The organism is Erythrobacter sp. A6_0 (genome assembly GCF_017744235.1).
In the GTDB taxonomy this organism is placed as follows: Bacteria; Pseudomonadota; Alphaproteobacteria; order Sphingomonadales; family Sphingomonadaceae; genus Qipengyuania.
Map to the genome: position 1 here is coordinate 54867 of NZ_JAGHQR010000004.1, position 56194 is coordinate 111060.

At 64.7% G+C, this 56194-nt stretch carries 56 protein-coding genes (1 of these 56 running past the window's edge); 32 read left to right on the forward strand and 24 right to left on the reverse strand.

The genetic code is table 11. The features are described from left to right. The 4 genes in view from J7347_RS11440 to J7347_RS11455 are tightly spaced (each overlapping or abutting the next) and all read left to right on the forward strand, a layout consistent with a single transcriptional unit that may run on beyond the window. Positions 1–151 carry the final stretch of an HAD family hydrolase gene (locus tag J7347_RS11440; RefSeq protein ID WP_209162240.1) on the forward strand. Its footprint begins 479 nt before the window's first position, so 151 of the gene's 630 nt are visible here — the last part of the coding sequence; the start codon falls outside the window, past its left edge; the stop codon is at positions 149–151. After that, a complete protein-coding gene (locus tag J7347_RS11445; RefSeq protein ID WP_209162241.1) occupies positions 148–618 on the forward strand; it encodes a RidA family protein in 471 nt (156 codons plus the stop codon). The genes J7347_RS11440 and J7347_RS11445 overlap by 4 nt, the downstream gene beginning before the upstream one ends. Continuing rightward, positions 599–1390 (forward strand): glycerophosphodiester phosphodiesterase family protein, encoded by a 792-nt coding sequence (locus J7347_RS11450; protein WP_209162242.1) that lies wholly within the window; start codon positions 599–601, stop codon positions 1388–1390. Before J7347_RS11445 ends, J7347_RS11450 begins: the two co-directional genes overlap by 20 nt. Then, the gene (locus tag J7347_RS11455) at positions 1387–2526 is read left to right on the forward strand and encodes a GNAT family N-acetyltransferase (RefSeq protein WP_209162243.1); all 1140 of its coding nucleotides are present in this window, start codon (positions 1387–1389) and stop codon (positions 2524–2526) included. Before J7347_RS11450 ends, J7347_RS11455 begins: the two co-directional genes overlap by 4 nt. 18 nt (positions 2527–2544) lie before the next feature. Here J7347_RS11455 and J7347_RS11460 read toward each other — a convergent pair whose 3' ends face one another. After that, positions 2545–2871, reverse strand: coding sequence for a sel1 repeat family protein (locus J7347_RS11460; RefSeq protein ID WP_067679320.1), 327 nt, complete (start codon positions 2869–2871; stop codon positions 2545–2547). A 287-nt stretch (positions 2872–3158) separates the two neighbouring features. Here J7347_RS11460 and dksA point away from each other — a divergent pair, with 287 nt between their 5' ends. From dksA to J7347_RS11500, 8 genes are all read left to right on the forward strand, one after another. Then, positions 3159–3617, forward strand: a complete 459-nt coding sequence (gene dksA / locus J7347_RS11465) for an RNA polymerase-binding protein DksA (protein ID WP_067679317.1) — start codon at positions 3159–3161, stop codon at positions 3615–3617. A gap of 88 nt (positions 3618–3705) precedes the next feature. Then, on the forward strand, positions 3706–4071 hold the full coding sequence (locus J7347_RS11470; protein ID WP_067679314.1) for a PilZ domain-containing protein: 366 nt from the start codon (positions 3706–3708) through the stop codon (positions 4069–4071). An 83-nt stretch (positions 4072–4154) separates the two neighbouring features. Further along, positions 4155–5702: a hypothetical protein gene (locus J7347_RS11475; RefSeq protein ID WP_067679311.1), complete on the forward strand. Its 1548-nt coding sequence runs from the start codon at positions 4155–4157 to the stop codon at positions 5700–5702. A gap of 7 nt (positions 5703–5709) precedes the next feature. Next, positions 5710–6204: a DUF4112 domain-containing protein gene (locus tag J7347_RS11480; RefSeq protein ID WP_209162244.1), complete on the forward strand. Its 495-nt coding sequence runs from the start codon at positions 5710–5712 to the stop codon at positions 6202–6204. Between the two features lie 26 nt (positions 6205–6230). Beyond that, complete coding sequence (locus J7347_RS11485; RefSeq protein WP_209162245.1) at positions 6231–7022, forward strand: tryptophan 2,3-dioxygenase family protein; 792 nt, start codon at positions 6231–6233, stop codon at positions 7020–7022. After that, on the forward strand, positions 7019–7648 hold the full coding sequence (kynB, locus tag J7347_RS11490) for an arylformamidase (protein WP_209162246.1): 630 nt from the start codon (positions 7019–7021) through the stop codon (positions 7646–7648). The genes J7347_RS11485 and kynB overlap by 4 nt, the downstream gene beginning before the upstream one ends. Continuing rightward, entirely contained in the window at positions 7648–8865 is a 1218-nt protein-coding gene (kynU, locus tag J7347_RS11495) for a kynureninase (protein WP_209162247.1), read from the forward strand. The genes kynB and kynU overlap by 1 nt, the downstream gene beginning before the upstream one ends. Positions 8866–9000: 135 nt before the next feature. Further along, entirely contained in the window at positions 9001–9273 is a 273-nt protein-coding gene (locus J7347_RS11500) for a hypothetical protein (RefSeq protein WP_067679299.1), read from the forward strand. 112 nt (positions 9274–9385) lie between these two features. Here the strand turns inward: J7347_RS11500 and J7347_RS11505 are convergent, their stop codons facing one another. Further along, a complete protein-coding gene (locus J7347_RS11505) occupies positions 9386–9994 on the reverse strand; it encodes an HNH endonuclease (RefSeq protein WP_209162248.1) in 609 nt (202 codons plus the stop codon). A 152-nt stretch (positions 9995–10146) separates the two neighbouring features. Here J7347_RS11505 and gluQRS point away from each other — a divergent pair, with 152 nt between their 5' ends. The 5 genes from gluQRS (at position 10147) to J7347_RS11530 (ending at position 13205) form a co-directional block, all read left to right on the forward strand. Then, complete coding sequence (gene gluQRS / locus J7347_RS11510; RefSeq protein ID WP_209162249.1) at positions 10147–10974, forward strand: tRNA glutamyl-Q(34) synthetase GluQRS; 828 nt, start codon at positions 10147–10149, stop codon at positions 10972–10974. Positions 10975–10986: 12 nt separating this feature from the next. Beyond that, positions 10987–11217 (forward strand): HIG1 domain-containing protein, encoded by a 231-nt coding sequence (locus J7347_RS11515; protein WP_067679289.1) that lies wholly within the window; start codon positions 10987–10989, stop codon positions 11215–11217. A gap of 16 nt (positions 11218–11233) precedes the next feature. Continuing rightward, positions 11234–11812, forward strand: a complete 579-nt coding sequence (locus J7347_RS11520; protein ID WP_209162250.1) for a cob(I)yrinic acid a,c-diamide adenosyltransferase — start codon at positions 11234–11236, stop codon at positions 11810–11812. A 74-nt stretch (positions 11813–11886) separates the two neighbouring features. After that, positions 11887–12756: a 3-hydroxyacyl-CoA dehydrogenase NAD-binding domain-containing protein gene (locus tag J7347_RS11525; RefSeq protein WP_209162484.1), complete on the forward strand. Its 870-nt coding sequence runs from the start codon at positions 11887–11889 to the stop codon at positions 12754–12756. A gap of 65 nt (positions 12757–12821) precedes the next feature. Beyond that, entirely contained in the window at positions 12822–13205 is a 384-nt protein-coding gene (locus J7347_RS11530) for a hypothetical protein (protein WP_209162251.1), read from the forward strand. Between the two features lie 9 nt (positions 13206–13214). On the opposite strand, the gene J7347_RS11535 is transcribed toward J7347_RS11530, so the two are convergent. Together J7347_RS11535 and mutS are read right to left on the reverse strand one after the other, a co-directional pair. Then, positions 13215–13604 (reverse strand): hypothetical protein, encoded by a 390-nt coding sequence (locus J7347_RS11535; RefSeq protein ID WP_209162252.1) that lies wholly within the window; start codon positions 13602–13604, stop codon positions 13215–13217. A 26-nt stretch (positions 13605–13630) separates the two neighbouring features. Then, a complete protein-coding gene (gene mutS, locus J7347_RS11540; RefSeq protein ID WP_209162253.1) occupies positions 13631–16255 on the reverse strand; it encodes a DNA mismatch repair protein MutS in 2625 nt (874 codons plus the stop codon). Between the two features lie 117 nt (positions 16256–16372). Between mutS and J7347_RS11545 the strand changes: the two genes are divergently transcribed. Continuing rightward, positions 16373–18634, forward strand: a complete 2262-nt coding sequence (locus tag J7347_RS11545; RefSeq protein WP_067679275.1) for an NADP-dependent malic enzyme — start codon at positions 16373–16375, stop codon at positions 18632–18634. A gap of 80 nt (positions 18635–18714) precedes the next feature. Beyond that, positions 18715–18963, forward strand: coding sequence for a hypothetical protein (locus tag J7347_RS11550; RefSeq protein ID WP_156501942.1), 249 nt, complete (start codon positions 18715–18717; stop codon positions 18961–18963). Positions 18964–18988: 25 nt separating this feature from the next. Here J7347_RS11550 and J7347_RS11555 read toward each other — a convergent pair whose 3' ends face one another. Beyond that, on the reverse strand, positions 18989–19657 hold the full coding sequence (locus J7347_RS11555; RefSeq protein WP_067679269.1) for an SDR family NAD(P)-dependent oxidoreductase: 669 nt from the start codon (positions 19655–19657) through the stop codon (positions 18989–18991). A gap of 127 nt (positions 19658–19784) precedes the next feature. Here J7347_RS11555 and J7347_RS11560 point away from each other — a divergent pair, with 127 nt between their 5' ends. Then, the gene (locus tag J7347_RS11560; protein ID WP_209162254.1) at positions 19785–20402 is read left to right on the forward strand and encodes an outer membrane beta-barrel protein; all 618 of its coding nucleotides are present in this window, start codon (positions 19785–19787) and stop codon (positions 20400–20402) included. Positions 20403–20438: 36 nt separating this feature from the next. On the opposite strand, the gene J7347_RS11565 is transcribed toward J7347_RS11560, so the two are convergent. The 5 genes from J7347_RS11565 to lptB form a co-directional block, all read right to left on the reverse strand. After that, positions 20439–21140 (reverse strand): tRNA (guanine(46)-N(7))-methyltransferase TrmB, encoded by a 702-nt coding sequence (locus J7347_RS11565; protein ID WP_209162255.1) that lies wholly within the window; start codon positions 21138–21140, stop codon positions 20439–20441. Positions 21141–21159: 19 nt separating this feature from the next. Continuing rightward, complete coding sequence (locus J7347_RS11570) at positions 21160–21939, reverse strand: sulfite exporter TauE/SafE family protein (protein ID WP_209162256.1); 780 nt, start codon at positions 21937–21939, stop codon at positions 21160–21162. A 163-nt stretch (positions 21940–22102) separates the two neighbouring features. Continuing rightward, positions 22103–22798, reverse strand: a complete 696-nt coding sequence (locus tag J7347_RS11575; protein WP_067682610.1) for a response regulator transcription factor CtrA — start codon at positions 22796–22798, stop codon at positions 22103–22105. A 225-nt stretch (positions 22799–23023) separates the two neighbouring features. Continuing rightward, on the reverse strand, positions 23024–24502 hold the full coding sequence (gene rpoN / locus J7347_RS11580; protein WP_209162257.1) for an RNA polymerase factor sigma-54: 1479 nt from the start codon (positions 24500–24502) through the stop codon (positions 23024–23026). 21 nt (positions 24503–24523) lie between these two features. Next, a complete protein-coding gene (gene lptB, locus J7347_RS11585) occupies positions 24524–25327 on the reverse strand; it encodes an LPS export ABC transporter ATP-binding protein (RefSeq protein WP_067682619.1) in 804 nt (267 codons plus the stop codon). A gap of 208 nt (positions 25328–25535) precedes the next feature. On the opposite strand from lptB, the gene J7347_RS11590 reads away from it, so the two are divergent. The 3 genes from J7347_RS11590 (at position 25536) to J7347_RS11600 (ending at position 28755) form a co-directional block, all read left to right on the forward strand. Beyond that, positions 25536–25916: a hypothetical protein gene (locus J7347_RS11590; protein WP_348521616.1), complete on the forward strand. Its 381-nt coding sequence runs from the start codon at positions 25536–25538 to the stop codon at positions 25914–25916. 74 nt (positions 25917–25990) lie between these two features. Next, positions 25991–27337, forward strand: coding sequence for a TldD/PmbA family protein (locus tag J7347_RS11595; protein WP_209162258.1), 1347 nt, complete (start codon positions 25991–25993; stop codon positions 27335–27337). Positions 27338–27339: 2 nt separating this feature from the next. Continuing rightward, positions 27340–28755 (forward strand): mechanosensitive ion channel domain-containing protein, encoded by a 1416-nt coding sequence (locus tag J7347_RS11600; protein ID WP_348521617.1) that lies wholly within the window; start codon positions 27340–27342, stop codon positions 28753–28755. A 123-nt stretch (positions 28756–28878) separates the two neighbouring features. On the opposite strand, the gene ppa is transcribed toward J7347_RS11600, so the two are convergent. Continuing rightward, a complete protein-coding gene (gene ppa, locus J7347_RS11605; RefSeq protein WP_067678098.1) occupies positions 28879–29418 on the reverse strand; it encodes an inorganic diphosphatase in 540 nt (179 codons plus the stop codon). 189 nt (positions 29419–29607) lie between these two features. Between ppa and hisS the strand changes: the two genes are divergently transcribed. From hisS to metK, 6 genes are all read left to right on the forward strand, one after another. Beyond that, on the forward strand, positions 29608–30882 hold the full coding sequence (gene hisS, locus J7347_RS11610; protein WP_209162259.1) for a histidine--tRNA ligase: 1275 nt from the start codon (positions 29608–29610) through the stop codon (positions 30880–30882). Next, positions 30879–31946, forward strand: coding sequence for a peptide chain release factor 1 (gene prfA / locus J7347_RS11615; protein ID WP_209162260.1), 1068 nt, complete (start codon positions 30879–30881; stop codon positions 31944–31946). The genes hisS and prfA overlap by 4 nt, the downstream gene beginning before the upstream one ends. A 6-nt stretch (positions 31947–31952) precedes the next feature. Further along, a complete protein-coding gene (gene prmC / locus J7347_RS11620) occupies positions 31953–32792 on the forward strand; it encodes a peptide chain release factor N(5)-glutamine methyltransferase (protein WP_209162261.1) in 840 nt (279 codons plus the stop codon). A 266-nt stretch (positions 32793–33058) separates the two neighbouring features. Next, positions 33059–33823 carry a DUF4167 domain-containing protein gene (locus J7347_RS11625; protein WP_209162262.1) on the forward strand — a complete coding sequence of 255 codons (765 nt, stop codon included), beginning with the start codon at positions 33059–33061 and terminating at the stop codon, positions 33821–33823. A 31-nt stretch (positions 33824–33854) separates the two neighbouring features. Further along, positions 33855–35444 carry an apolipoprotein N-acyltransferase gene (gene lnt, locus J7347_RS11630; protein ID WP_209162263.1) on the forward strand — a complete coding sequence of 530 codons (1590 nt, stop codon included), beginning with the start codon at positions 33855–33857 and terminating at the stop codon, positions 35442–35444. Between the two features lie 60 nt (positions 35445–35504). Then, positions 35505–36728 carry a methionine adenosyltransferase gene (metK, locus tag J7347_RS11635; RefSeq protein WP_209162264.1) on the forward strand — a complete coding sequence of 408 codons (1224 nt, stop codon included), beginning with the start codon at positions 35505–35507 and terminating at the stop codon, positions 36726–36728. Positions 36729–36795: 67 nt separating this feature from the next. Here metK and J7347_RS11640 read toward each other — a convergent pair whose 3' ends face one another. From J7347_RS11640 to J7347_RS11670, 7 genes are all read right to left on the reverse strand, one after another. Further along, entirely contained in the window at positions 36796–37167 is a 372-nt protein-coding gene (locus tag J7347_RS11640; protein ID WP_209162265.1) for a hypothetical protein, read from the reverse strand. 82 nt (positions 37168–37249) lie between these two features. Beyond that, positions 37250–37813 carry a MarR family transcriptional regulator gene (locus J7347_RS11645; RefSeq protein ID WP_209162266.1) on the reverse strand — a complete coding sequence of 188 codons (564 nt, stop codon included), beginning with the start codon at positions 37811–37813 and terminating at the stop codon, positions 37250–37252. A gap of 82 nt (positions 37814–37895) precedes the next feature. Next, entirely contained in the window at positions 37896–39044 is a 1149-nt protein-coding gene (locus tag J7347_RS11650) for a CoA transferase (protein ID WP_209162267.1), read from the reverse strand. A 13-nt stretch (positions 39045–39057) separates the two neighbouring features. Further along, the gene (locus tag J7347_RS11655) at positions 39058–39717 is read right to left on the reverse strand and encodes a CoA transferase subunit B (protein ID WP_067680320.1); all 660 of its coding nucleotides are present in this window, start codon (positions 39715–39717) and stop codon (positions 39058–39060) included. 1 nt (position 39718) lies between these two features. Then, complete coding sequence (locus J7347_RS11660) at positions 39719–40669, reverse strand: HAD family acid phosphatase (RefSeq protein WP_209162268.1); 951 nt, start codon at positions 40667–40669, stop codon at positions 39719–39721. After that, positions 40666–41493, reverse strand: coding sequence for a hypothetical protein (locus tag J7347_RS11665; RefSeq protein ID WP_209162269.1), 828 nt, complete (start codon positions 41491–41493; stop codon positions 40666–40668). Before J7347_RS11665 ends, J7347_RS11660 begins: the two co-directional genes overlap by 4 nt. Beyond that, positions 41490–42212: a CoA transferase subunit A gene (locus J7347_RS11670; RefSeq protein ID WP_209162270.1), complete on the reverse strand. Its 723-nt coding sequence runs from the start codon at positions 42210–42212 to the stop codon at positions 41490–41492. Before J7347_RS11670 ends, J7347_RS11665 begins: the two co-directional genes overlap by 4 nt. Positions 42213–42562: 350 nt before the next feature. Here J7347_RS11670 and J7347_RS11675 point away from each other — a divergent pair, with 350 nt between their 5' ends. Further along, a complete protein-coding gene (locus J7347_RS11675) occupies positions 42563–44875 on the forward strand; it encodes a CDC48 family AAA ATPase (protein ID WP_209162271.1) in 2313 nt (770 codons plus the stop codon). Between the two features lie 25 nt (positions 44876–44900). On the opposite strand, the gene J7347_RS11680 is transcribed toward J7347_RS11675, so the two are convergent. The 3 genes from J7347_RS11680 to polA are packed head-to-tail and all read right to left on the reverse strand — an operon-like array spanning position 44901 to position 50215. Continuing rightward, positions 44901–45980, reverse strand: a complete 1080-nt coding sequence (locus J7347_RS11680) for a mechanosensitive ion channel domain-containing protein (protein ID WP_209162272.1) — start codon at positions 45978–45980, stop codon at positions 44901–44903. Between the two features lie 33 nt (positions 45981–46013). Continuing rightward, positions 46014–47324: a CHASE3 domain-containing protein gene (locus J7347_RS11685; protein WP_209162273.1), complete on the reverse strand. Its 1311-nt coding sequence runs from the start codon at positions 47322–47324 to the stop codon at positions 46014–46016. Further along, positions 47321–50215, reverse strand: a complete 2895-nt coding sequence (polA, locus tag J7347_RS11690) for a DNA polymerase I (RefSeq protein WP_209162274.1) — start codon at positions 50213–50215, stop codon at positions 47321–47323. Before polA ends, J7347_RS11685 begins: the two co-directional genes overlap by 4 nt. Before the next feature lie 213 nt (positions 50216–50428). Here polA and J7347_RS11695 point away from each other — a divergent pair, with 213 nt between their 5' ends. Beyond that, a complete protein-coding gene (locus J7347_RS11695; RefSeq protein ID WP_067680270.1) occupies positions 50429–50701 on the forward strand; it encodes a hypothetical protein in 273 nt (90 codons plus the stop codon). 94 nt (positions 50702–50795) lie between these two features. Here J7347_RS11695 and J7347_RS11700 read toward each other — a convergent pair whose 3' ends face one another. Together J7347_RS11700 and J7347_RS11705 are read right to left on the reverse strand one after the other, a co-directional pair. Further along, positions 50796–51866, reverse strand: coding sequence for a serine hydrolase (locus tag J7347_RS11700; protein ID WP_209162275.1), 1071 nt, complete (start codon positions 51864–51866; stop codon positions 50796–50798). Positions 51867–52025: 159 nt separating this feature from the next. Further along, positions 52026–52436 carry a host attachment protein gene (locus J7347_RS11705; protein WP_067680275.1) on the reverse strand — a complete coding sequence of 137 codons (411 nt, stop codon included), beginning with the start codon at positions 52434–52436 and terminating at the stop codon, positions 52026–52028. A 154-nt stretch (positions 52437–52590) separates the two neighbouring features. On the opposite strand from J7347_RS11705, the gene J7347_RS11710 reads away from it, so the two are divergent. After that, positions 52591–54831: a DUF305 domain-containing protein gene (locus J7347_RS11710; RefSeq protein ID WP_348521618.1), complete on the forward strand. Its 2241-nt coding sequence runs from the start codon at positions 52591–52593 to the stop codon at positions 54829–54831. Between the two features lie 60 nt (positions 54832–54891). Here J7347_RS11710 and J7347_RS11715 read toward each other — a convergent pair whose 3' ends face one another. Then, positions 54892–55917 carry a GGDEF domain-containing protein gene (locus J7347_RS11715; protein WP_082851331.1) on the reverse strand — a complete coding sequence of 342 codons (1026 nt, stop codon included), beginning with the start codon at positions 55915–55917 and terminating at the stop codon, positions 54892–54894. Positions 55918–56194: the final 277 nt, after the last annotated feature.

Sequence of the window (56194 nt, forward strand, 5' to 3'; positions counted from 1 at the left end):
GGACATCACCACGCTGCATCTGGTCGGCGAACCGCTGGTCGCGCCGCATATCGCCTGCGCGCACCGGGCCGGTCACGCCGATGCGCGGATCGACGACTGGGCCAGCGCCTTGCCCTGGCTGATGGAACAACTGGAAAAGGAACCCGCATGAGCGCCTCCAAGACTATTGCCGACCGCCTCAGGGAACTCGGCATCACGCTGCCCAAGGCCGCCGCGCCGGTGGCGAGCTATCAGCCGCTCGTGGTGCAGGGGAACCAGTGCTATCTTTCGGGGCAATTGCCGTTCGTGGATGGCGAACTGGTAACCGGAAAGCTCGGCGCGGACGTCACGCTCGAACGCGGCCAGGAAGCGGCGCGGGCCTGCGGCCTGATGATCCTGGCGCAACTCGAAGCGCACGATCTGCTCGAACGGGTCGAGCGGGTGGTCAAGCTGGGCGGTTTCGTCGCCAGCGTGCCCGATTTCACCGACCAGCCCAAGGTGGTGAACGGTGCATCCGACCTGATGGCCGAAGTGTTCGGCGACAAGGGCAAGCATGCCCGCAGCGCGGTCGGCGTGCCCGTCCTTCCGCTGAACGCCGCTGTGGAAGTGGACGCCGTCCTTGCTCTTTCGGGCGCTTGACCGGCTGCTGACCCGCGCGCCCGATCCGGCCCGCGTGGCGTGGATCGGGCAGTGGACCTACGCGCATCGCGGGCTACACAAGCCCGGCGTGCCGGAAAACTCGCTGGCGGCCTTCGCCGGAGCGATCGCTGCCGGGTACGGGATCGAATGCGACATTCAACGCAGCCGCGATGGCGAAGCGATGCTGCTGCACGATTGGGAGCTGGAGCGGCTGACCGGCATGACCGGGCCGATCGCCGCGCACTCCGCCGAAGAGCTGGCCCAGATCGCCTATCTCGACAGCGAACACCGGATCGCGCGCCTTGCCGACCTGTTGGATTTGGTCGCGGGCCAGGTGCCGATCCTGATCGAGATCAAGTCGCGCGCCCGCTACAATGTCGCCAAGACCTGCCGCGCGGTGCGCAAGGCGCTGGAAGGCTATCCCGGCCCCTGTGCGGTGATGAGCTTCGATCCGCGCGTCGCCCGCTGGTTCCGCGCGCATAATTCGAAAACGCCGCTGGGCCTTGTGATCAAGGAGACGGATGACGGATCGACGCCGCATCGCTGGCAGCGCCATCTGGCCTTCTGGACCGCGCGGCCCGATTTCGTCGCTTACGATATTCGCGCTCTGCCCAATCGCTTCGCGACCGATCTGCGCGCGCGCGGCTTCCCGCTGCCAAGCTGGACGGTCGATACGCCGCATAAGTTCGAACGCGCGATGGAGCATGCCGATGCGCCCATCGCGGAGGGCAACGGGTTCCCGACCGCCGAACCGCAAGAGCGCGCGGCGTGAGCGATCGTATCGCCAAGATCGGCGGATCGGTGGGCGCGTTTGCGGCGGAGGAATGGGATGCGCTGGCGGGCGGCAATCCCTTCGTCAGCCACGCTTTCCTCACCGCGCTCGAGGATTCGGGCAGCGTCGGGCCGGGCACAGGCTGGCAGAGCGCACCGATTGTGATCGAGAGTGAAGATGGCGGTCTGCTGGCCGCGCTGCCCGCCTATCTCAAGGGCCACAGCCAGGGCGAATACGTGTTCGACCACGCCTGGGCCGATGCGTATCAGCGGGCGGGCGGCGATTACTATCCCAAGCTCCAGATCGCCGCGCCTTTCACCCCCGCCACGGGGCCGCGCCTGCTCCTGTCGGACGACAGCCTTGCGCGCCCGCTTCTCGCCGCGGCGGAGCAGGTGTGCGCGCAGAACCATTTCAGTTCGGCACATGCGACCTTTATCGAGCCCGGGCAGGTGCCCCTGTTCGAAGCAGCGGGATGGATGACGCGGCGCGACATCCAGTATCACTGGCACAATCGCGGATACGAGGATTTCGACGGATTCCTGGGCGAGCTCGCCTCGCGCAAGCGGCGTGCGCTCAGGAAGGAACGCGCCGCCGCCCAAAGCGAAGTGCGGATCGAGCGATTGCGCGGCGATGCCATTCGTCCCGAACACTGGGACGCGTTCTGGATCTTCTATCAGGACACCGGCGCGCGCAAATGGGGCAGCCCCTATCTGACTCGCGCGGCCTTCGACCTGTTTCAGGAAAGAATGGGCGAGGCGCTTTTGCTGGTGCTCGCCTTCGACGGCGACGAGCCGATCGCGGGCGCGCTCAATTTCATCGGACCCGCCAAGGATGGGGGCGCGCTTTACGGGCGCTATTGGGGCTGCACGCGCGATGTGCGCTTCCTGCATTTCGAACTGTGCTATTATCAGGCGATCGACGCGGCGATCGAATTGGGCCTGGCCCGCGTCGAAGCAGGTGCGCAGGGCGGCCACAAGCTGGCGCGCGGGTACGAACCGGTCGAAACGATCTCCGCGCACTGGATCGCCGATCCCGGCTTTTCGGCGGCGGTGGAGGATTTCCTCGAACGCGAACGCCAGGGCGTCGCCATCGAGAAACTGCATCTGGAAGAGCTGACGCCCTTCAAAAAAGGCTAGGGCCGAGGCCCCAAACGCTCAGGCGGCGCGGCGTTCGATCGCCAGCCATTCGCGCGCGCGGCGCTGGGCTTCGGCGATTTCGCGCGCGGTCATCTCTTCGGAGATATCGGCCCGGCACATCGTGGCGGCTTCGTGTCCGCGCGATGCGGCGATGTTGAACCATTTATGCGCCTCGACGAGATCGCAGGTCACACCGTGGCTGCCGGTCGAAAAGGCGACGCCGAGATCGTAGATGGCATCGAGGCTGCCGCTCGAAAACGCGGCGAGGCATTCGGCCACCAGCGCATCCGCCTGCGGGCCTTGGAGAACGGTAGCATTGCCGCCGTCGATCGAAGTGAAGTGCATGGCTCTTCCCCTGTTCGTGCCGGTAACCCCATTACCGGTCATTCCGGTTCTGTCCGAACATGGTCAACAAACAGTTAACGCCAATTCGATTATTCCATGGGAAAGCCGGGGAAGCGCCCGAATTGGCAGGGATTGCCGCTTGTGCCGCATCGGGCCGCGCCCTATAGGCCGCGCCCGACGGACCTCGCTTTCGGGGGGCCGGGGCCGGGAGCCGGAGAGGGCTTGCGGAATGGGCCGGGTTTCGCGGATGGTGGTGGTCCGCCCGTCAGGGTAGGATAGAGGTGCCGATGGTCGCCACGTTAGCTGTGGATCAGGAAAAACTGGCCCGGATCAAACGGTCCGTGGGCGAAGATTACGTCCCGAGCGACGATGAGGAATATATGGACGAGCGGCAGCTCGACTATTTCCGCATGCTGTTGCTCGAATGGAAGAAATCCATCCACGACGCCGCCGAAGGCACGCTGCAGAATTTGCAGGACGGGCCGCTGCGTGAACCCGATCTCAACGATCGCGCCTCCAGCGAAACCGATTGGGGCATCGAATTGCGCACACGCGACCGGCAGCGCAAGCTGATCGCCAAGATCGATAGCGCCCTGCGCCGGATCGATGCGGGCGAATACGGCTATTGCGAGAAGACCGGCGATCCGATCGGCCTCAGGCGGCTGATCGCCCGCCCGGTGGCCACCATGACCGTGGAAGCGCAGGAAGCGCACGAACGGCGCGAAAAGATCTCGCGCGACGACTGAGCAACCGCGTAAAAATTCTGTGGCTTACCTTTTGTTGAGAGTTGGGCCCTAGAACCGGCGCGAAGCGTAAAAAGGAAGAGCCCCGACGATGTCTGCAGTCGACACCAGGAATGTCAGCCGGGACAGCCTGTTTCTGATGGCCGACATCCAGATCGAGGGACGCAGCGATGCGGTGCGCGCCAAGGTGCGCAATCTTTCGGCTGGCGGCATGATGGCCGATGGCGATTTCTCGGTCGAACGCGGCACGCGGCTGGTGGTCGATCTTCGCCATGTCGGCCATGTTTCGGGCACCGTCGCCTGGGTGCAGGACAGCCGGATCGGCATCGCCTTCGATAAGGAAATCGATCCCAAACAGGTGCGCGCGCGCGTCGGGGTGAGCGAATCGATCGTTCCCACCCATATCCGAACCGCGCCCGCCTTCACCGATCCGCAGAGCGGAAAACGTCGCTTGTGAAGCGAACGGGGGTCCTTGAAAGGGGTCTCCGGCGGCTTCTTCTTCCGGCGATAACGCGACGGTGCTAGCAGGGCAGGCCCATCATGCTGCTTTGCTCCCATTCTTTTCCTTTCGGCCCAGTCGCCCGTCGCGCCGTTTTCGCGATAGCCGCGAGCCTCTCGCTCGCCGCCTGCAATTCGGCGACCGATGACGGCGTGATCGATGTCGCGATCGTCGGCTCGGACGAGGCGATGCGCGCGCCGGGGCTTCGCCTGTCCTTCGCTGCCCAGCATCTGCGCGCCGCCACCGCCCAGGGGCTGGTGCGGCTGGATGCGAACGGACTGGTGGTGCCGGGTATCGCCGAACGCTGGATCGTCACCGATGACGGGGCGAGCTATATCTTCCGCATTCGCGAATTCGATCTGCCGGGCGGCGGGCGTCTGACGGCGCAGGCGGTGCGCGATTCGCTCCGGCGGACCATGACCCGGCTCGATGGAACCTCGCTCGGCCTCGATTTGGAGCGAGTGCGCGATATTCGCGCGATGACCGGGCGCGTCGTCGAAATCCGGCTCGACGGCCCGATGCCCGAACTGCTGCAATTGCTGGCCCAGCCCGAACTCGGCCTCGCCGTGGGCGATGCGCCGCTCGGCCCGATGCAAGCGGCAGTTGCAGATGCGGACGAAGCGGCGGAACCGCTGGAGGGGATCTATCTCGAAGCCATGCCGCCAGAACTTCGCGGCCTGCCGAGCCAGCCGGAATGGGACGAAGGCGTGCGCCCCGTCCGTCTCGTCGCCACCGATGCGCGCGATGCGGTCGCCGGTTTCTCGCGTGGGCTTTACGACGTGGTGCTGGGCGGGACGATCGTCGATTTCCCGCTCGCCGAGGTTGGGCCCCTGTCGCGCGGCGCCATCCGGCTGGACGCGGCGGCCGGCCTGTTCGGACTCGATATCCGCTCGCGCGAGGGTTTCCTTAGCGAAGCGAGCAATCGCGACGCTCTCATCATGGCGATCGACCGGCCGAGCCTGATCGCGGCCTTCAATGTCGGCGGCTGGACGCCAAGCGAGCGGATCGTTCCGCCTGCCCTTCCGTCCGAAACCGGGGCCGCCGCTACCGATGCCGCCGGAACGCCCGCCTGGAGCGCGCTTGATCTGGGCGAGCGCCGCGCCGAGGCTGCGTCGCGCGTCGCGGACTATCGATCCGCCACGGCGGGCGCGCCGATTTCGCTTCGCATCGGCATGCCCAAAGGCCCCGGTGCGGATATACTGTTCAGGGCACTCCAATCGCAGTTTGCCGAGATCGGTATTGCCACGGTGCGTGTGGCGATGGACGAGCAGCCCGACCTCGCGCTTCGCGAACGCATCGCGCGCTATAGCGGTGCGCAGTGGTTCCTCAACCAGTTCGATTGCGCGGTCAGCCGGGCGGTCTGTTCCGAAGACGTCGATTTCCTGCTCGATCTGGCGCGCGATTCGTCGACGCCCGAGGAGCAGGCGAGCTACCTTGCCGAAGCCGAAGCGGCGCTGGTCGCGCTTTCGGTCTATATCCCGTTCGGCCCGCCGATCCGCTGGTCGATGGTGCGCGGCGACGTGACAGGCTTTGCCGAAAACCCGTGGGGCCTCCATCCCTTGTTCCCGCTCTCGGGCGCTCCCATCTAGGGACGGTATGACCAGCGACGACAAACCTCTCGACGGTTCGACGCCCAAGCGTCCGGTTCCCTATCGGCCCGATCCCTCCGAAACGCCGCCGGGTGCGGAGCGCCTGCGGCCTCTGGGGATCGACCTGCCGACAGGTAACGATCCGATCTCGATCCGCCGCCGGGTCGAGGCGCTGGAACTCATTCTCGAGCGCAGCTTCCGCATTCCGGGGACGAATTATCCGGTCGGGCTCGATGCGATCATCGGGCTGGTGCCAGTGGTCGGCGATCTGATCGCCGCTGCGATGAGTGCCTATATCGTGTGGGAAGGCAAGAATCTCGGCATGCCGAAATGGAAGCTGTGGCGCATGGGCGGCAATATCGCCATCGATACCGCGATCGGTGCAATCCCGCTGGTGGGCGATGCGTTCGACCTCGCCTTCCGCTCGAACACGAAAAACCTCCGGATCATCCGCAAGCATCTCGACAAGCACCACCCGGCGGCGCGCACTCTCGACCGTTAGGGCGGCGCCCGCTAGGGCTCGGGAGCATGGCGCAAGACGTAACCTATTCCTCCTATCTCGATCTCGACCGCATTCTGGCGGCGCAGCACCCGGTGTCGGGCGCGCATGACGAGATGCTGTTCATCATCGTTCACCAGGCCAGCGAATTGTGGCTGAAGCTGTGCCTGCATGAATTGCACGAAGCGCGCGAATGCGTGATCGCGGACGATCTGCGCCCGGCCTTCAAGATGCTGGCTCGCGTAGCCCGCGCGCAGGGGCAATTGATCCAGAGCTGGGATGTGCTGAGCACCATGACCCCACACGATTATTCGACCGTCCGCCCGCATCTTGGCGGATCGAGCGGGTTTCAAAGCGCGCAGTACCGGATGATGGAATTCCTCCTCGGCGGGCGCAATCCGGACATGGTGACGATGCACGAGGCAGTGCCGCAAGTGGCCGAAGACCTGCGCGCCGAGCTGGGCCGGCCAAGCATTTATGCCGAAGTCGTCGCTCTGCTGGCGCGGCGCGGCTTCGCCATTCCCGATAGCGTGCTGGCCCGCGATCATGTCGACAGTTGGGAGCATAGCGAGGCCGTCGAAGCGGCCTGGGCCGCCATCTATCGCAATCCGCAGGACTTCTGGGATCTCTACGAACTCGCCGAAAAGCTGGTCGATCTCGAATACCATTTCCAGCGCTGGCGCTTCGGCCATCTGAAAACCGTGGAGCGCATAATCGGCTTCAAGAAAGGCACCGGGGGAACGCCTGGCGTGCCCTATCTGGCGGGCGTATTGAAGCAGGCCTTCTTCCCCGAACTGCTCAGTGTGAGGACCGCGATATGAGCGAACGGCGCATCTGGGACATCTCGCAGACATTGCGTCCCGAGCTGCCGGTCTGGCCGGGCGATACGGCGTTTTCGTTCGAGCGGACCTGGAAGATGGAGGACAGCTCGCCCGTCAATGTCGCTCGCATGACGATGAGCACGCATTCGGGCACGCATGCCGATGCGCCCCTGCATTATGCGGCGGACGGACTGGACGCGGCGGGCATGAATCTGTCGCCCTATCTGGGCGAATGTCTCGTGATCGATGCGCGCGGCGTTTCGAACGAGATCGACATCGGCGACCTGCCGCATATCGACAGCGCGGATCGCGTGCTGTTCCGTACCTGGGACGCATTCCCGCATGACGAATGGCGCAGCGACTGGCTGCCGATCGCGCCGGAGACGGTGGAATGGCTCGCCCTTCAGGGCGTCCGCCTGATCGGCACCGACGCGCCCAGCGTCGATCCGCAGGACAGCAAGACCATGGCTGCGCATCTCGCGGTGCTGGACCACGATCTGCGTATCCTCGAAGGGCTCGTTCTGGATGACGTGCCGGAGGGGCGCTACGAACTGATCGCCCTGCCGCTGAAAGTCGCGGGCGGGGATGCCGGCCTGTGCCGCGCCATTTTGAGAGAGCTGGCCTGATGTTCGACCGCGCAAGAGAGCTCGACGCCGCCGATCCGCTGGCGAGCTATCGCGACCGCTTCGTCCTGCCCGACGACACGATCTATCTCGACGGCAATTCCTTGGGCTGCCTGCCCAAGGACACGCCTGCCCGCATCGCCGAAGTGGTCGCGCATGAATGGGGCCGCGATCTTATCGGCAGCTGGAACACCGCCGACTGGATCGTGATGCCGCAACGCATCGGCGGCAAGATCGCGCCTTTGATCGGGGCCGCACCGCACGAGGTGATCGCCTGCGATACGGTCAGCGTGAACCTCTTCAAGCTGATCGCGGCGGCGCTGACAATGCAGCCCGGCCGCACGGTCGTGCTGAGCGAGCCGGGCAATTTCCCGACCGATCTCTACATGATCGAAGGCCTCGAACGGCAGGGCCTCGCCCAACGCCGCCTGGCCGAACGCGACCGGATCGCAGAAGCGCTCGACGGGGATGTCGCTTTGCTGCTCCTGACCCACACGCATTACAAGACCGGCGAGGTCTTCGACATGGCCGAGCTCACGAAAGCCGCGCACGCGGCGGGCGCGCTGGTCCTCTGGGATCTGTCGCATTCTGTCGGCGCGATGCCGGTCGATCTCGATGGGTGCGGGGCGGATTTCGCGGTCGGCTGCGGGTATAAATATCTGAACGGTGGCCCCGGCGCGCCTGCCTTCGCTTATGTCGCTCAGCGTCATCACGATGCGCTGGCCCAGCCGCTGACGGGCTGGATGGGCCATGCCAAACCCTTCGAATTTCTGGACGATTATACGCCCGCCCCCGGCACCGATCGCCTGTTATGCGGCACGCCGCCGATCCTGGGACTGTCGGCCCTCGAAGTCGGTGTCGACCTGATCGCCGAGATCGGGGTCGGGCGGCTTCATGAAAAATCGCAGGCGCTTTCCGAATTCTTCCGCGAATGTCTTGCGGATCGGGGAATCGACCTTGATCTGGTAAGCCCCGACGATCCGAAGCGGCGCGGCAGCCATCTGAGCTTTGCCCATGAAAACGCCTACGCGCTCAGCCAAGCCCTGATCGCGCGCGGCGTGATCGGGGATTTCCGCGATCCGGACATTCTGCGGCTCGGTTTCGCGCCGGCCTATCTCCGGTTCGAGGACATGGCCGAAGCGGCGCGGCATCTGGCCGAAGTGCTGGAGACCGGCGAATGGAAGCGCGCCGAATTCAGCGAACGATCCGCCGTGACCTGACGAATCTGGTAGAGGTTCGAAAGGGTGCGCGCCATCGCTTCACCGCAAGCCATGCTTTTCCCGTTTGACTAAGTATCTTAATTTCGCCACATTTACGGCATCCGTCAGTATCGACAGGATTAAAGGGGAATTTTCATGAAGTTCAACAAAATCGCTCTCGTCGCTTCGGCTTTCGCGTTCGCGGCTCTCGGCGGTTGCGCCGAAAGCGAGCAGGAAGCTCAGGAAGACCTGGTCGAGCAGCAGTACGAAGCCGGTGAAGACGTGCTCGAAGAGCAGGCCGACCTCGCCGAAGCTCAGGGCAACGAAGCGCAGGAAGAAGCTCTCGACGCGCAGGCCGACGCCATGGGCGAAATGGGCGACCAGGCGGAAGACGCCGTGGAAGCCGGTGCGGACACCACCGCGCAGTGAGCCTTGCGTCCTGCCGATCCGGCAGGTCGAAGCATTCGGGCGGCGTCGGTCTTGGGACCGGCGCCGCCTTTGTTTTTAGGCGGTGGGGGCAAGCGACAAGCCCTCCCGCCCGCTACTCTTCCAGTTCGATGTCCCAATAGAGCCAGTCCCGCCAGGTCTCGTGGAGATAGTTCGGAGGGAAGGCCTTGCCGTGCTGCTGCAATTGCCAGTGGGTCGGCCGGATGGGTTCGGCGTAAAGCTGCATGCCCGCCTGTTTCGGCGTGCGCCCGCCCTTCTTCATGTTGCAGGGCGCGCAGGCGGTGGCGATATTTTCCCAGCTCGTCTTGCCGCCAAGCCGCCGGGGCAGGACATGGTCGAAGGTGAGGTTCGCCTGGCTGCCGCAGAACTGGCACGCGAAGCGATCGCGCAGGAACAGGTTGAAGCGCGTAAAGGCGGGAAATTCGGACAGCTTCACATATTGCTTGAGCGCGATCACGCTCGGGATCTTCATGTCGAGATTGGGCGAATGGACCTCGCGCTCGTAACTCGCGATCACGTCCACCCGGTCGAGGAAGATCGCCTTGATCGCAGTCTGCCACGGCCACAGACTGAGCGGGTAGTAGGATAAAGGCGTGTAATCTGCGTTCAGCACCAGGCTGGGGCAGGATTGCAGGTTCCGCGTCGGATCGTCTCCGGCGCTGCGGAACCGTGCCGCCCGTTCGAGCAGCTCGCTCTTAAACATGGGTACCTGACACGATCACGCGCTCCTCCCCGATGCGTTGGAGAATGCACTCGCAGGAAAAAGCGTCAAGCCTGTTACGGACAGCCTATCCACAGACTTGTCCCATCCTCGTTGCGATGGCGTCCCTCCGCGTCAGCGTATAAAGTGCCGCCATGCCGGTCACGCGCTTCGCCCCCAGTCCCAACGGGCCGCTTCATCTCGGCCATGCCTTTTCGGCGATCACCGCGCGGGATCTGGCGGGCGAGGGCGGTCGGTTCCTGCTGCGGATCGAGGATATCGACGGCGCCCGCTCGCGCTCCGAATTGGCCGACGCCTTCCGGGCCGATCTCGACTGGCTGGGCCTGACTTGGGAGGAGGTCGCGCCGCAATCCGCGCGGCTCGCACATTACGAGGCGGCGGCGGCGCATTTGCGCGATTCGGGCCTGCTCTACCCCTGTTCGTGCACGCGCGCCGAAATCGCGGCGGACGCGCCGGGCAAAAGCGCGATGGGGGCGATCTATGGCGGGCGCTGCCGCAGGCACGGACCGGTGCCGGGGCGCCCGGTTTCCTGGCGGCTGGACGTGACTGCGGCGCTCGCACGCACCGGTCCTCTGTCATGGTTCGATGCGCGCGCGGGCGCGGTTCCGGCGCAGCCGGAAATGGTGGGCGATGTCGTCCTCGTCAGGAAGGACGAACCCGCCAGCTACCATCTCGCCGCCACGCTGGACGATGCGGCGGACGGGATTACGCTGGTCACGCGCGGCACGGACCTTTTCGAAGCGACGCATATCCACCGCCTGCTCCAGGCCCTGCTCGACCTGCCGGTCCCGCGCTGGGACCATCATCGGCTGCTGCTCGACGAAAGCGGCCGAAAGCTTGCAAAACGGCGCGGTTCGCCTTCGCTGGCGGACCGGCGCGCGGCGGGCGAGAATGGAATGTTGCTTGCCGAGCAACTGCGCTTGCACCGATTTCCGGCTGGAATTTCGCTCGGCAATCCCTAGATTTGGAGCATCATGACAACATTCCTCGTCCTCGTTCTCGTCGTCCTCATGGGACTGACCCTGTTCTCGCTGATCCGCGGAGTGGTGGCGTTCCTGAAAACCACCAAGATCGATCTGGAGACCGGGCAGGGCGAAACGGCGACCGATATGCAGCTGCTGCAGAACAAGATGATGTTCAACCGCATCAAATATCAGGCGCTCGCAGTCGTGGTGGTCGCGATCCTGCTCGCAGCCACGCGCTGATCGCACGCTCCAACCGATGGTAAAACTTAACAAAATCTACACCCGCACCGGTGACGACGGCACCACGGGCCTCGTCGATGGATCGCGCGCACCCAAGCACAGCGCGCGCATGGTCGCAGTCGGCGATGTGGACGAGGCGAACAGCGCCATCGGCCTTGCCGCTGCCGCACTGGGCGAGACGGATCGGGCCGACGCTCTCTTCCGCATCCAGAACGACCTGTTCGATCTCGGAGCCGATCTCGCGACACCCGCTGACGACGGCGAGGATTTCGAACCATCCGACATGGTGCTGCGCGTGGTTGCGGGCCAGGTTTCATGGCTCGAACAGGCCATCGATGCGGCGACCGCGCAGCTCGAGCCGCTGACCAGTTTCGTCCTTCCGGGCGGCAGCGAGAACGCCGCACGCCTCCATCTGGCGCGCGCAATCGTGCGCCGGGCCGAACGGTCGGTGGTCGCGCTTTCGAAAGAGGACGCGGTCAATCCCCAGGCGCTCGCCTATATCAACCGCCTCTCGGACTATCTCTTCGTCGCCGCGCGCCTTGCCAATGAGCAGGGCCGGGCAGACGTCAAATGGGTGCCGGGCGCCAACCGCTAGGCGCCGCTGGCAAATCCTTTCGTCCTTCGCTAGTGCAGCGCGATTGTTGCAGTTGCGAGGATAAAGCAGTCATGATCGATACAGTCGCCGTTATCGGTGCGGGCCAGATGGGTTCGGGCATCGCCCAGACCGTGGCCGCGCATGGCATGAAGGTGCTCCTCGCCGATATCGACCTCGCCACGGCGGAAAAGGCGCGCGGCGGCATCGACAAGGCGCTCGGCAGGCTGGTCGGCAAGGGCAAGCTCGAAATCGCGGACGCGGAAGCGACGCTCGCCCGGATCGAGGCGGTGGCGGATCACGCGCCGATGGAGCAGGCCGATCTGATCATCGAAGCCGCGACCGAGAAGGAAGCGGTCAAGAAGGCGATCTTCGAAAAGGCTGGCGAGCGGCTGGCGGCGGACGCGATCATGGCGTCGAACACCAGCTCCATCTCGATTACCCGTATGGCGAATTACGCGCCCGATCCGGCTCGCTTCATCGGCCTGCACTTCTTCAATCCGGTGCCGGTGATGCAGCTGATCGAGGTTATTCCGGGGCTGGCGACGAACGAGACCGTTACCGAACGGACCTGCGCCTTCGCTCGCGCTCTCGGCAAGGAAGTGGTGCTGAGCCAGGACGAGCCCGGCTTCGTCGTCAATCGGATCCTGTTGCCGATGATCAACGAGGCGGTGTTCGTATTGGGCCAGTCCACGGCGGGGATCGCGGATATCGACAAGGGCTGCCGCCTCGGCCTCAACCATCCGATGGGGCCGCTGCAACTGGCCGATTTCGTCGGGCTCGACACCTGTCTCGACATCATCCGCGTGCTTCACGAAACCACGGGCGACACCAAGTACCGGCCCGCGCCGCTGCTGGTGAAATATGTCGAAGCCGGCTGGCTCGGTCGCAAGACCGGGCGCGGTTTCTACGATTATTCGGGCGAGGAACCCGTTCCGACGCGGTGATTGGCCATCGGGGCGGGAACGCGCGAGCGCGCCCGCTCGTTCAGGCGGAAAGGAGAATTTCCGCGATGAGCGATACGAAGAAAAGCAATCCCGACAATCCACTGAAGGTCAATGGCGTCGGCGAAAGCCAGGAAGCGCGCCAGGCCGATCTCGCGCCCGAAACGCATAATGACGAGCAGGACGATCACCGCGCACAGGCGCAGGAGATCGCGCAGGACGCACAGGAGCTGACGCCCAAGACCGGCAGCCCGACCGAAAGCGTGAAGAGCGACAATTCTTCGGGCCTCCTGGGCGATTCGACGCAGGATACCGTCGATCACATGCGCGACATGGAAAGCTCGGGCCGGGTCGATATGGACGCGTATAAAGGCGAGCCCAATCACGACGACAATGTCGACAAATACGGCAAGGACAAGAAGCTCGACGGCCTGCGCGGCGACGGGACCTGATCCTCTAGCCTAGTTGTTCGGCGCCGGGGGCCTTGCGTCCTTGGGGTCGAGCGTGCGCGGGGGTATCCGCTCGTTCGTCTGATTGAAGTCGGACGGGTCGAGCCCCATCGACGCGGGCGGCGTGAAAACGGGGCCCGGCGCTTGAAAACCGGGCGCTTCGACCCGCCGTTCGAGCCCATCCGACCGGGCGGGCAGGCTTGCTGCGGGCGGCGGAGGCGGTTCCGGGCTGTACCATGCGGGCTTGGGCATCGTGCCGCTGGCCTTCTGAGCCTCGGCCTGTTCCTGCACCTTGCCGAGGACGCCGGGCGAATCCTCTTCGCCGACCATGACCACGACGATGGCGAGGATCGCTCCGATCCCGGCGAGCGCCTTTCCGTGCGTTTGCAGAATGCCGTCCATAGTGGCCCGACACTATCGGCGAGCCCTTACGATTCGGTATCCGCAGCTTCGGCTTTGAGCGCATAGAGCGTGTCGAGAGCCTCACGCGGGGCGAGCGCATCCAGATCCAGTTCGAGGAGCCTGTCCCGCAGCGTGTCGCGCCGGGGTTCGGGCTCTTCGGCCATGGCGGCGAACAGCGGCAGATCGCCGAGCCCCGCTGCCAGGCCGCCGGTCTTCTCGCGCGCCTTCTCCAGCCGGTCGAGCACCGATTTCGCGCGCTTGAGGACAGACGGCGGTACGCCCGCCAGGCGCGCTACCGCGATCCCGTAGCTGCGATCGGCCGGTCCGCGCGCAAGCTCGTGCAGCAGGACGAGATCGCCCTTCCATTCGCGCGCGCGCACATGATGCAGGCTCAACGCCTCGCAGCTTTCGGCAAGGCGCGACAATTCGTGATAATGCGTCGCGAACAGGCAGCGGCATTTGAGCGTCTCGTGCACTGCCTCCACCACTGCCCAGGCCAGCGCCATCCCGTCATAGGTCGAGGTGCCGCGCCCGACCTCGTCGAGGATCACGAAACTGCGCGCCGTCGCCTGGGCGAGAATGGCGGCGGTTTCGACCATCTCGACCATGAAGGTGGAGCGCCCGCGTGCCAGATTATCCGACGCGCCGACACGGCTGAACAACCGATCCGCGATGCCGATCCGGGCCGCTTCGGCAGGAACGAAACTGCCCGCCTGCGCCAGCAGGAGGATCAGCGCGTTCTGCCGCAAGAACGTCGATTTGCCGCCCATGTTCGGCCCGCCGATCAGCCACAGGCGATCGTCGGCGCCGAGCGTGCAATCATTGGCGACGAAGCGGTCGCCGCTCTTCGCCAGCGCTTCCTCCACCACCGGATGGCGGCCTCCGGTGATATCCAGACAGGGTTCGTCCACGATATCGGGCCGCGCCCAGCCGCTTTCCGCCGCGCGTTCGGCCAAGGCCGCGCTCACATCCACGCGGGCCAGCGCCGCCGCGGTTGCCGCGATAGCCTCGCGCGCGTCCACCACCTCGCCGATCAGAGTCTCGAAATGCGCGTCTTCGGCGGCGAGGGCGTGGGCGCCCGCCTCGGCGATGCGAGTCGCTTCTTCGTGCAGGCCCAGCGAATTGAACCGCACCGCGCCCGCCATCGTCTGGCGGTGGGTGAAGCCGCTATCCGCCGCCATCAATTTGTCGCCGTGCTTGGCAGGCACTTCGATGAAATAGCCCAGCACCTTGTTGTGCTTGATCTTGAGCGTGGGCGTCCCGGTCTCGTCGCGATATTTAGCTTCGAGCGCAGCGATGGCGCGGCGTGCATTGCCGCTGGTTTCGCGCAGGGCATCGAGCGCGTGATCGTACCCGCTTGCGATAAAGCCGCCCTGACCGCGCTCGGTCGACGGGGAGGGGACGAGCGCGCGGTCGAGATGGTCGGTCAGCGCGCCGTGGCCGCCGAGTTTTTCCGCCTCGCCAGCCAGCAGGGCGGGGAGATCGGCGCTGCTGAGCAACAGGTCGCGCACGCGCCGTGCCTCGGCCAGCCCGTCGCGGATCTGACCGAGATCGCGCGGTGACCCACGCCCCGCGACCAGCCGCCCGAGCGCGCGTCCGATATCCGGCGCCCCGCGCATCAGCGCGCGCAGATCGGCGCGCAGCAGGGGATCGTCATGGAGATGCCGCACCGCCAGCAGGCGCGCTTCGATCGCGGTCCGCTCGGCGAGCGGCGCGGCAAGATCTTCGGCCAATTGGCGCGATCCCGCCCCTGTCGAACAGCGATCGACGCAGGCGAGCAGGCTGCCCGCGCGCGCGCCGTTTTGCGCTTCCAGGATTTCCAGCGATCCGCGCGTCGCCGCATCCATCGCCAATTGAGCGGTGCCCGCGCGCATGACCGGGGGCAGCAGCAGGGGCAGATTGCCGCGGCCCGCATGGTCGAGATAGGCAATCAGCCCGGCTGCGGCGGCCAGCATCGGGCGAGTGAAAGCACCCATTCCATCCAGCGTTGCGACACCGTGAAGCGCCTTCAGCCGCGCTTCGCCGTCTTCGCTGCGGAATTCCGATCGCTCGCGCACGGTCGCATCGGAGGGGGCCGCATCCCAATCGTCGGGCACGACAGTCTCGCGCGCGCCCAGCCGCGCCAGAGCGGCGTCGACTGCATCCGGCGCGCAGTCTTCCAGTACTATGCGCCCGGTCGAAATGTCGCAGGCCGCGATCCCCACGGCCTCGCGCAAGGGGGCCAGCGCCACCAGCACATTGGCGCTGCGCGGGTCGAGCAGCGCCTCCTCGGTCAGCGTGCCCGCCGTCACGAAACGGACGATATCGCGCGCCACCAGTGCCTTCGAACTTGGCGTGCCTTCGCGTTTCGCCCGCGCCTTGGCCTCGTCCGGCGTTTCGATCTGTTCGGCGATCGCAACCCGCTCGCCCGCCTTGATCAGGCGCGCCAGATACCCTTCCGCCGCGTGGACCGGCACGCCGCACATCGGCACGGGTTCGCCCCCGCTCTCGCCCCGGCTGGTCAGCGCGATGTCGAGGATGGCGGCGGCGCGCCGCGCATCGTCGAAGAACAATTCGAAGAAATCGCCCATGCGATAGAACAGCAGCGCGCCTTCGGCCTGGCGCTTGAGCGCACGATATTGCTGCATCATCGGAGTGTCGCCGCCGGCCATGCCCGCGCTCGTGCCAAGCCCTGACCGATTCGGGAAGCGGTGCGGACGTGCTTTCCCCTAGTGCTTCCCTGTCTGCGCGGTTAGGGCACGCGGACACGTACAGATTTAGGAGCCATCATGGCGGACGAAAAACAGGCCGGTTTCACCGCGCGCGAAGCGCTGTTCTATCACGAGACCATCCGGCCCGGTAAAATCGAGATCGTCGCGTCCAAGCCCATGGCGACGCAGCGCGATCTTTCGCTCGCCTATTCGCCCGGCGTGGCCGCTCCGGTGGAAGAGATCGCCAAGGATCCCGCCAACGCCGCGAAATACACCGCGCGCTCGAACCTCGTGGCGGTGATTTCGAACGGCACCGCCATTCTCGGCCTCGGCAATCTGGGCGCGCTCGCGTCGAAGCCGGTGATGGAAGGCAAGGCGGTCCTCTTCAAGCGCTTCGCCGACGTCGATTCGATCGATCTGGAACTCGATACCGAGGATCCCGACAAGTTCATCGAAGCGGTCGCGCTGATGGAGCCGAGCTTCGGCGGCATCAATCTGGAAGACATCGCCGCGCCCGAATGCTTCATCATCGAACAGGCCCTGCGCGAGCGGATGAACATCCCCGTCATGCATGACGACCAGCACGGCACCGCGATCATCGCGGCGGCCGGCCTCATCAATGCCTGCGAAGTGACCGGCCGCAAGCTCTCCGACTGCAAGATGGTGGTCAACGGCGCGGGCGCCTCCGCGCTGGCCTGCACGGCGCTGGTGAAGGCGATGGGAATGAAGCACGAAAACGTGATCGTGTGCGACCGTTCCGGCCCGATCTATCCGGGCCGCAAGGATGTCGATCAGTGGAAGAGCGCGCATGCGGTCGAAACCGAAGCGCGCAGTCTGGAAGAAGCGCTCGACGGGGCGGATATCTTTCTCGGCCTGTCGGCAGCCGGGGCTCTCAAGCCCGAATGGGTCGCCAAGATGGCGGACAAGCCGATCATCTTCGCCATGGCCAATCCCACGCCCGAGATCATGCCCGAAGAGGCCAAGGCCGTGCGTCCCGATGCGATCATCGCCACGGGCCGCTCGGACTATCCCAACCAGGTCAACAACGTGCTGGGCTTCCCCTTCATCTTCCGCGGCGCACTCGACGTGCGGGCGACCGCGATCAACGAAGAGATGAAGATCGCTGCCGCGCAGGCCATCGCCAAGCTGGCGCGCGAGCGCGTGCCCGAGGAAGTCGCCGCCGCCTATGGCGTTACGCACCAGTTCGGCACCGATTACATCATCCCCGCCCCGTTCGATCCGCGCCTGATCGAGGTGGTGTCGAGCGCGGTCGCCAAGGCGGCGATGGACAGTGGAGTGGCGCTGGACCGGATCGAGGACTGGGACGAATACCGGATGAGCCTCAAGGCCCGGCTCAATCCGACGACCGCGGCGCTCACCAATATCTACGAACTGGCGCGCAAGGAGCCGCGCCGGATGGTCTTCGCCGAAGCGGAAGAGGAAGTGGTGCTGCGCGCCGCGATCCAGTTCCGCGATTTCGGCTATGGCACGCCGATCTTGGTCGGCCGCACCGAAAAGGTGCGCGAGAAGCTGGTCGAACTGGCGGTGGACGATCCCGACGACTGGATCATCGAGAATTCCAAGCTGTCCGACAAGATCCCCGCCATGGTGGACTATCTCTACAAGCGGTTGCAGCGCCGCGGCTATACGGAGCGCGATGTCGGCCGCATGGTCAATCAGGAGCGCAACGTGTTCGCCGCGCTGCTGGTCGCGCTGGGCCATGGCGACGGGATGATTTCGGGTCTCACGCGCACTTTCGCCCAGACCGCGCGCGAGATCGGGCGGGTGCTCGATTCCAAGCCCGGCGCGATCCCCTTCGGCATCCATATGATGATCGGCAAGAACCACACCACCTTCATGGCCGACACCACGATCAATGAGCGTCCGACGGCGGAGGAGCTGGCCTATATCGCCCGCGAGACCGCGCAGGTCGCCAAGCGGATGGGGCACGAGCCGCGCGTCGCCTTCCTGTCCTATTCGACCTTCGGGAATCCGAGCGGCCAATGGCTGGAAAACATCCGCAACGCGGTCGCTCTGCTCGATGCGGAAAATCCCGGCTTCGAATATGAAGGCGAAATGGCGCCCGATGCCGCGCTCAATCCCAAGGTGATGGCGCTTTATCCGTTCAGCCGCCTGTCGGGCCCGGCGAATGTCCTCATCATGCCGGGGCTTCAGTCCGCCAATTTGAGCGCCAAGCTGCTGCGCGAACTGGGCGGGGATGCGACCATCGGGCCGATGATGATCGGCATGGAAAAGCCGGTCCAGATCGCCCCGATGACCGCGATCGCCCCCGATGTCCTGACGCTCGCCGTATTGGCGAGCGCCGGAGTGGTCGGCTGATGTTACAGGACGCCTTTGTGGACGGGGGCTATTCTTCGCATCGGTGTTAGATCGGTGTTCACAATACAGGAGATTTCCGCATGAGAAGGGCTTTCATGATCCTTGCAGCAACGGCTCTGGGCGGTTGTTCGAATCTCCACATCAAGCCGTCGAACCATGCGGATGTCGCAGTGACTCCGGGCCCCGTCGAAACTTTGGGGGAAACGATCGCGAAAGAGCAGCAGGGTGATGGCTGTCTGGTGGCCGGAAACCTGGGCAAAGGCGGCCATTGCGAAAAACTGCGCAAGGATCTGAACCCGCCGAAGGTTCCGGCTTCGAAAGACGATTGAACGGGAGAGCAGGCCGTTTCGGCAATCAGAACGGCAAGTCTTCGCCCTTGTAGTCGACATAGCGGTAGCCTGCGCCGCCGCTGTTCTCGACCACGTCGGCGAGGCCGCTGACGCTTTCGTGGACCGTCAACTTGGCATTCTCGCCGCCCATGTCGGTCTGCACCCAGCCGGGGTGTAGCGAGAGGACGGCGATGTCGCGCTCCTTCGCGTGCTGTTCGGCGATGCCCTTCGCCAGCATGTTCTGCGCGGTCTTGCTGGTGCGATAGAGGTCGTAGCCGCCCGAACTGTCCTCGATCGATCCCATCAAGGAGGACATGAAGGAAAGGCTTCCGCCATCCTTGATGCGGGGCAGCAATTCGCGCGCCGCGCGGGCCGGGCCGAAGGCATTGGTCATCATCACATGCGCGACCTCGTCCGACGTCGCCTGGCAAGCGTCCTGGTGCTTGGCGCCGGTGATTCCGGCATTGACGATGATCACATCGACCGAGCTATCGGAAAGGCCGAGATCGGCATAGCTTTCGGGCTTGGTCACATCGGCGGTGACGATGCGCAGTTTCTCTCCTTCGAGCGCGTGGAGATCGTCGCTGCGATCGCGCTCGCTGGCGACGACCTTCCAGCCGCGTTCGAGAAATTCGCGCGCGAGGCCGAGGCCGATGCCGCGCGAGGCGCCGAGGATGAGGACGGTCTTGGACATGAATGATCTTCCCTTTCGCTGTGTTCGAACAGCGCTGGAAAGCCGCGAGCGTTCCGCCGGTTCATCGCTTCGCAACCGTAGGAAGGCCAAGGGGCCCCGACACGGGATCGATTACGAAAGGACGATTATGAAATTCCCCCTGCTTCTCGCTGTATCCGCCACGGGCTTGGCCGTCAGTCTCGCGATCGCCGCGCCCGCTTCGGCCCAGAACGTCGCGCCGGGCGGCCTCTATGTCGGTGCGCTCGCCGGCTATGAAGGCCTCGACGTGGACGCGCAGGACGGCTCGGCAAGCGCCAGCGCCGATTCGGCGGTCTATGGCGTTACCGCAGGCTACGATCTGTCGCTCGGCGGCGGCTTCGTGGGTGTCGAGGGCGAGGTTTCGACCAGCGACGGCTCCACAGACTTCCCTTCGAACTTCAACACGGCGCGCGACGGGCTGGAAGCCAACGGCCAGTATTACATCGGCGCACGCGCCGGTTTCGCGCTGACGCCGGGCATCGCGGCCTATGGCAAGGTCGGCTACACCGCGCTCGACACCAAGGCTTTCACCAGCGCCGGTTCGCTGGACGAGCTGGAAGAGAATGCGGGCGGTATCCGCTTCGGCGGCGGGCTTCAGGTGCAATTGCCCGGCCCCCTTGAAGCGCGCGTCGAATATCGCCGCTCGCGTTACGAGGACGTGGTCGACAGCCAGTTCGGCGATCTGACCACCGATCAGGTCGTTGCGGGCATCGGCCTCAGATTCTGACGATAGCGGGGCGGCCTTCGCTTGTCGGCTGCCCCGTCATTTCCGGCGGAAGCGGAAATACCAGACTTCGTGGCCCATCTGTTCGCGGGCCTTCTTCTCGTAACGCGTCTGACACCAGCCCGAGGGGCGGTTTTCCCAACTGTCGCGCCCTTCCACCTGCCATTCGAATTCGTCCGTGAAGCGCCGCATCACCATCAGGGCGTGGCGCAGATAGATCGGATGGTCGGTCCCGAAGCGGAATTCGCCGCCCGGCTTCAACTTGTCGGCGATCATCCGCACCGGGCCGTCATTCATCATCCGGCGCTTGGCGTGCTTGGCCTTGGGCCAGGGATCGGGATGGAGCAGATAGACCATGGTCAGCGCCCCATCGGGCACGCGGGCCAGAGCCTGAAGCGCATCGCCGTGGACGAGCCGGATATTGGCGAGCCGCTCCTCCTCGATCTGTGCGAGGCATTGCGCCACGCCGTTCACATAGGGCTCGGCCCCGATCAGGCCGTGATCGGGCAGCATGTCGGCGCGATAGGCGAGATGTTCGCCGCCGCCGAAGCCGATTTCGAAATGGAGCGGGCGCGAATCGCCGAACAATCGCTCCGCCGTCACCGGGCCTTCGTCCGGCACCGCGATTCGGGGCAGCAGATTGTCCACCAGCCCCTGCTGATGCGCGCGCAACGGCTTGCCGATCGACCGGCCGTAAAGCCGGTTCAGCGTGGTCGGGTCGCCTTCCTTGTAAGCAGTCATGGCGCGCGCCCTAGACCAATCAGGCGAAGGCGGTCCAGACGCCGTAAAGGCTCGTCGCCGTCAGCACCACGCCGACCAGGATCAGCATCAGTTTCGGGCTGAAATGCTTGGCCGCAAAAGCGCCGAACGGCGCGGCGATCACGCCGCCGAGCAACAGGCCCGCAGTCGCGCCGACCAGATCGGCAATGCCGAGATGGAAGATAAAGGTCGCCGAGATCGCGATCGTGAGGAAGAATTCGACCGAATTGACCGTGCCGACGACCTTGCGCGGTTCGGCCCCTTGGATCAGCAGATTGCTGGTGACCACCGGCCCCCAGCCGCCGCCGCCCGCCGCATCGAGGAACCCGCCGAGAAGACCTAGCGGGGCGACATGCTTGGCCTCGCGCTTGGTGGGCGGATAGACGAGGCCGCGCACCAGCAGATAGATGCCGATGCCCGCCAGATAGAGCAGGACGAACGGCTTGATCTTCGAAGCGTCGATCGAACTCAACAGATAGGCCCCCGTCACTCCGCCGATCATGCCTGGGATCAGCAGGCGGAAGAACAGCTTCCTGTCGATATTGCCGTTGAGCAAGTGGCTGATGCCCGAGGTCGCCGTGGTGAAGCATTCGACCACATGGACCCGTTGGGAGGCAAGGGCGGGGGGCACGCCCATCACGCCGACCAGCAGCGTGTTGGTGATGACGCCGAACGCCATGCCCAGCGCGCCGTCGACCATCTGGGCTGCGAAACCGATCAGGATGAAGGGAAGAAGACCTGCCCAGTCGAAACCGGCAGGATCGAAACCGAACACTTCCATGCGAGCGTATCTTTCGGCGATTGGAAGCCGCCAATTACGCTGCGCCGCAGAAACGGCATACGGGGAAAAACTAGGGGGCCGCTAAAGAAAAACGCCCGGTGCTGCGGGGCACCGGACGTTTTTCTCGCTGTCCAAGCGGGTCGGGTATTGGAAAATCAGTGGGTCAGGCGGCTTCCTGCGCCTCGTCCGGATCGCGCAGCACATAGCCGCGGCCCCAGACGGTCTCGATGTAGTTTTCACCGCCACAGGCGTGGCTCAGCTTTTTGCGAAGCTTGCAGATGAAAACGTCGATGATCTTGAGTTCGGGTTCGTCCATGCCGCCATATAGGTGGTTGAGGAACATTTCCTTGGTCAGCGTGGTGCCCTTGCGAAGCGAGAGCAGCTCCAGCATCGCATATTCCTTGCCGGTCAGATGCACGCGCGCACCGTCGACTTCGACGGTTTTGGCGTCCAGATTGACGGCCAGCTTGCCGGTGCGGATGACCGATTGCGAATGGCCCTTGGACCGGCGCACCACGGCGTGGATGCGCGCCACCAGCTCTTCGCGATGGAAGGGCTTGGTCACGTAATCGTCGGCACCGAAGCCGAAGCTGCGGATCTTCGAATCCATTTCCGAAATGCCCGACAGGATCAGAACCGGCGTCTGCACCTTGGCGACGCGCAGTTTCTTCAGCACGTCGTAACCGTGCATGTCCGGCAGGTTCAGGTCGAGCAGGATGATGTCGTAATCATACAGCTTGCCCAGATCGAGGCCCTCTTCGCCCAGATCGGTCGAATAGACGTTGAAGCCTTCGGTCGTGAGCATCAGCTCGATCGCCTTGGCGGTGGTCGGTTCGTCTTCGATCAGCAATACGCGCATGGGTCTGGTCCCCTGTACCCCGAGTATGGCTTGGCCGCAGCCTGGCCGGAAAATGGTGGCCCTCGCTTGGCCCTTGCGTGACGACGCCCTTCCTATGGGTTCCGCCTCGTTAACCACCCCTCTTCTGAACGGAAAAGGTTAACGGTGGGTTACCCGCGTTAACGTTTTCGTATGTGGGCTCTGTGTAGGCTCGATTCTTCAACAGCTTACACAATCGGCGCCGCTTCACAAACCTTGCAGTTTCTTCGCCCGGCGACGCTGTGCGCTGGACCCGATGCCGATCGCCTCGCGATATTTGGCGACGGTGCGGCGGGCGAGATCGAATCCCTCGGCTTTCAAAACATCGACCAGCGCCTGGTCGGATAGAACCTTCTTTGCGTCCTCTGAATCGATCAGCGCCTTGATGCGGGCCTTGATGGCTTCGGAACTCGCGCCTTCCCCATCGGCCGCGCCCACTCCGCTCGAAAAGAAGTATTTGAGCTCGAACGTGCCGCGCGGGCAGGCGAGATATTTGTTGCTCGTCACCCGGCTGACCGTGCTTTCATGCATCTCGATGCTTTCGGCCACTTCGCGCAAGGTAAGCGGCTTCATCGCGGAAACACCCTGGCGGAAAAAACCATCCTGCCGCTTCACGATATCGGCGGCGGTCTTGAGGATGGTCTTCTGCCGCTGGTCGAGCGCGCGGATCAGCCAGTCGGCCTCGGAGAGTTGCTCGTTGAGCCAGGACAGCGCCTTCTTGTCGCGCGCGCCGCCTTTCAATTCGACGTAATATTCCCGGTTGACCACGAGGCGGGGCAGGCTCGCCTCGTTGATGCGGATTTTCCAGCCGCCGGTCTCGTCCGGCATGACGAGAACGTCGGGAACGATGCCCGTTTCGGCGGTGCCGCCGAAGCGCAGACCCGGCCTCGGATCGTATTCGCGCAATTCGGCGAGCATGTCGGCGAAGTCTTCATCGTCGACCCGGCACAGCCGTTTCAACCGCGCGACCTCGCCTGCGGCGACGAGATCGAGATTGGCGATCAAACGCTCCATGCACGGATCGTAACGATCTGCCTCGCGCGCCTGGAGCGCGAGGCATTCGGCAAGGTCGCGTGCGCCGACGCCGGTCGGGTCGAGCCGCTGGACGAGGTCCAGTCCGCGCTCCACTTCGGCGAGAGGCGCGCCGAGATCTTCGGCGATGTCGCGCAAGGCGGTTTCGAGATAGCCCGCCTCGTCCAGCTCGCCGACGATGCGCAGCGCGATCAGCGCCTCGCGCTCGCTCCGCGCCTCGCCGCCGATCTGTGCGGCGAGATGCTCTGCCAGAGTCGGTCCGTCGGAAGACCGGTTTTCGAGGTCGGGCAGGCCGTCCTCGCCTAGCGAGCCCGCGCCGCCCGCCGCCTTGCCCCAATCGCCCTGATCGGACTGGATATCGGCGCGCGAGGCCTCGGGATCGACCGCGTGGCTCTCGATATCGAGCGCTTCGGAACCGTCGGGCCCCGGATCGCTCTCGTGTTCGGATGGGGCGGGGGCTTCCTCGCCGTCGCGCTCGCCCTTTTCGTGGCGCACTTCGCCGATGTCGAGCAGCGGGTTCGATTCCAGCGCTTCGCCGACAAAGGCCTCGATTTCGAGATTGGACAGCGCCAGCAGCTTGATCGCCTGCTGCAATTGCGGCGTCATCACCAGCGACTGGGTCTGCCGCAGATCGAGGCGGGGGCTCAACGCCATGGAATTATGCGATCGATGGCATCACAGCGTGAAATTCTCGCCCAGATACAGCCGCTTCACATTCTCGTCCTGAACCAGCGCCTGCGGTGTCCCGGCGAACAGGACCTGGCCGCCATAGATGATGCAGGCGCGGTCCACGATCTCCAGCGTCTCGCGCACATTGTGATCGGTGATGAGGACGCCGATCCCGCGCGTCTTCAGATCCTTCACCAGATCGCGGATGTCGCTGATCGAAAGAGGGTCGATCCCGGCAAAGGGTTCGTCGAGCAGCATGATCGATGGTTTCGCCGCCAGCGCGCGAGCGATTTCGGCGCGGCGGCGTTCACCGCCCGACAGCGCCATGGCGGGGCTCGTCCTGAGGCGCGTGAGGCCGAATTCGTCGAGCAGCCGGTCCAGTTCCGCCTCGCGCGTGGCCGGATCGGGTTCGACCATTTCGAGGACGCAGCGGATATTCTGTTCCACCGTCATTCCGCGAAAGATGCTGGTTTCCTGCGGCAGATAGCCGAGGCCCAAGATCGCGCGGCGATACATCGGCAACTTGGTCACATCCTCCCCATCCATCAGGATGCGGCCGGCATCGGGGCGCACGAGGCCCATGATCGAATAGAAGCAGGTCGTCTTGCCCGCGCCATTGGGCCCGAGCAGGCCGAGCACCTCACCCTTGCCGACGGTGAGGGAAATATCGCTGAGCACGCTGCGCTTGTCGTAGCTCTTGGCGATCGAGATCACTTCGAGTCCGCCCTGCGGGATCGGCGGCGCGGCATCCGCCACAGCCTCTTCGGCCAGATCCTCGCGTTGCAATTCGGTTGCTGCAGTGTCGCTCATGCCTTTCGCTTTAGGAGCAGCGGGCCCTGCTGAAAACCCCGCCGGTCCAAGCGCATGGGCATTTGGCAGGAAACCTGCATGGATTGCAGCGAACCGAGACCGCGTAATATCCGGCGTGCCGCGGGCTCGCTGAGAGGCGAAAACTTGCCAAACCCTATGGTTTCTGAAATGTTTCGAGTCGGGAAAAAGGATGCAAGGGGAGAGCGCTGTGGGAAAAGCGATCGACGAACAGGCCTACCGGTACACGCATGGCGAAGCACGCAGGCCGGGGACTCGCGATTGGCGCAAGAGCATGAGCGACAATGTCGCGCTCGCCCTCATCGTCTATACCGGCCTCCAGATCTTCGTGACGGTCAAGGCGCTGGAAAAGGGCATGCCTTCACTGCTCCCCTATCTCTTGCTGGTCGTCCTCGTGGTCGCGATCATTCCCGCCTGCCGCTGGTTCGAAAGGCGGTGGAAGGATATCGACGATGCGCACGCGGCGGACCCGGCGCTGTCGGGCGATTACCGCCGCGATCAGGCTCTTTTGTGGACGATGGCGATCGGCCTTCCCTTCGCGATCGCTTACGGGTGCAAGGCGATCCTCTGATCCGCCTGGCGGTTGCGCTGCCGCCTTTGCCGACCTAACCGGACCCCAAAGCGGCGATCCGGAGTTCACCGTACATGATCGATAGCGATACGGCGCTCACCCGCTGCGAAGACCTCATTGCGATTGCGCGAAGAATGGGCGCCGACGCGGCCGATGCGGTCATGCGCGCCGACGCTTCCGAAGGCGTGGAAGTGAGGCTCGGCAAGCTGGAGGAGGTCGAGCGTTCGGAAAGCGAATCGATCGGCTTAAGGGTTTTCGTCGGCAAGCGATCCGCATCGATCCACACCAGCGATTTCAGCGCCGAGGCCTTTGGGACTCTGGCGGAGCGCGCTCTGGCGATGGCAAGGATCGCGCCCGAAGATTCCTATGCCGCGCTGGCGCCGCAAGAACGGCTGTTCGATGGCGATTTGCCTAATCTCGATCTCTACGACGAACAGGAAACCGTGCCCGAAACCTTGCGCGAACGCGCGATGGAGGCGGAAGATGCGGCGCGCCGGATCGAAGGTGTCACCAATTCCAACGGTGGCGGGGCGAGCCGCTCGCACAGCGCCGTTGCACTCGCCACATCGCACGGTTTTGCGCGCGGGTATCAGGCCACCGGCCATTCCGTTTCCGCCACCGTCGTCGCGGGCGAAGGCGGTCGGATGCAGACCGACGGCTATTTCCGCAGCGCGCGCCACAGCGCCGATCTGCCAAGCGCAGCGGATATCGGAGCGGAGGCAGGGCGGCGTGCCGTCGCGCGGCTCGACCCGGCCTCGCTCAAGAGCGGCAGGATGCCCGTCATCTTCGATCCGCGCGTGGGCGGCGGGCTGGTCGGCCATCTGCTTAGCGCGATGAGCGGTCCCGCCGTGGCCCGCAAGGCGAGCTTCCTGATCGGGCATGAGGAGGACGACCTGTTCGCTCCCGGCATCCGCATCCTCGAAGACCCGTTGAAGCCGCGCGGCCTGCGCTCCCGGCCATTCGATGGGGAGGGGCTGGCCTGTCGGCCCCGCGCGCTTGTCGAAAGCGGGCGCATTTTCGGCTGGATGACCAATACGGCCTCGGCGCGCCAGCTCGACCGGCCCCTCACCGGCCATGCCGCGCGCGGCGGGGGCGGGGCGCCGGGCGTTTCGCCCAGCAACGTCTATCTCGAAGCGGGCGAGGCCAGTCCTGCGGCCTTGATGGCGGACATCGCGGACGGGCTCTACGTTACGCACCTGTTCGGTCAGGGCGTCAATCTCGTCACCGGGGACTACAGCCGTGGCGCATCGGGCTTCCGGATCGTCGACGGCGAAATCGCCGGGCCGGTGGCGGAAATCACCGTTGCGGGCAATCTGCTCGCCATGTTCAAGACCCTGACCCCCGCCAACGATCTCGAACGCCTGCGCGCGCTCGACGTACCGACTCTCAGGGTCGATGGCATGACGGTGGCCGGATCGTGAGAATGCTGAAGATGAAACATTGCCTCGCCGCCCTGCTGGTCGTTCTGGCCGCCGCCTTCGCCAGCCTCCCGGCCTCGGCCATGCTGCCCGCCGCTCCGGAAACGCCCGAAGCGACGGCGAGCGCGGCGCCCGAACAGGTCATCGACGATACGCAGGAAGCGGGCAGCGATGCGCGCATCGCCAATCGCATTCGCGGCATTTTCGGCGAATTGCCCGCCTTTGAAAATGTCAGCGTCGACGTGCAGCAGGGCGTCGTCTCGCTGGCGGGCGCCGTACCCGCGCAGGAGGATATCGCGCGCGCCGAAACCATCGTCGGGCGTATTTCCGGCGTCGTCACGGTGGAAAACGCGATCGAGCGCGATCTTTCCGTGAACAGCGCGGGCAGCCTCGCCAGCCTTCAGGACCGGATCGATCATTTCATCGCGCTGCTCCCGCTTCTTGGCCTGGCGGTCGTCGTCGCTCTCGTCATCGGAGCGGTGGGGTATCTCATCGCCGGGCTGACCGGCTTCTGGCACCGCATCGCGCCCAACTCCTTCCTCGCGGAATTGATCGCGAGCGCGATCCGTTTCGTCTTCATCATCGGCGGTCTCGTCGTCGCGCTCGACATGATCGGGGCGGGCGCGCTTCTGGGGGCGGTGCTGGGCGGTGCGGGCGTGGTCGGCGTCGCGCTGGGTTTTGCCATGCGCGACACGATCGAGAACTACGTCGCCAGCCTGATGCTGAGCCTGCGCCAGCCCTTCCGCGCCAATGACTGGGTGCTGATCGACGATCTGGAGGGCCGCGTAATCCGCCTGACCAGCCGTGCCACCATTCTGATGACGCTGGACGGCAATCATCTGCGCATTCCCAACGCGCAGGTCTTCAAGGCGGTGATCACCAATTTCACCACCAATCCGCAGCGCCGCTTCCAGTTCGACTTGGGCGTCGATGCCGACGACGATGCGCAGGCCGCGCGCAAGCTGGGCCGCGAGACCTTGGCCGCGCTCGATTTCGTGTCCAACGATCCGCCTGCCGAGGCGCGGATCATCGAAGTCGGCGATTCCAACGTGGTGATCCGCTTCCTCGCCTGGATCGACCAGCGCGAGGCGGATTGGTGGAAAGCGCAGAGCCGCGCGATCCCCGCGGTCAAGACCGCACTGGAAGATGCGGGCTTCGGCCTCCCCGAACCGATCTATCGCCTGCGCTTCGATCCGCGCAGCGCCACGCTCCCGTTCGAAAATATCGCCGAGGGCCAGGCGGACGGATCCGCGCCGGCCCGCGATCAAGCCGCGAAGAAAGTCCGCCAGATCACCGTCACCGCAGACGAGGAAGATGTCCGTCCCGTCACCGAGATCGCCGATATGGTCGAAGAAGAGCGCCGGGCGGGCGGTGGCGGCCAGGAAAAGGACCTGCTCGACCACTCGCGCCCGGTGGAATGACGCCGCCCGGCTAGCGCAACCTCGGAATATCCCCTCTGGGACAAACGCGTCTCTCGCGCTCGTCCCAGCGTTTCGGCGTCCTCAGGTTCTGCGCCTGAAGGACCAAGACCGGCCCTTCGGGCCTCAGCCCTTCTGTGCCTGCTTCTCGCGCTCGATCGATTCGAGGATGATGCGCTTGGCTTCTGCGGTATCGCCCCAATTGCCGACTCGCACCCACTTCTCCTTTTCGAGATCTTTGTAGTGGGTGAAGAAGTGTTCGATCTGCGCGAAGATGATGCTGGGCAGATCCTTCGTTTCGGCGACGTCCGAATAATAGGGGAAAGTCGTGTCGATCGGCACGCAGACCAGCTTTTCGTCACCGCCATGCTCGTCTTCGAGATTGAGCACGCCGATCGGGCGCGCGCGGACGACGCAGCCGGGAACGAACGGGCTGCGGCTGATCACCAGCGCGTCGAGCGGATCGCCGTCGGGCGACAGCGTGTGCGGCACGAAGCCGTAATTGGCCGGATAGCGCATCGGCGTGTGCAGGATGCGATCCACAAATAGCGCGCCCGATTCCTTGTCGAATTCGTATTTCACCGGCTCGCCCCCGGTGGGGACTTCGATGATGACGTTGAGGCTTTCGGGCGGATTGTCGCCAGTGGGGATCAGGTCGATGCGCATGGGCTTCAAGATACCTTTTGAATGGGGCGCTTACCGGGCCGGGTCGCGCAAGATGTCGCGCGCGCCCATACGGCGTGACCCGTGCGGCTGCAAGCCACCCGGACCCTTTGCGCACCCTCGGCACAGACGCGCTTCTTCTCCTCGCACAGCGCCTTTTCCGTTTCCCGCGAAAGCGCTAGGGGCACGGCCATGAGCAAATCTTCCGGCAAATCCTCCCAGAAAACCCCGCAGGCGATCCGCGGTACTCAGGACATTTTCGGCGCGGATGCGGAAAGCTTCGCCTTCGTGGTCGAAACCTTCGAGCGCGTGCGCAAGCTCTACCGCTTCCGCCGCGTCGAAATGCCGGTGTTCGAGAAGACCGAGGTTTTCGCGCGCTCGATCGGGGAGACGACCGATATCGTCTCGAAGGAAATGTATTCCTTCGAAGACAGGGGCGGGGAATCGCTGACGCTGCGCCCGGAATTCACCGCCGGGATCGCGCGCGCCTTTCTGACCAATGGCTGGCAACAACATGCGCCGGTTAAGCTCGCAACCCACGGGCCGCTGTTCCGCTACGAACGCCCGCAAAAGGGCCGCTACCGCCAGTTCCACCAGATCGACGCCGAGATCGTGGGCGCCGCCGAACCGCAGGCGGATGTCGAATTGCTGGCGATGGCGGATCAGCTGTTGAAGGAACTCGGGATCGAGGGCGTCACGCTGCATCTCAATACGCTCGGCGATGGCGACAGCCGGGAGGCCTGGCGCGCCGCGCTGGTCGAGCATTTCCGAAGCGTGAAGGACGAATTGTCGGAAGATTCGCAGGAACGGCTGGAGAAGAACCCGCTGCGCATCTTGGACAGTAAGGACCGGCGCGACCAAAAATTCGTCACCGATGCGCCGAAAATCGACCAGTTCCTGTCGGACGACGCCCGCGCCTTCTTCGACGCGGTGACCGGCGGCCTCGATGCGGCGGGCGTGAAATGGACGCGCGCCGAAAGCCTCGTTCGCGGTCTCGACTATTATCGCCACACCGCCTTCGAATTCATTCCCGACGAGGGATCGGAAGCGGCCTCGAAACTGGGCAGCCAGAGCACGATCTTGGGCGGCGGGCGCTATGACGGGCTGATGGAATCGCTCGGCGGAGCGGCCACGCCTGCGGTCGGCTGGGCGGCAGGGATCGAGCGGCTGGCGATGCTGGTGGGCGAGAAAAGCGAAACGCCGGCCGATGTGATCGTGGTCGTCGAAAACGATGCGGTGCTGTCGAAGGGGATCGAAGCGGCCCGCAAGCTGCGCGATGGCGGGATGGCGGTGGAGCTTGTCGCCTCGGGCTCTCCCAAGAAGCGCTTCGACAAGGCTCGGAAGGAAAACCCGAAAGCGCTGCTCTCTTTCGACCAGCGCGATACCTTCCAGAGCAATCTGCGCGGCGATGCCGATGTAGAGGCCGCTATTCGCAGCATCCTGAACGATCCGGCGTTCGACCTTTGACCATCCCCGCCGAACGCCTCGATCAGATCACCCATCGCTTTGCTGAGCTGGAAGCGCGCATGGCGTCCGGCACGCTGGAAGGCGACGCCTTCGTTCAGGCCTCGCGCGATTATGCCGAGCTGGAACCGGTCGCGAAGATCGCGGCGCAGGTGAAGGCGATGCGGGCCGAATTGCCGGATCTCGAAGCCATGCTTGCCGATCCCGAAATGAAGGCGATGGCGGAAGAGGAGCTGGCTTCGATCCGCGAGGCGCTGCCCGAGGCGGAGCGTCAGCTCGCCGTGGCGATGCTGCCGCGCGACAGCGCCGACGCGAAGCCCGCAATGCTCGAAATCCGCGCCGGGACCGGGGGCGACGAAGCGGCCCTGTTCGCGGGCGATCTCTATCGCATGTACGAGAGATATGCCGCCGAACGCGGCTGGAAGGTCGAACCGGTCAGCATGAGCGCATCGGAAGTCGGCGGATTCAAGGAAATCGTCGCCAACGTCACGGGCACGGGCGTGTTCGCCAAGCTGAAATTCGAAAGCGGCGTCCACCGCGTCCAGCGCGTGCCGGAAACGGAAAGCGGCGGGCGCATCCACACCAGCGCAGCGACCGTGGCCGTCCTGCCCGAACCCGACGCGGTCGACGTGCAGATCGATCCGACCGAGTTGAAGATCGACACGTATCGCTCGTCCGGCGCGGGCGGCCAGCACGTCAACACAACCGACAGCGCGATCCGCATTACGCACCTTCCGACCGGCACCGTGGTCACCTGCCAGGACGGGCGCAGCCAGCACAAGAACCGCGAAAAGGCGATGCAGGTGCTGCGCGCGCGGCTTTACGAAGCGCAGCGCGAGGCGACGCAGGGCGCGGAAGCCGAAGCGCGCAAGGCCATGGTGGGCTCGGGCGACCGTTCCGAACGCATCCGCACCTACAATTACCCGCAAGGCCGCGTGACCGATCATCGCATCGGGCTGACGCTGCACAAGCTGCCCGAAATCGTTGCGGGGCCGGGCTTGGCCGAGTTGATCGACGCGCTGATCGCGGAGGATGAGGCGAAGCGTCTGGCCGCGCTGGCGGAATAAGGCCCGATGGCCGCGACGATCGCCGATGCCCTGCGCACCGCCGCCGAGCGGCTGTCCGCGACCAGCGACACCGCGCGGCTCGATGCGGAGCTTTTGATGGCGCACGCGCTCGGCGCCTCGCGATCCGACCTGCTCCTGCGGCACATGCGCGATTGCGTGCCGACAGGCTTCGAACCGCTGGTGGACCGCCGCGCCGCGCGAGAGCCGGTTGCGCATATCCTCGGCGAGCAGGAGTTTTTCGGGCGCACGTTCCGCGTCACGCCCGCCACGCTGATCCCGCGCGGCGATAGCGAGGTGCTGGTGGAAGCGGCCCTCGCCGTCGATCCGCAGCCCCGGCGCGTGCTCGATTTGGGCACCGGCACGGGCGCACTGCTCCTGAGCGTTCTTGCCGAAACCGCCGCCGAGGGTGTCGCTACGGATCGCTCCGCCGCTGCGCTGGCCGTCGCGCGCGAGAATGCCGAGCGGCTCGGCCTTGCTGCGCGGGCCCGTTTCGAGGAACGCGATTGGCACGAGGCGGGCTGGGCCGCCGAACTCGGAGCCTTCGATCTCGTCCTGTGCAATCCGCCCTATGTCGAGGAGGGCGCCGATCTCGATCCGGACGTGCGCGATTTCGAGCCGGGATCGGCCCTGTTCGCAGGTGCCGAAGGGCTCGACGATTATCGCGCGCTGCTGCCCCAGCTTGCCGGGCTGCTGGTGCCGAAAGGCGTCGCCATTTTCGAGATCGGGGCGGGCCAGGCCGATGCAGTCGCGTCCCTCGCAGCGACAGAAGGGTTTGCAGCCAAATTGCATCGCGATCGTGCCGGACGGCCGCGCGCTTTGACCATGATGCGGGGAATAAACCGATAGGGGCTTGGCAAACCGGGTGGGAGCCACTACCCCTAGCTTACAGGTTAGCGGAGTGCGACGCGTTCGTCCCGCCGGTCTGGCTCCGACATATGCAGTTCAGGTGTGAGGCGCTTTGCTTCGCGGACCGTGCAAAAAGATCGGAAGATGCGGCCCGCGCCCAGGTTTCGCGACTGGTAAGTCTCGCGACCACGGTTTCGGCGCAGGAGGGGTCACGCGGCTGAGAGCGAACACGGTTCGCGCCGCGCCATGAATGAGGACGCTATTCCTTGAACAACAATCGTAACAACAACAACCGCCGTCGCGGTCGCGGCAATCGCAATCAGGGCGGGGCGAATTCCGGTAACCGGATCGACAGTCGCGCGCGGGGAAATGCGCCGCAGCTTCTCGACAAGTACAAGAAGCTGGCGCAGGACGCGCAGCACAATGGCGACCGTGTTCAGACCGAATACTATCTCCAGTTCGCCGATCACTATTTCCGTGTGATCGCCGACAACAAGGCCCGCCAGGACGAAGCGCGCGGCAACACCCGCCAGGATCGCGACGACGGCGACGGCGACGATGATGACGATACGCGCGGCCAGGATAATCGCAACGACAGCCGGAACGACGATCGCAAGCCCAATCGGCGCGAGCGCGGCGGACGCGGCAATGACCGCCAGGCCGAACGTTCCAACGACCGTCAGGACGAACGCAGCGATGGGCGGAGCGAGGATGCGCCCAAGCGCGCAACCCGCGGCCGCCCGCGCAAGGCCGACCGCGACACGCAGGCGGGCGACGATCGGTTCGAACAGGACGACAATCCCTTCGTGCGCGAAAGCCGCAGCGAAGAGAGCGAAGCGCCCAAGAAGCGCGCCCCGCGCAAGCGCAAGGCGGATCTGGAAGCGTCGGCGGAAATCGACGTGGCGGCGCTGCCGCCTTCGATCGTGGGTTCGGATGGGGACGAAGAAAGCGCCAAGCCGAAGCCCAAGCGCGCATCGCGCGCCCGCAAGGCTCAGCCGCAGGACGACGACAAGGTAAGCGTCGCAGGCTGATCGGCGGGACTGGCAGCGGATCGCGGCTGCGATGCAGGCTTTCTTCGAACGGATGAGGGATGCGCTCGCCGCGCATCCGCGGCTCGCCGCCCTGGGCTTCGGCCTGCTCGCCGCGACCGGGTTCCAGCCGCTTCATCTCTGGCCGCTCGCCATGGCGGGACTGGCCGGGCTGATCTGGATCGGCCGAAGCGCCGGTAACTGGCGTGAGGCGCTGCTGCGCGGCTGGCTGTTCGGGCTCGCCCATTTTACGCTCACCAACAACTGGATCGCCACCGCCTTCACCTATCAGGCGGAAATGCCCGCCATTCTGGGCTGGGCGGCAGTGCCGCTCCTGTCGGTCTATCTCGCAGTCTATCCCGCGCTCGCAGTGCTGGGTGCGCATCTCCTGGCGCGTGGCAAGCCGATCCCCGTCTGGTCGCTCGCTTTTGCGGGCAGCTGGATCGTGGCCGAATGGCTGCGCAGCTGGGTCTTCACCGGCTATGTCTGGGGGCCGCTCTCGCTGATGTGGGTGGGCCCGTTTGCGCGCCCCGGCCTCGCTCTGGCGCTTCCCTGGTTCGGTACCTATGCCCTGTCCGGCATGGTCGCGCTGGCGAGCGGGCTTGCGCTGTGGCTGCTTCGGGAAAAGCGCTATCTGGTGTTCGGCGGTGCAGCGCTGTTGCTGGCGCTGGGCATGTATCTGCCACAGCCCGCCGCACGCTCGTCGGACCTCGCGATGACGCTGGTCCAGCCCGATCTGCGTCAGGAGGTGCTCGACGATCCGAGCAATTTCGAGACGCAATTCCTGACGCTGCACCGCCTGTCGCAGCCCAATCGCGAATTCGACCGGCGGCTCGTCCTGTGGCCCGAATCCGCGGTTCCGGATTATCTGCGCCCCGGCTATCCCCAACGCTATTACGACCAGATGACCGTCGCCGGAGACCCGGTCTTCGCGCGCCGCCGGATCGGATATGCGATCGGGCAGGACAGTCTGCTGCTGACCGGCATGGTCGACCTCGAAATCGGCAGGGATGGCGATTACGAGCGCGCTGTCGGAGCTTATAATTCCATCGCGCCGATCGCGGCGGACGGCACGATCGGGCCGCGCTATGCCAAGGCGCATCTGGTCCCGTATGGCGAATATCTGCCGATGCGCGCCGTGCTCGAACCGCTCGGCCTGTCCCGCCTCGTCGCCGGATCGATCGACTTCATCCCCGGCCCCGGTCCGCGCACGCTCGATCTGGGCCGCTGGGGCAAGGCCGGGATGCAGATCTGTTACGAGATCGTCTTCTCGGGCGAGGTCGTCGATCCGAACGATCGGCCCGATTACATTTTCAATCCCTCGAACGATGGCTGGTTCGGTGCCTGGGGCCCGCCCCAGCATCTCGGCCAGGCGCGGATGCGTGCGATCGAGGAGGGGTTGCCGGTCCTGCGCTCCACCACCACCGGCATCAGCGCGGTGATCGATGCGAAGGGCGTGGTCCGCGATCATATAGGGATGCACCGGGCGGACCGGATCGACGGCTTCGTGCCGCAGGCGCTCGAACCGACCCTGTTCGCGCGCATGGGCCATGGGCTTACCGCGCTCTGGGCGATAGCTTTTCTTGCCCTTTCGCTGGTTGCGGCGCGCCTGTGGCGGCGCTAGGTAAGGGCAACACATAAAGCTATCTTTATATCGGAAACTTCCCCTTCCATCGGAGACCCCATGCGCAGCAATTACCTCTTCACTTCCGAAAGCGTTTCGGAAGGCCATCCGGATAAGGTCTCCGATCAGATTTCCGACGCTATCGTCGACCTCTTCCTCTCGAAGGACGCGGAAGCGCGCGTCGCTTGCGAAACCATGACCACCACGCAGCGCGTCGTGCTTGCCGGTGAAATCCGCTGCAAGGGAGTGTTCGAGAACGGTGACTGGGCAGAAGGCGCGCAAGAGGAGATCGAGAATGTCGTGCGCCAAACGGTGCGCGAGATCGGATACGAACAGGACGGCTTCCACTGGGAAACGCTGACCTTCGAGAATCACCTCCACGGCCAGTCGGTCGAAATCGCGCAGGGTGTCGATGCGGGTGCCGATGGGTCCAACAAAGACGAAGGCGCGGGCGATCAGGGGATCATGTTCGGCTTCGCCTGCGACGAAACGCCCGACCTGATGCCCGCGACGCTCGATTACAGCCACAAGATCCTCGCCCGCATGGCGGATGACCGCAAGAGCGACGCAGCGCCCTTCCTCGAACCCGACGCAAAGAGCCAGGTTACGCTGCGCTACGAGAACCACAAGCCGGTCGAATGCACCGCTGTTGTTGTCTCGACGCAGCATGCGCGCGGATACGACAAGGGCGACAAGGAGGCCGAGCTCAAGGCCTACGTCAAGAAGACGGTCGGCGAGATCCTGCCCGAAGGGTGGCTGACGGAAGAGACGGTCTGGCATATCAATCCCACCGGCGCCTTCGAGATCGGTGGGCCGGACGGGGATGCGGGCCTGACGGGCCGCAAGATCATCGTCGACACCTATGGCGGCGCGGCCCCCCATGGCGGCGGCGCATTCAGCGGCAAGGATCCGACCAAGGTCGATCGCTCTGCGGCCTATATCACGCGCTATCTCGCCAAGAACATCGTCGCCGCCGGCCTCGCGCGCCGCTGCACGATCCAGCTCGCCTATGCGATCGGCGTCAGCGAGCCGCTATCGCTCTATGTCGACACGCACGGGACCGCCGCAGGCGGGGTGACCGACGAAGGGCTGGAAAAGGCCATTCGCGGGATCGGCAAGCTCGGCGGCCTGACCCCGCGCGGGATTCGCACCCATCTGGGCCTCAACAAGCCGATCTACCGCAAAAGCGCCGCCTACGGCCATTTCGGCCGCGAAGTGACCGGCGATCATTTCCCGTGGGAGCGCACCGATCTTGTCGAGGATCTGAAGGCGGCAATGGGCTGATCCGGGACATTCGAGACAGGAAAAGGGCGGCCCGCGAGAGCCGCCCTTTTCATTGGTGCGTCACGCGTCAGGCGTAGGCGCTATCTTCGCGCAGCCACTGGCCGACCTTGCGGCCGAATTTGGCGATCGCGTTCATGTTGAAGAAGTGCATGGCTCCGAGCACCACCACGACGAGGCCGATCTTGCTCGACAGGAAAGTGATCGTCTGCGCGAGCGTTTCCGGCGCGGTGCCGTAGCGTAGCGTCAGAAGGATCCAGCCCAGATTGACGAGATAGAAGCCGACGACCAGCAGGTGATTGGTCGAATTGGCCAGCGCATCGTCGTGCCCGAAGCATTCCTTCAGGAAAACGATCCCATTGCGCGACAGAGTCCGCGCGACCCAGACGGTAAGGGCGAGGCTCACAGCGAGATAGATGAGGAAAGCGGGTACGAGATACATCTGGGTTCTCCTTTAATTTCTGAAATTAGAGAAATTGGGTAATGCGGAAAGGGCGTGGCCTCCTTTCTTCGGCGCGGGAAAATCAGTCGGTGTCGGCTGAAGGTTTGGTTTTGCCGCCGGGGATAAAGCGGGCGATCCGGCCACCGAGCTTCATGAGTGCGACAAGGGTGGGGCGCGGCAGGCGGCGCACATCGTCGTACCAGTTCGTCAGCGTGCCGAGGAATTCGTGCATGCGACCGATCCGTTCGTGGATATGCGGGGGCAGCTGGGTCCGCCCGTCGAGGCTTTCGGCCAGCTCGCCGAGGAGCTGGATCGTCGGATCGATCTCGCGCCGTTTGCGTTCGGCGGCGATCTTCATGAGCATGTCCCAAAGGTCGGTGTCGGCGACGAAATGATCGCGCCGATCGCCTTCGACATGGACACGACGGATTATCCGGTAGCTCTGCAATTCCTTGAGCCCGTTCGATACGTTCGAGCGAGCGAGGCCGAGACGGGTGCAGATCTCTTCGGCGGGGAGCGGCCGGTCGCTGAGATAGAGCAGGGCGTGCATCTGCGCGACCGAGCGATTGACGCCCCATTGCGTGCCCATTTCACCCCAATGGAGGATGAAGGAGCGGACTTCGGGGATGTCCATGAACGCGCTCATCGCGACTCGCCTTTCGTTTCTGTAATTACAGAAATAACGGCAGGGCCGAGTGAGGCAAGAGAAATTTCTCTCGCGAGAGAAATTAGCGTGGGTCGATGCTTCCCTGTCGCGGGCTCGGTTCGTCGAGCGCCAGATCCGCATCGGAAAAGCGGAACGGGCTGCGTATGCCGGGCACACCGTCCGGCGCGATCTTCAGCTCGCGGGCGCGCACTTGCGGATCGGCGAAGACGGTGTCGAGATCGTTGATCGGCCCGGCGGGAACCCCTGCCTCGGCACAGGCCGCCAGCAGCGCGTCGCGAGCCCACCCGGCGGTCTCTCCCGCGATCAGCGCGTCGATTTCAGCGCGGTGCGCAATGCGGCCTTCATTGCTGGCGAAGCGCTGATCGCCCAGCAAATCGTCCCGCCCGAGCAGGGTCAGCAATTTGCGGAACAGCACGTCATTGGCAGGTGCCAGCACGACCGGACCGTCCTGCGTCGGGAAGACGCCGTATGCGCTTACCTGGGCGTGCGCGTTCCCCATGCGCGGCGGATTTTTATCCGTGGCGAAATAGGTCATGGCCTGATTGGCGAGCAGGCCCACCGAACAATCGAGCAGGCTCATATCGATCCACTGGCCGGTCCCGGTCCGGTGCCGCATCAGCAGCGCCGCCTGCACCGCATTGGCCGACCACAAGCCGCAGGATAGGTCGCTGATCGACAGGCCATGCTTCATCGGATCGCCTTCCGGCTCGCCGGTCAGCGACATCATGCCGCTCATCGCCTGGATCACGAAATCATAACCCGGCTCGCTACGCCGCGGCCCGGTCTGGCCGAAGCCGGTGATGGAGCAATAGACGAGCGCCTGATGGGACGCGGACAGGCTCTCGTAATCGAGGTCGAACTTGCCGAGCGCCCCAGGCTTGAAATTCTCGAGGACGACGTCGGCTTCTGCTGCGAGGTTCTTCACCCTGTCGAGATCGCCAGCGTCGCGAAAATCCGCCACCAGCGAGCGTTTGCCGCGATTGCAGGCGTGGTAATAGGCGGCTGTGCGCTCGCCATCGTGCTCGATCCAGGGCGGTCCCCAGATGCGGGTGTTGTCGCCATCGGGGCTTTCGACCTTGATGACGTCCGCGCCCAGATCGGCCAGGATCTGCCCCGCGAACGGCCCCGCCAGCACGCGCGCCAGTTCGAGCACCTTCACCCCCGCAAGCGGCGCGTTCGGATTGCGGGGTGCGTCCAGCCAGCCGGTCACGATGCGCGTCGGATTACAGCGCGACTTCGTAATGCGCCGTGGTCTGCGCGGCGATATCGTCCGCGCTCACGCCCGGCGCCAGTTCGACCAGCTTGAACGGGCTTTCGTGATCCGCGCGCTGGAACACGCCCAGATTGGTGATAACCATGTCGACCACGCCCGTTCCGGTCAGCGGCAGCGAGCATTCGGGCAGGAACTTGGGCGATCCGTCCTTGGCCGTGTGGTCCATCACCACGATGATCTTCTTGACGCCTGCGACCAGATCCATCGCGCCGCCCATCCCCTTGATCATCTTGCCGGGGATCATCCAGTTGGCGATGTCGCCATTCTCCGCCACTTCCATCGCGCCCAACACGGTCAGATCGATATGCCCGCCGCGGATCATGGCGAAGCTGGTCGCGCTGTCGAAATAGGCGCTGTGCGGCAATTCGCTGATGGTCTGCTTGCCGGCATTGATGAGATCGGCGTCCTCTTCGCCCTCATAGGGGAAAGGCCCGATGCCGAGCATGCCGTTCTCGCTCTGCAGCGTCACATGCATGCCTTCGGGGATGTGGTTCGCGACCAGCGTCGGGATCCCGATGCCGAGATTGACGTAATAGCCATCCTCCAGCTCCTTGGCGGCGCGGGCGGCCATCTGGTTGCGGTCCCAGCCGGTGGCAGTCGTATCGGTCATCTCATTGGCCTTCATTCATGATTGCGGGCGCGTCGGAGCGCGGCGTGCCGGGTTTCCAGCGGTGGGTTTCGGGATAGACCTCGCCGATCGTGCCGGTGATGGAATCGCCGTAGACGGGGTTGGGAAAGGCGAACCAGCCTTGCCCCCAGAGCTGTGCGTAGTCACCCCGCGCGGCGAGAGTGCGGCGCGCCTGGACGCCGCGAGTGTCGTCGTTGAAGATATCGGCGAAGTCGCCAAGATTGTCGCCCGCCAGCGCGATTACGCAATACCGCTCGGCGATCAGGGCGCGCCGCCCGTCCTTGTCGCCGCTGTCGGTGCCGTCGTCGCCGCGCAGGAACAGGGTTTCGCGGTGAACCGCCTCGCCGAGGCCCGCCATGGCGATGGCGCGTGCGGCGCCTTCGGGGCTGTATTGCCGGTTGGTGTTGAAGACCGGGGTCACGCCCGCCGCGCGCAGGCGACGCAATCCCGTGACGGCACCCGGAACGGGAGAGACCTGCGCCGCGCCGGTGCGCTCCCACATCTCCCACGTTTCGCGGCTGTAGGTGTTGCCGGTGGCGAGAAAATATTCGTAGCCTTCGTTGAGGATCACCGTTTCGTCGACATCGAATACGATCGCCAGCGGCTTCGCGGTGCCATCGGCGCGGCGGCAGGATACGGTGCCGACACCATCAGCGACGTTTTGCGGCAAGCCCATCGCCACCGATCGAGCAGGCGCAGGCCCACGCGCCACGCTTTCGGCGTAATCGGCCAGCATGCGCCATGTCTGGATCGAGACGCCCGCCGCTTCGCCCGATCCGTAGAGCCAGCGCATCGAATCGGGCGCGGCGCTCTCCAGCGTGATCGCGGGAGCCGGTGCAACCGGCAGCTCGACCCCAGTCACGCTCTGCGCGCATCCCGCCATAGTCAGCGCCGAACCGGTCAGCGCCAGTGCCTTGAAAATCCGCTGCATCATCCCTCGCTCACGATTGGCGTCGCCAGAAACCATCCCCGTCCGATGATCGCATCGGAAGGGACGACCGCTTCCCGATCCTTGAGATACAGATAGAGTTCGTCGAAATCGGCGCGCTCATCACCCAGAATCGCGACGATACAATGCGTTTTCGCCTGCGCATCGCGCCGCGTCTGCTTGCGCTCGTCCAGCGAGCCCAGGACCAGAAGCTTGTCCGTTCCTTCGGGGTCGAGCCCGGTGCGGGCGAGAGCGGCGCGAATGGCTTCGGCGAAATTTTCGCCCAGACGAGTCTGCCAGGCGATGACGACGTCCTGCTCTCGCAAGCGTGTCAGGGCATCCACGAGCCCGGGATCGGTCTGGCTGTTGGCCAGCGGATCGAAGGCGTCGCGGCCCGGATCGAGATCGATCAGCACCATGGCGGGGCGTGCGCGACAGGCCGCGCGCTCGCTGTCGAACGCGCCGGGGGTTGCCAGCACGGCGCTGCGGGTGTCGGCGTTGGCAGGGCTGGCCTCGACCCGATCGAGCGCGTGCTGCGCGAAGGTCAGGAAAGTCTTGTCGCGAACGCCGATGTCGCGTGGGCTTGGGGCGGGAAGGGCGGTGAGGTCGGTCAGCACCACGGCCGTGTCATCCGACGAAGGGAGCGCGGCGGCTGTCGAAGGCGCTGGGGCGAGCGCGGCATTCGCCGGAGCGCGCGGTGCGTCCCGCTTGCCCTTGGCGATCGCGACGCCTGCTGCGGCAAACGGAGCGGCGGCCGCGACCACGCAACCTTGCAGCGCAAAAGCCGCGCCCGTCAGCGCCAGAGAGGACAGGACGCCCCGCAAGGTCAAGCCGCCTCGCGGTCTCGCGTGGTGACGAATTCGATCTTCTTGTCGTAGGGCGCGCCCACGATCAGGCGATTGACGAACACGCCCGGCAGATGGATCGCATCCGGGTCGAGCTCGCCCACGGGCACGATCTCTTCGACCTCGGCGACGCAGACTTTGCCGCAGGTGGCGGCGGGCATGTTGAAATTGCGTGCGGTCTTGCGGAATACGACATTGCCGGTCTCGTCCGCCTTCCAGGCCTTCACGATCGACAGATCGGCGAAGATGCCGCGTTCGAGGATGTAATTCTCTTCGTGGCCGTCCGGCCCCATGAAGCTTTTGACCTCCTTACCCTCGGCCACCTGCGTGCCGACGCCGGTCTTGGTGTAAAAGCCGGGAATGCCCGCACCGCCCGCACGCATCCGCTCGGCAAGCGTGCCCTGGGGACAGAATTCGACCTCGAGCTCGCCCGAAAGAAACTGGCGCTCGAACTCCTTGTTCTCGCCGACATAGGAGCTGATCATCTTCGCCACCTGCTTGGTGCGCAGCAGCATGCCGATCCCTTCATTGTCGATTCCGGCATTGTTGCTGGCGAAGGTCAGGTTCTTGACGCCCGAATCGCGGATCGCGACCAGCAGGCGTTCGGGAATGCCGCACAGGCCGAAGCCCCCGCTGGCGATCAGCATGCCGTCTTTCAGCACGCCATCGAGGGCGGCGGCGGCATCAGGGTAAAGCTTGTTCATCGGACCTCCGTTACGGCAAGGCGGTTTAGGACCATGGCGGGGCGCTGTCACCCCTGCGCAAAACGCGCGAGCAGAGCGACCTGTGCGGCAGAGTGTTGCGCTTCTTGCAACCATGAATGTTCTTTTCGCACTTGCACAATATTTGCTGCAAGCGCATATCGGTCATGCCTTTTCAGGCATCCTCTCCCAAGACTTAACAGCCCGGTTGGTTCGCCAGCCGGGCTTTTTTCTTGTTTGCATGCGTTGCAGGGTCTTTTCGTGGACCTTGCACGCCGTTCGCTCATTTGCATCGCGAGGGGCCGGTTCCTACCTGTCCCGCCAGTGACACGAATTGAGGACGGACCGAGCGAATGGCCGATGCGCAAGCTGCAGTCGAAGATAACACGGTGAGGCTGCAGGTTGCAGCGGCACGGCAGGAGGAAAGCGGGCAGGGGATAGCGCGCCTGCCGCGCACGGCCTTCCAGAAGCTGGGCATTACCGAAGGCGATGTGGTCGAAATCAAGGGCAAGCGCTCCACCGTGGCGATCGCCATGGCCGCTTACGACGAGGATCAGGCGCTCGACGTGGTGCGCCTCGACGGGTTGCAGCGGGCCAATGCGGAAACCGGATCGGGCGAACACGTCACGATCGCCTCGACCGAATCGCGCCCCGCGACCCGTGTCGTCTTCGCGCCCGCCAGTCGCGAAATGCGCCTGCAGGGCCCGGCGCAGGCGCTGAAGCGCAATTTCTTCAAGAAACCGCTGGTGGCCGGCGATCTCGTCGCCACCACGGGGCAGCAGCCGGTGCAGAACATGCCGCAGGAACTGCGCCGCATGGTCAATTCGCCCGCCTATGCGCTGACGCAGATCCGGCTCACCGTCGTCTCGACGTCGCCCAAGGGTATCGTCCATATCGACGAGAATACCGAGGTCGAGCTGCGCGCCGAATATGAAGAAGCCAAGGCGGGCCGCGCGGTCGTCAATTACGACGATGTCGGCGGAATCGAGGACACGATTCAGCAATTGCGCGAGATGGTGGAACTGCCGCTGCGCTATCCCGAACTGTTCACCCGCCTCGGCGTCGATCCACCCAAGGGCGTGCTGCTGCACGGCCCGCCCGGAACCGGCAAGACGCGGTTGGCCCAGGCGGTCGCGAACGAGAGCGATGCCAATTTCTCGATCATCAACGGCCCGGAGATCATGGGTTCGGGCTATGGCGAGAGCGAGAAGCGCCTGCGCGAAGTGTTCGAGGAGGCGAGCCGCAATGCGCCCGCGATCATCTTCATCGACGAGATCGATTCGATCGCGCCCAAGCGCGACCGCGTGCCGGGCGAGGCGGAAAAGCGCCTCGTCGCCCAGTTGCTGACCTTGATGGATGGCCTGGAATCACGCGCCAACGTGGTCGTGATCGCGGCCACCAACCGTCCCGACGCCATCGACGAAGCGCTACGCCGTCCGGGCCGCTTCGACCGCGAGATCGTGATCGGCGTGCCGGACGAGAACGGGCGGCGCGAAATCCTCGGCATCCATACCCGCGGCATGCCGCTGGGCGACAAGGTGGATCTGAAGGAGCTGGCGCGCACCACGCACGGCTTCGTCGGCGCTGACATCGCCGCGCTGGCGCGCGAAGCGGCCATCGATGCTGTGCGCCGGATCATGCCACGCCTCGATCTCGACGAGCGGACTGTGCCGCCCGAAGTGCTCGACGATCTCTATGTCAGCCGCGAGGATTTCATCAGCGCGCTGAAGCGCATCCAGCCTTCCGCCATGCGCGAGGTGATGGTGCAGGTCCCCAATGTCGAATGGAGCGATGTCGGCGGTGTGGGCGATGCGGTGGAGAAACTGAAGGAAGGCATCGAACTGCCGATGCGCAATCCCGAAGCCTTCCACCGGCTCGGCATCCGTCCGGCCAAGGGCTTCCTGCTCTACGGTCCGCCGGGCACGGGCAAGACTCTGCTCGCCAAGGCGGTCGCCAAGGAGGCGGAGGCGAACTTCATTTCGATGAAGAGCTCGGACCTGCTCTCCAAATGGTATGGCGAGAGCGAGCAACAGATCGCCCGCATGTTCCAACGCGCGCGCGCCGTGGCACCATGCGTCGTCTTCATTGACGAGATCGACAGCCTGGTCCCCGCGCGCGGATCGGGTGCGGGCGAACCGCAGGTGACGGGCCGTGTGGTCAACACGATCCTTGCCGAAATGGACGGGCTGGAGGAATTGCAGTCGGTCGTCGTGATCGGTGCCACCAACCGCCCGACTCTGGTCGATCCCGCGCTGCTGAGGCCGGGCCGGTTCGACGAGCTGGTCTATGTCGGCACGCCCGATCAGGGCGGGCGCGAACATATCCTCAAGATCCACACCCGCGACATGCCGCTGGCAAACGATGTCGACCTCGCCGATGTGGCGGGCAAGACCGAGCGCTTTACCGGCGCCGACCTCGAAGACGTGGTTCGCCGTGCGGGTCTCAACGCGCTGCACCGGGTGGGCCGCGAGGTCACCGAGGTGAGCAATCAGGACTTCGTCGAAGCGCTAGAGGATTCGCGCGCGACGGTGACGCTCAAGATGGAAGAGGAATACAAGAAGATGCGCGGCGAGCTGAAGAAGCGCGCGGCGGAAGCGGTGCCGATCGGCTTCGTCTACGAGGGCATGGTGGAAAGCACGCGCGAGCGGAAGCACGGGGAAGGATAAGTCTCTCCCCGACGGGGGGGCGACGTCAGCCTCCCGTCGCCCGCGCGTTCGCCGCCTCGACTTCGAGCCGGTGACGGATCAGCGCGCCAGGCATGTTGTTCTGAAGCCAGTGGAGCATGTGTTCGCGTACTTCGCAGCGCAGCGTCCACAGATCGTTGATGGTCGCGGCGCTCATCGCGAGGCGCAGCTCCACGCTTTCGGGATAGGCTTCGGTCATCAAGAGCGCCAGATTGCGCCCGTCATAGAGTTCGTGCGCCGTCACGAAACGTTCGAACTCCGCCCGAATCGGGGCGATCTCGGTCGCCGGGTCGAGGTGGAGAAAGACCGGGCCGGTCAGCTTCTCGCTGATGCGCGACCAGTTCTCGAACGTCCCTTCGAGAAAACGCACGGTGGGCACCACCAGCACCCGCTCGTCCCAGGTCCGGACCGTGACGAAGCTCATCCGGATTTCTTCCACGCGCCCGACCTCGCCGTCGAGCTTGACCATATCGCCGATGCGTAACGGCTGCGTCAGCGCCATCTGCAAGCCGCCGATTAGCGATTTGAGCGCCGGCTGGGCCGCCGCGCCCACGGCCAGCGCGGCGAGACCTGCGGAAGCCAGCATCGCGGTGCCGATATCGCGCACGCCCGGAATGTTCAGCATGATCAGCGAGACGGTGATGATGACGACGGCGACATTGACCGTGCGCGCCAGAATGGCGAGCCGCGTGCGCTGGGCGCGCAGGGCGACCGGATCTGCAGCGGCGTCGAACTGGCGCTGCAAGCCTTCGGAGATTCCCTTGACCGAAGCATAGAGCAGCCAGCCGATCAGGGCGGGCATGATGAAGCGGGCCGCCGCATCCCATTGGTCGCCCACCAGGGCGTCGCCATGAGCGGCAGCCGATATCGCGATTCCGAGCATGACCCAGCGCAGCGGGTTGCGCACGCGCGCCAGCATCGCATCGTCCACCATGTTGATCGAATGGCGCGCAACCCGACGCAGCACAGCCATCGCCAGCCAGTGCAGCGCGAGCGCTATCAGGACGGCACCGCCCAGCGTCACCGCGACTTCGATAAGCAGCTCGGTGTCGATCTGATAATTGCGTGGGTCGTAACGTTCGAACATCGCGTTTCGCCCTAGGCGGTGCGCAGGAGCGACTCAACCGGTTGCGGGCAGCTCGTTCTGCTGATCCTCGATGGGAAGTTCGATGGTGACTCGAACGCCTTCGGCCAGGAATTCGCGCTCGATCGATCCGCCGAACTGGCGCGAGGCGCTGGTCATCAGCATGCTGCCGAAGCCGCGCCGTTCGGGTTCGGTCTCGATCGCGTCGCCCTGTTCCTGCCAGACCAGCTTGATCGTATCGCCCACGCGCTGCCAATCGACCGCGATCGTCCCACCGCTGGCCCAGGCACCGTATTTGACCGCATTGGTGGTCAATTCGTGGAGCACCAGCCCAAGGGGTGTCACCTGCTTGGCCGGAAGGAGAATCTCGTCGCCCTCGATTTCCGCAGTTAATTTGCTGGAACGATAGGGGGCAAACGTCGTCTCGACGAGTGCGCGCAGCGAAGCCACCGGGCGATCGAGCTCGCCTTGCGAAACCTCGTGCGCGGTCAGCAAAGCGCGAACCCGTTCCGCTATCCCGTCGGTGACTTCTTTCGATTCGGGCTTGTCGCGACCGCTCAGCTGGATGATCGCCAGAACCACGGCGAACAGGTTCTTGACCCGGTGATTGAGTTCGCGCGCCAAAAGATCCGCTCGGTCGCGCGCTTCACCGAGTGCCACCGCCTGCGCAGCCTCGACCTCCGCGCGGGCGGTGCGGGCGACGAGGCGCGTCCCAGCTACGATAGAGCCGATCAGCAACAGCATCAGTGCGCCCAGAAGGGGGAGGACGCGGCCTTCCGCACGCGCGGTCTCTTCGGTGGCGTCGGACAGGAGCTGGAATTCGATCCGCTCCATTTCCCCGATCGCGCGGCGCAGACGCTCCATCGTTTCCTGTCCCTGATCGGACAGCATTTCGCGGCGTGCGTCGATCAGCCGACCGTCTTCGAGCAGCCGGACCGATTCGTCCATTTCGGCGAATTTCGACGTGGCGAGCGCTTCGATCTGATCGACCAGCTCGGTCTGGCGGCGCGTGGTTTCCTCATCTTCCATCGCGGTCCGCAAACGGCGCAGCGACGGATCGATCTGTTCGCGGCCGAACAGATAGGATTCGAGATACCGCCGGTCGAGCGTGATGAGATAGCCGCGCTGGCCGGTCTCGGCATTGACTGCCGCGCTCGACACGTTGCGCAATTCGAGCAGGATGTCGTTGGTGCGTTCGACCTGTTCGCGCTCGGCCCGCTCGCTCTCAATCGTCTGGAAGGCGACGACGATCAGCCCGATCATCGCCAACGCCATCAGGGCGAGCAGCGTGACATTGCCCCATTTGAAGCTGTTCCTGCGTCCGAGAAGATCGAATTTGGGCGTCAATGCGCAGCATCCCAGCTTGGCCCGGTCCCGATGTCGACGCCGAGCGGAACCGACAGCTCGACGGCGGGCAGGGCGGCCTCGGCCATCACGCGCTCGATCACCGGGCGGGCGGCCTCGACCATGCCCTTCGGCATTTCGAATACCAGTTCGTCATGCACCTGCAACAGCATCCGCACGCCCGATTGTCCGTCAAAGGCGAGTCCCTCGGCCTCCAGCGCGGGCATCATCCGCACCATGGCGCGCTTGATGATGTCGGCGCTGGTGCCCTGGATCGGCGCATTGATCGCCGCCCGTTCGCTGCCCTGACGTTCCGACTGGTTCTTCGACTTGATCCGCGGGAACCAGGTCTTTCGCCCGAACAGCGTCTCCGAATAGCCGCGGTCGCGCACCGTCTGAAGGGTTTCGGTGATGTAGCGCTGGATGCCGGGGAAGCGCTTGAAATAGGTGTCGATCATCGCCTGCGCCTCGTCGGGCTCGACCTTCAGGCGACCGGCGAGGCCCCAGCGCGAAATGCCGTAGAGGATGGCGAAATTGATCGTCTTGGCGCGGCCGCGCGTGTCGCGGGTCACTTCGCCGAACATCTCGCGCGCGGTGCGATCGTGAATATCCTCGCCCTGTTCGAACGCTTCCTTCAACGCATCGACCTCCGCCATATGCGCGGCGAGGCGCAGTTCGATCTGCGAATAGTCGGCGGCGAGCAGGATATTGCCGTCTTCGGGCACGAAAGCTTCGCGGATCTGGCGGCCGATCGCGGTGCGGATCGGGATATTCTGGAGGTTGGGATCGGTCGAGGACAGGCGACCGGTCTGCGCGCCGACCAGGCTGTAGCTGGTATGCACGCGGCCCGTTTCGGGATTGATCGCGGCCTGAAGCGCGTCGGTATAGGTCGATTTGAGCTTGGTAAGCTGGCGCCATTCGAGCACCTTGTCGGCAATCTCCGCCCCGTCGCCCGATAACCTCTCCAGCACGGCCTGATCCGTCGAATACTGGCCGCTCTTGCCCTTGCGCCCGCCCTTGTGGCCGAGCTTTTCGAACAGCACGTCGCCCAATTGCTTGGGGCTGCCGACCGTGAACTCCTCGCCCGCAAGCGCGTGGATCTCGCTTTCGAGGCGCGCGGTCTCGATGGCGAATTCCTCGCTCAGCTTGGCCAGCCGCGCCCGGTCCACCTTGATCCCGTGCCGCTCCATTTCGGCGACCACGGGGACCAGCGGGCGATCGACCCGCTCGTAGACACGGGTGCCGCCCTCTATGGAGAGGCGCGGCTTCAGCAGCGTGTGAAGGCGCAGCGTCACGTCGGCATCTTCGGCGGCGTATTCGGTCGCCTTGTCGATCGGCACTTCGCCGAAGGGAATCGCCTTCTTGCCCGTGCCGCACAGCTCCTTGAAGGTGAGGCAAGCGTGGTCGAGATGACGGCCTGCCAGCTCGTCCATCCCGTGACCGCCCCCGATCCCGTCGAGGCTGCGCCCGGCATCGAGCGCGAAGCTGATGATCATCGTGTCGTCGATGGGCGCGACGTGGATGCCGTGCCGTGCCAGGACGTTGAGATCGTATTTTGCGTTGTGCAGCACCTTCAGGACCGCATCGCTTTCCAGAAGCGGCTTCAGGGCACAAAGAGCGCTTTCGCGGGCGATCTGTTCGGGCTTTTCAGCAAACATGTCGTTGCCGCCGCCCTGCGTGACGATATGGCCCAGCGGGATGTAACAGGCGTCGTTGGGGCCCAAGGCCAGGCTGACGCCGACCAGGTCCGCCCGCATCGCGTCGAGCGCGCTGGTTTCCGTATCGACGGCCACGACCCGCGCGGCATGGGCGCGGGCGATCCAGTGTTCGAGCCGGTCCATGCTGGTCACGGCCTCGTAAGCGAAGCGGTCCACTGCAGGCATTTCGGGCGGGGGCTGACGATTGCCCTCGACCCCCGGGTCCGCGCCCTTGTTTTCGGGCTTCATGGGATTGAGATTGTTGGGCCGGTCGGGGCTGCCGCTACCCGTATCGAGGCGGCGCAGCAGGCTGGTGAAGCCATGCTGTTCGAGGAAGGCGGCGAGCGGTTCGCTCGGCACTTCGTCGAGCTTCATGTCCTCGAGCGCGACGGGAAGCGGGCAATCCTCCTTCAACGTCACGAGAATGCGGCTGAGTTCCGCATCCTTGCGATGCTCGATCAGCCGTTCCTTGAGCTTGGACTTCTTCATGTCCGCCGCCGAATCGAGCGCAGCGGTGAGCGTGCCGTTCTCCGCGATCAGCTTGCTGGCGGTCTTGGGGCCGACGCCGAAGATGCCGGGAATATTGTCCACCGAATCGCCCATCAGCGCCAACACGTCGCCCAATTGCTCGGGCGGGACGCCGAATTTCTCGACCACTTCGTCACGCCCGATGCGCTGCGATTTCATCGTGTCGAGCATGTCGATGCAGCCGCCGCTTTCGACGCCGGGTTCCAGCTCGTCATCGGCGCATTGGCCGATCAGCTGCATCAGATCCTTGTCCGAACTGACGATCGTGACATCCCAGCCCTTGCGCGTGGCGGCGCGGGCATAGCTGGCGATCATGTCGTCCGCCTCGACATCGGGCTCTTCGATGACCGGCAGCGAGAATGCGCGGGTGGCATCGCGAATCAGCGGGAATTGCGGCACCAGATCCTCGGGTGGATCGGGGCGGTTGGCCTTGTATTGATCGTAGAGGTCGTTGCGGAAGGAATGGCTCGACTTGTCGAGGATGACGGCAAGATGCGTCGGCCCGTCCGCCTTATGAAGATCGTCGGCCAGCTTCCAAAGCATGGTCGTATAGCCGTACACCGCGCCGACCGGCGTGCCTTCCGGATTGGTCAGTGGGGGCAGGCGATGATAGGCACGAAAGATATAGGCCGACCCGTCGACAAGATAGAGATGCTGTTTTTGCGCCATATTGCGCGAGGTCTAGCAGCGGGGCGAGGCGAAGGGGAGCGCTTTCGGGCGTCGAAATGAGGCCGAAAAAAGGCAGATTGCGACGAAATGGGGCGAAATCGCTTGCATCGTCACATTGTCGCCATTATTTAGCCATCGTGAGGCCACGAAAAGGGTTTCGCGGAAGCCCTGTCGGGTCTTCCAGTTTTACTCGCTGATCAAGGATTTCATCTTATGCGCAAGATCGCTCTTATCGCTGCCGCTTCGGCCGCTGCCCTGTCGCTCGCCGCTTGCTCGGAAGCCACCGAAGACGCCGCGTCCTCGACCGTCGAAAACGCCGCTGCCGACACCGAAACGAACCTCGAAGCCGCTGGCAACGAAATGGAAGAAGCTGGTGCCAACCTCGACGCCGCTGCTGAAGACGCCGCTGCCGAAGCCGAAGCCGAAACCACCGAAATGGAAGCCAACATCGAAAACGAATCGATGAACGAAGCGGCTGCCGACTAATCGGTCTGCAGCTCAGGCTGCAAACAGAAAGGGCGGTGCCTCGCGGCGCCGCCCTTTTTCGTGTCCGTGATGCCAGGTCTAAATCGGCGAGCGGTTATTCGCCGCCATAGGTCGCGTTGGCCCAGACCCGCCCGTCATTCGCGCGACGCTGAAATCCTTCGTATAGCGCGCCGGTGATGCTGTTGATGCGCATGTCGCGCTTGCGGCGCGCTTCCAGCTTGGCGCTGCGATTGCCGTTCTCATACGCCATCGAGGGGCTCTGCCCGGTCACATAGATCGCAGCGGCGATCGTGCGCCCGTCGGCTGTCTGGAACAGGCCGATATCGCTGGCCGTACGGCTCAACGTGCCGGTCTTGTGCGCCAGATTGGCGCTGCCCGGCAAGGCGGCGGACATCCGGTTCTTGCCCGTCGTGGTCGCGAACATCGCGCTCATCAGCACGCTGCGCGAAGACGAGCTGAGCCATTTGCCCTGATAGATACCCGCCAGCAGCTGCCCCATGGCGCGCGGCGTGGCGCTGTCGTTGACGTCGATCGAGGTCGCCGGGTCCGAACGGCCATCTTCGCGGATCAGCGTGGCGATATCGCGCGTCAGCATGAATTCGGTAAGCCCGGCCTCCCGCATCCAGCGATTGACGGCCGCCGGACCGCCGACGGCATTGAGCAGCGCGTCGGTGCAATCGTTGCAGCTTTTCGAAATCATCAGTTCGAGATGACGGCGGGCGGGCAGCGTCGCGCCGCCGCGTCCCGGCAGGCGCCATTCGCTGGACAGCGTCCATTTGCCCTGATCGACGCCCGCCAGATAAGTCGCGGCGATCGCGACCTTGCTCGTGCTTGCCAAGGGAAACCACTGATCGGCCATCACGCCGACTTCCTCGCCCGAGGACAGGTCGATCGCATAAACGCCGATCCGGCCCTGCGAGGCATCGGCGAGCCTTGCGATGCGCCGGGTGAGGTCGCTGTCGTAAGTGGCCTCCATGGTCTCGAGAGGCCGAACCTCGGTCCCGAGCATGGAATCGAACAGCGATTCGTATTCGGTGGCGGCGGCACCGGCACTGACCTGTTCGCCGACCGTGGGCGCGACCGACTGGATCTGCTGCGCCTGTGCCGGAAAGGCGAGGGCCATAAGCCCTGCCGCCAGCACGCTTCCGATGTTTTTCAGTCCCATGAGACCCCGATACCCCAATCAAGCTTTGCGTTTGCTTAATGCGGGGATGGTTCCCAAGGAACAACCGCTCCGCGACGAATTGTGGCGCGGAGCGGATCAGTTCATTGTTGCGGTGTTTTCAGACGCTTCGGCGAGCCGGAGCGTAGACCGCTCGTCGCGTCAGGCGGATGCGATCGCCTGTTCGATCTTGTCGGTCGGCTGGCCCGTCATCGTCTTGGCGATTTCACCCAGAAGGCGCTTTTCAAGCTCCGAATGGTAATGGTGGCGCATCTCGCCCAGCGTCTTGGGATCCGCGATCACGACCAGTTCCTCGATATCGCCCGCCACGCATTTCGAATTGAGCCATTCGGATGCCGCAGCGGCGTGCGCGAGTTCGTCGAGCTGGGTGCTGGTGCCCTTCTCGCGTCCGATATTGTCCTGGTGGCGAACGCCTGCGCTGTAATTGGTCGCCGAAAGATCGGGATGTTCCGCACGGTCGAGCTTGGGCTCCAGCGGGGCGCCAGAGTTGCGCATCACGCTGAAATTCTCGCCGTCGACGATGGCGACATGGGCATTCTTGGGAAGACGCATGGGGGTTCCTCTTTCTCGTTTTCGTGTCTGATCGCTCAACGGGCGAGAGCGCGAATGGCTCCGACATCGACGGGCCCTTCGCACGAGATTTGCGTAATTGCGCCCGCATGATAGCTAGGAGGGAAGAGTTCAGGCTTTCCCCCTTCGGAGACATATGATGACCCTTCGCCTTTCGCTGACCGCGGCGCTGCTCGCGACCGCCGCCACCGCGCCGGTCGCGGCTCAGGATGCGCCCATCGTGCTGCCGGGTGCGCCCGGTGAAGCCTCGCGCACCATCGATGCGCGCGAAGCGATCGCGATCACCGGCGTCAGCTATGCGCCGGGCGACGTGCGCTTCATGCAGGACATGATCGTCCACCACCGGCAGGCGGTCACGATGGCGGAACTCGCCAAGACCCGTGCGAGTGACGATCGCGTCAAGAAGACCGCGGATCGCATTCTCGCCAGCCAGGCGGACGAGATCGACTTCATGCGCGAATGGCTCGAAGCGCGCGGCGAAAGCGTGACAGGCCCCATGATGATGGGCGCTTCCGATCACGAGGGACACGACCTTCATGCCGGGCACGATCTGATGCAGGGCATGGCGAGCGCGGAGGAAATGGCGGAGCTGGCCACGCTGTCGGGCAGCGCCTTCGACCGCATGTTCCTCGATCTGATGGTCGAACACCATCAGGGCGCGGTGGCGATGGTCGAAACGCTGCACCGTTCGCCCGGCACCGCTTACGAGCCGACCGTGTTCGAATTCACCAACGAGGTGGTCACCGATCAGAACGCCGAGATCGGGCGGATGAACGCGCTGCTCGCCATGCTCTCCAATGATCCGCGCGCCACGCTGGCTGCGGGTTTCCGCGATGCGGGCGAGGCGATTTCGAATATGCGGCTGGTCGCGGCTATGCCGAAAGCCGCCGGGTTCTTCGACCCCGACAATCCCGCCCAGCTCCAGCCGCTGATCGAGGACGAGAGCGAGGTGGAAGCCGAGGCAAGCGCCGATGGCGAGGATCGCGAGGAAATCCTCGAAGGCGAGGAGAAGGAGCCGCGCTTCGGCCAGCGCGGATCGCTGCTCACCTTCTGGTCCACCGACATGGCGTTCAAGGACGATCTGCTCATCACCGGCAGCTATCACGGCTTCAATATCTATCGCCTCGGCACCGACGGCGTGCCGAACCTCGTCAGCTCGACCGTATGTCCGGGCGGGCAGGGCGACGTGTCGGTGGTCGGCGACCTTCTGCTGATGAGCGTGCAGGACAGCCGCGCGCGGCTCGATTGCGGGCTCGGCGGGGTCGAGGGACGGGTGAGTGACGAACGCATGCGCGGACTGCGCATCTTCGATATCTCCGACCTCATGGCGCCGCGCCAGGTCGGTGCGGTGCAGACCTGCCGGGGCAGCCACACCCATTCCGTCGTCAGTGCCGACGCGTCCCGCGTCGTCGTCTACAATTCGGGCACGTCCTACGTCCGGTCCGACGAGGAACTGCCGGGCTGTTTCGAAGATGGAGGCGACGGAACAGCTCTCTTCAGCATCGACGTGATCGAAATCCCGGTCGCCGATCCGGGCGCGGCCCGGCTGGTCGGCAGCCCGCGCGTCTTTGCGGAAGGGAACAATATCGCCGGCCTATGGCGGGGCGGCGACCATGGGGAGGGGACGCAGGATACGCGCGTGACCGATCAGTGCCACGACATCACCGTTTTCCCGTCGAAGAACATCGCCGCGGGCGCATGTTCAGGCAACGGGATCGTGATGGACATCTCCGACCCGCTCAACCCCAAGCGCATCAGCGACGTGACCGACGAAGGCTTCGCCTACTGGCATTCGGCCACTTTCAACAACGACGGCAGCAAGGTGGTCTTCACCGACGAATGGGGCGGCGGCACCCGCCCGCGCTGCCAGGCGGGCGATCCGACGAATTGGGGCGCCGATGCGTTCTACGCGATCGAGGACGGAAAGCTGGTTTATCGCGGCACGTACAAGCTGCCCGCGCCGCAGGGCGAGAAAGAGAACTGCGTCGCCCATAACGGGTCGATCGTCCCCGTTCCGGGCCGCGATATCTTCGTCCAGGCATGGTATCAGGGCGGCATCAGCGTGATCGATTTCACCGACGCGACGAACCCGTTCGAAATCGCCTATTTCGACCGTGGGCCCGTGGACGCGGACCAGCTGGTGACCGCAGGTTACTGGTCGGCCTATTGGTACAAGGGCCGCATCTATGCGACCGAGATCGCACGCGGGCTCGACGTTCTGGCGCTGGAGCCGAGCGAATATCTGACCGCCGAGGAAATCGCCGCGGCCAGCGCCGCCAGCTATCCGGGCGATGTCTTCAATCCGCAGACCCAGACCGAAGTCACCTGGAGCGAGGATCAGATCCGCGCAGCCGAAAACAGCCGCTTGGGCGGTTGAAAGGGGCGCGGCTGAAGAGGAAGCTGGCGGGGCACCTCAACGGGCGCGTCGCCGCTTAGTTCAATCGACGGGTGGGGTCGCCAGCTCGATACGGTCCCGCCCGCTATTCTTGGCGCGATACAAGGCCTCGTCCGCGGCGCGCAGTGCGCTGCGGCGGTCCGGAAACGCGAAAAGGTCCGCGATCCCGCCGGAAAAGGTGATCATGCCGAGCGACTGGCGGGTCGTCCGGTTGATGAAGGGCCGGTTGGACAGCTTCGTGCGGATCGCGTCGAGATTTTCGCGCGCTCCCTCGAGCGAGAAGCCGCGATAGACGACGACGAATTCCTCGCCGCCATAGCGCACGACCTGGCAATCCTCGCCGGCCCCTTCGGCCAGCGTACGCGCGACCATCTGCAGAACCCGGTCGCCGGTATCGTGGCCGTGAATGTCGTTGACCGGCTTGAAATTGTCGATGTCGCAAAAAGCGATCGCGACCGGTTCGCGCTCCTTCTCGTCGGAACCGTCCCAATCGACATCGCGGGCGTCGCTCCACAAGCGTTCGAGCATCTCGTCGAGCGCGCGGCGATTGGGGAGACCGGTCAGGTGATCGATATTCGCGACGCGCTGCGCCTCTTCCAGATCGCGGCGCAGCGAAATCGCCTCGCGCTCGCTGCGCTGCATCTTCTCTTCCGCCAGCTGCGCCTGTTCGCGGATCGCGCGGGTCAGTTCCGTCACACGGCCGAGCAGCTCCTCCGCCGTCTCCTGAGAATCGATCTCCTCTGCCTCTTGCGCGTGGGAGTTCATCGCCTCCCGGTAATCGGCGACTGCGGTGCAGGCATCGCGGGCATTGGTGGCGAAGGCCTCGATGGAATTCTGGAGATTCGACGCCATCCTGTCGACCTCGGCCCGATCCTGTTCGTTACGGCCGTCGTCATAGGCGAGCGTGTCGAGCCATTGCTGGGTAATCGGTTCGCCGCGATCCTTCATGGCCGCCGTCAGCGCGGCGAATTCGGGTTGCTCGCCCGAACATATCGCATGCGCGCGAGCGAGATTCGCAGGGGTGATGTCCAGATCGTTCCCCGTCAGGAACGTCCCGATTTCGTCCATCAGGATTTTGCTGGGCGAGCGCTCTATGGTCGGGGCCGGGGCCGGGACCGCAGCGGGGCTCGGTGACGAGATTTCGCAAGCGGTTTTCTTCTTCGGCGCCTTGCGGGCCGATCGGGCAATTTTTGTGGGAGGTACCGCCTGCTCCGCCTCTGGCGGGTTATCCTCGCGCGTTTCCATAGGAGGATCGCCATGCTCCTCCGCCTTCCGCTCGGAGAGGAAGTCGTGGACCGTGATGCCCGATTTTCGGCGGAGGGCGCCGGAATGGTTCACTACGCAA

What these genes read in the sequence shown, in the direction of transcription:
- J7347_RS11710 (WP_348521618.1), top strand. Translation starts at nt 52,591, where the DNA reads ATGATGACCCTTCGCCTTTCGCTGACCGCGGCGCTGCTCGCGACCGCC.
- J7347_RS11640 (WP_209162265.1), bottom strand. Translation starts at nt 37,167, where the DNA reads ATGTATCTCGTACCCGCTTTCCTCATCTATCTCGCTGTGAGCCTCGCC.
- J7347_RS11470 (WP_067679314.1), top strand. Translation starts at nt 3,706, where the DNA reads ATGTCTGCAGTCGACACCAGGAATGTCAGCCGGGACAGCCTGTTTCTG.
- mutS (WP_209162253.1), bottom strand. Translation starts at nt 16,255, where the DNA reads ATGGCCGGCGGCGACACTCCGATGATGCAGCAATATCGTGCGCTCAAG.
- gluQRS (WP_209162249.1), top strand. Translation starts at nt 10,147, where the DNA reads ATGCCGGTCACGCGCTTCGCCCCCAGTCCCAACGGGCCGCTTCATCTC.
- J7347_RS11655 (WP_067680320.1), bottom strand. Translation starts at nt 39,717, where the DNA reads ATGACCGATACGACTGCCACCGGCTGGGACCGCAACCAGATGGCCGCC.
- kynB (WP_209162246.1), top strand. Translation starts at nt 7,019, where the DNA reads ATGAGCGAACGGCGCATCTGGGACATCTCGCAGACATTGCGTCCCGAG.
- J7347_RS11680 (WP_209162272.1), bottom strand. Translation starts at nt 45,980, where the DNA reads ATGTTCGAACGTTACGACCCACGCAATTATCAGATCGACACCGAGCTG.
- rpoN (WP_209162257.1), bottom strand. Translation starts at nt 24,502, where the DNA reads ATGGCGTTGAGCCCCCGCCTCGATCTGCGGCAGACCCAGTCGCTGGTG.
- J7347_RS11550 (WP_156501942.1), top strand. Translation starts at nt 18,715, where the DNA reads ATGAGAAGGGCTTTCATGATCCTTGCAGCAACGGCTCTGGGCGGTTGT.
- metK (WP_209162264.1), top strand. Translation starts at nt 35,505, where the DNA reads ATGCGCAGCAATTACCTCTTCACTTCCGAAAGCGTTTCGGAAGGCCAT.
- J7347_RS11575 (WP_067682610.1), bottom strand. Translation starts at nt 22,798, where the DNA reads ATGCGCGTATTGCTGATCGAAGACGAACCGACCACCGCCAAGGCGATC.
- J7347_RS11705 (WP_067680275.1), bottom strand. Translation starts at nt 52,436, where the DNA reads ATGCGTCTTCCCAAGAATGCCCATGTCGCCATCGTCGACGGCGAGAAT.
- J7347_RS11645 (WP_209162266.1), bottom strand. Translation starts at nt 37,813, where the DNA reads ATGAGCGCGTTCATGGACATCCCCGAAGTCCGCTCCTTCATCCTCCAT.
- J7347_RS11560 (WP_209162254.1), top strand. Translation starts at nt 19,785, where the DNA reads ATGAAATTCCCCCTGCTTCTCGCTGTATCCGCCACGGGCTTGGCCGTC.
- J7347_RS11445 (WP_209162241.1), top strand. Translation starts at nt 148, where the DNA reads ATGAGCGCCTCCAAGACTATTGCCGACCGCCTCAGGGAACTCGGCATC.
- J7347_RS11515 (WP_067679289.1), top strand. Translation starts at nt 10,987, where the DNA reads ATGACAACATTCCTCGTCCTCGTTCTCGTCGTCCTCATGGGACTGACC.
- prmC (WP_209162261.1), top strand. Translation starts at nt 31,953, where the DNA reads ATGGCCGCGACGATCGCCGATGCCCTGCGCACCGCCGCCGAGCGGCTG.
- hisS (WP_209162259.1), top strand. Translation starts at nt 29,608, where the DNA reads ATGAGCAAATCTTCCGGCAAATCCTCCCAGAAAACCCCGCAGGCGATC.
- J7347_RS11505 (WP_209162248.1), bottom strand. Translation starts at nt 9,994, where the DNA reads ATGTTTAAGAGCGAGCTGCTCGAACGGGCGGCACGGTTCCGCAGCGCC.
- lnt (WP_209162263.1), top strand. Translation starts at nt 33,855, where the DNA reads ATGCAGGCTTTCTTCGAACGGATGAGGGATGCGCTCGCCGCGCATCCG.
- J7347_RS11530 (WP_209162251.1), top strand. Translation starts at nt 12,822, where the DNA reads ATGAGCGATACGAAGAAAAGCAATCCCGACAATCCACTGAAGGTCAAT.
- J7347_RS11670 (WP_209162270.1), bottom strand. Translation starts at nt 42,212, where the DNA reads ATGAACAAGCTTTACCCTGATGCCGCCGCCGCCCTCGATGGCGTGCTG.
- J7347_RS11555 (WP_067679269.1), bottom strand. Translation starts at nt 19,657, where the DNA reads ATGTCCAAGACCGTCCTCATCCTCGGCGCCTCGCGCGGCATCGGCCTC.
- polA (WP_209162274.1), bottom strand. Translation starts at nt 50,215, where the DNA reads ATGGCGCAAAAACAGCATCTCTATCTTGTCGACGGGTCGGCCTATATC.
- J7347_RS11500 (WP_067679299.1), top strand. Translation starts at nt 9,001, where the DNA reads ATGAAGTTCAACAAAATCGCTCTCGTCGCTTCGGCTTTCGCGTTCGCG.
- J7347_RS11675 (WP_209162271.1), top strand. Translation starts at nt 42,563, where the DNA reads ATGGCCGATGCGCAAGCTGCAGTCGAAGATAACACGGTGAGGCTGCAG.
- ppa (WP_067678098.1), bottom strand. Translation starts at nt 29,418, where the DNA reads ATGCGCATCGACCTGATCCCCACTGGCGACAATCCGCCCGAAAGCCTC.
- J7347_RS11715 (WP_082851331.1), bottom strand. Translation starts at nt 55,917, where the DNA reads ATGGACGAAATCGGGACGTTCCTGACGGGGAACGATCTGGACATCACC.
- J7347_RS11595 (WP_209162258.1), top strand. Translation starts at nt 25,991, where the DNA reads ATGATCGATAGCGATACGGCGCTCACCCGCTGCGAAGACCTCATTGCG.
- dksA (WP_067679317.1), top strand. Translation starts at nt 3,159, where the DNA reads ATGGTCGCCACGTTAGCTGTGGATCAGGAAAAACTGGCCCGGATCAAA.
- J7347_RS11570 (WP_209162256.1), bottom strand. Translation starts at nt 21,939, where the DNA reads ATGGAAGTGTTCGGTTTCGATCCTGCCGGTTTCGACTGGGCAGGTCTT.
- J7347_RS11600 (WP_348521617.1), top strand. Translation starts at nt 27,340, where the DNA reads ATGCTGAAGATGAAACATTGCCTCGCCGCCCTGCTGGTCGTTCTGGCC.
- J7347_RS11700 (WP_209162275.1), bottom strand. Translation starts at nt 51,866, where the DNA reads ATGGGACTGAAAAACATCGGAAGCGTGCTGGCGGCAGGGCTTATGGCC.
- J7347_RS11695 (WP_067680270.1), top strand. Translation starts at nt 50,429, where the DNA reads ATGCGCAAGATCGCTCTTATCGCTGCCGCTTCGGCCGCTGCCCTGTCG.
- J7347_RS11535 (WP_209162252.1), bottom strand. Translation starts at nt 13,604, where the DNA reads ATGGACGGCATTCTGCAAACGCACGGAAAGGCGCTCGCCGGGATCGGA.
- kynU (WP_209162247.1), top strand. Translation starts at nt 7,648, where the DNA reads ATGTTCGACCGCGCAAGAGAGCTCGACGCCGCCGATCCGCTGGCGAGC.
- J7347_RS11520 (WP_209162250.1), top strand. Translation starts at nt 11,234, where the DNA reads ATGGTAAAACTTAACAAAATCTACACCCGCACCGGTGACGACGGCACC.
- lptB (WP_067682619.1), bottom strand. Translation starts at nt 25,327, where the DNA reads ATGAGCGACACTGCAGCAACCGAATTGCAACGCGAGGATCTGGCCGAA.
- J7347_RS11475 (WP_067679311.1), top strand. Translation starts at nt 4,155, where the DNA reads ATGCTGCTTTGCTCCCATTCTTTTCCTTTCGGCCCAGTCGCCCGTCGC.
- J7347_RS11565 (WP_209162255.1), bottom strand. Translation starts at nt 21,140, where the DNA reads ATGACTGCTTACAAGGAAGGCGACCCGACCACGCTGAACCGGCTTTAC.
- J7347_RS11485 (WP_209162245.1), top strand. Translation starts at nt 6,231, where the DNA reads ATGGCGCAAGACGTAACCTATTCCTCCTATCTCGATCTCGACCGCATT.
- J7347_RS11480 (WP_209162244.1), top strand. Translation starts at nt 5,710, where the DNA reads ATGACCAGCGACGACAAACCTCTCGACGGTTCGACGCCCAAGCGTCCG.
- J7347_RS11545 (WP_067679275.1), top strand. Translation starts at nt 16,373, where the DNA reads ATGGCGGACGAAAAACAGGCCGGTTTCACCGCGCGCGAAGCGCTGTTC.
- J7347_RS11460 (WP_067679320.1), bottom strand. Translation starts at nt 2,871, where the DNA reads ATGCACTTCACTTCGATCGACGGCGGCAATGCTACCGTTCTCCAAGGC.
- J7347_RS11660 (WP_209162268.1), bottom strand. Translation starts at nt 40,669, where the DNA reads ATGATGCAGCGGATTTTCAAGGCACTGGCGCTGACCGGTTCGGCGCTG.